Raw genomic sequence first — 51299 nt, forward strand, 5'->3', positions numbered from 1 at the left:
ATTCTTGATGCACTAATATTTAGTGTGCCTCATTAACCTCAAATCTGCTGTATTTAGAATCGCACCTATCCTTGATTTTATGGAACTCGCCATACTTGAATTAATTTCCTAACGTAAGTAACAATAGTCTGTCCATCTGGGCTAATAGCAACACTTGTTCCATAAGAAGAAAGTTTAGCAAGTCTTTCTTGTGTCTGCAAGTTCCAGATATCAACATCACCACCACAATTAACAAATATTTTCCCATCAGAACTGAAAGTGAAAAATTTTAATTGACCACTATTAGGAAATAAAGTATGAACTTCTTTACCAGTTCTCAAATCCCATATTCTAATACGTGTTGGCAAATGATTATCGCCAGTTATTAAGGTTTGTCCATTGGGACTAATTGCTAATGAGACAACGCCATAAGGATGTCCATTTATAGACTCATGCCCTACTAAGGTATAAATCTCACTTCCCGTTATTAAATTCCATAGTTTAATAGTCTCATCTAAACTAGCGCTTGCTAAAATTTTTGCATCTATATTGATCGCAAGGGAAGTTATATTTTTTGAGTGTCCTTTGATAGTGTAAATATTTTGTTGTGTTTCCAAATCCCAGACGAGAATATTACCAGCTTCATTACCGCTAGCTAAGATTTTACCATCAGAACTGAGAGCAATAGCGGTAATAATATTGCGCTTTCTCGACTCCCATAATGGTTGTCCGCTAATAACATGACTTAATTTCTCGGTATTGAAATTCCAGATTTCAGTTCTAATAGTACTGTCATGCTGAGAACCACCTATTGCTAAAGTTTGAGCATCAGCACTGAAAGTTAAATGTTTTGGATGGTCTTTTACTCTCGTGCCAAATATTTTAGTGATGGTGCGAAGACTTTTTCCTGTCTTTAAATCCCACTTTTTAAAGTCTATATAAGTCCCACCAACAATACTGCCATCTCTTTGAGGTTCTTCAAAAGAACTACCGCCAGCATCGCAACACACTAGAGTTTTACCATCGGGATGAATGGCGATCGCAGCATCATTTCTATTAAGCTCAATTGTATAAGCACACTCAAAAAACCGATAGGGATTAAATTCTAAGATTGCCTGTTTTACTTTTAATTCTGAGATATCCCGCAATAATTTATATGCTGCTAACTGTACCCTTTTTGATGGGTCTTTTAAAGCCTGAATTACTAAATCCCAGCCTTCCTGTGTATAGTTAATGAGTTGCGAAAGCGCTAAAACGCGGTAATTTTCATCACTGTTAGCAAAACTTCGTTTTGCGCCTTCCAATCCGCCTAAAACTACACCATCGACTGGCGGAGGATTTTTTCCGCCAAGCACAGCATCATATTCTCTTGGTTGTTTGGGATTATCGGGCATCGCTTTTTACCTGTTGCTAATACCAGTGTTCCCAAATTTAGGCTATTTTGCAGTTTGCTAATTTCTCTGCAAGCGCAGACAGGGTTCTGCAACCTGTCCAAAAGTCACCTAACCCCCAACCTATAAATGCACCGCCACGGGGTAGGTGTCCTACGTTAGCACTCAAATCGAATGTCAAGTCATTCCAATACCGCCAAGCACCTTGAGAAAACCATCCCACACCTTTACCAAAGCGACACCACGCTTCCCAGTCGGGATTGGATGTACAGCCAACCATTTGCCAGATATGCGTCTGTACAACAAAGCCAAAGCGTCCATTGCTATATTTTTGCCAGAGAGTTTCAATCGTGTTTAAATCTTCACAAGGGAATTTTTCAACGTCTGATGGGTCTAAAAATCCTTGTGGTTGGCGATCGCATACGCGCAGCATTATACTAGCAGTCTCTTGGTCTGCATCTTTCCACTTTCTGGAAGCGAGCAAATTTTGCAAACTACTGTAGTTTACATCAACCGCAGAGATTAATGGTATATCACTGTGTAGATGGGACTGTACTTTTGCTAATGCTTGTTGTCTCAGCAGTGACGATACTGTAAATTCCAACTTTTCCGATTCAGTATTTACAATCTGAAACACCAATTTTGTACCAGCTTGTCCATACTTTAGGGCTTCTTCAACGGCGATAATTTGTTGTTCTAGGGATGTCGCGCCGATCAACCGTCGTTTAACACCTTCAATACCTCCTAAAACCGCACCATCTTTTGGAGGTAGTACTTGTCCGCCAAGTACTGCATCATATTCTCTTGGTTGATTGGGATTTTCTGACATTGCTGTTTTATTTAGAAAATGCTTGCACTCTGTCAATACAGCCCTGCTGCACTGCTTCAATTAAAATATCTTTTGCACCTTTTCGTTTAAAGTAAAGTGCTGCATAATTGCGTTGTATCTGTGTGCCATTGAACAGGTAATGTCGAATTCGATCTTGACCTTGAGAAGTATCAACTAAGCCCAGTGTAAAGTCAACTAACTTGTAGGTGGCGCTATTGCGGTCATATTCTAGATTATCCATCAGCGTATCGACATCGGACACTCCGCCAGCACGCGCCATCGCCACGAAAGCATCATATCTGTCGATTTTACTACCGTACTCCTGAAGTATTTCTTGTACTATAGGTTCTTGTCGAGAAGCTAGTAGTGAATAAGCTGCTTGGCGTACTTTCCATAAATTATCGTCCAACGCCCAAATTACTAATTCCAAACCTGCTTCGCCATACTTGAGTGCTTCTTCTAGTGCAGCGATTCTTTGTTCAACGACCGCATTTGCCAAGCGTCTTTTAACACCTTCTAGTCCTCCTAAAACTACAGCACCAGGAGGCGCTTTTTCTTGACCACCAAGGACAGCATCATAAACTCTTGGGCGATTGGTATTTTCTTTCATCAGGTTTTTAATGTTGAGCCTACTACTTAGTATTCCCAATCACTTGAGTTAGGCGATCGCAATTTTCATTCAACTTTTCGTACCCCCCATATATTAATATTACCGCCCTTGCCACTAACAAGAATCTGCCCATTTTGGCTAATAGCTATTGCTTTCCTGTCATAATAAAATGGGTGTGGTTTTAAAGAGCGAACTAGTTCTCCTGTATTCAAATTCCAGATTTGAATGCTTTTGTCTTTACTACCCACAAATATTGCTTCTCCATCTGGGCTAATAGTCAGGCAATCTATTTGTCCTGGAAAAGTACGAATTTGTGTTCCTGTTTGTAAATCACGTACTTCAATAGCATTTCGATTTTGACCTCCAGTAATTAAATATTGCCCATTAGGACTAATTTTTATAGATTCAACAGGTACTTCTGTTAATGAATAAATTTCTTCGCCTGTTTCTAAATTCCACACTTGCAATACTGGATAAAGTCTTTCAGTACAACTAACCAATTTTTTAGCATCTGGACTAATAGCTAGGCTAAAAACTCCATTTCTAGAATAATCTGAGTATGCCTTCTGTTGTAAAGTGTAAATCTCTTTTTTTGTTTCTAAATTCCATACTTGAATATTGCCATCTAAATCTCCACTAGCTAAAATTTTACCGTTATGGCTAATATCCAAAGAAAAAATTCTATTGGAATGACCAACGATCGTACTGATTTCTTGCTTATTTTTTACATCCCAAATCTTGATAGTTTTGTCACTACTAGCACTAAATAAAATACTCCCATCTTGCTTGGTAACTAAACAATGAACTGGTGCTGAATGACCAAAGAGAGTAGAAATATTATCCCCTGTTTGAGAATCCCATAACTTAATAGTTGCATCACCGCCTCCGCAACTGTAAATAGTTGCTCCATCAGGACTGAGGGCGAGAGAACTAATTGAAACTAAATGTCCTATTACCGAGAATGTATCGCTGATTTTGGCTGTATGTAAATCCCATATATTCACTATACGATCGCTGATAGTAATAAAATTTTGTCCTTTATCAGTAACTAGTAAGAAAAAAACATTTTCAAAAGTCTCTTGATAAGTGCCTAATTTTTGTCCTGTATTTAAATTCCATTGGACAATAGATTTATCTATACTATAACTAATAATCCTTTGCCAATCATAACTAATAGCAGCAGAAACTATACGGCGTTTATGATCTATAAAGGTATTGATTAACTTACCTGTTTCTAAATCCCATACTTTTATACTTTTCTCTCCACAGCTAACAATAATTTTATTATTTGGACTAATAGCAAGAAAACAAACACTTTGTACATGACCTTCAAGTGTCTGAATTTCTTTTCCAGTATTCAAATCCCAAACTCGGATGCGGTTGTCAAAACTACCTCCTGCTAAAATTTTTCCATTTGAACTCAGAGCTATACAACTAAGCTTTCCACAATAAACTTTGAGAGTTCGGATTAGTTTTTTTGTCTTTAAATTCCAGATTTCAATACTTTTATTTTTGACACCAACAACAGTCTGCCAATCTGAACTCACCATTATAGAAGTAGAATGACGTGAATCTTCTGGTTTAAGAGTTTGGATAAGTTGACCTGTTTTTAAATTCCAAAGCTGCATTTGTCCATATTCATAGAAAGCACTTAAAAGAGTTTCTCCATCAGGGCTAATACTTACATATTTAGGCCCAGGACTTGACAATGAATAAAGTTGTTTTCCTGTTTTTAGATTCCAAACTTTTATACCATCTGCACCTGTTACTAAAATTTGTCCATCTGGGCTAACTGCACTGCAACATACTGGATGTGAATGTCCACTTGTAGTGCGTAAATATTCAAAAAATTGCCAAGGCTTGTATTGACGTAGTGCCTCTTTGACATTTTGCTCATCTCTTGATAACAAAAGAGAGTATGCTTTGTTCTGAACCTGTTCTGATTCATCTTTTAAAGCCTGAATCAACAAATTTAAACCAGGTTCTCCATAGTTCAAGACTTCAGAAAGTGCCGCAATACGTTCTTCTAAAATATTACTTGATAAACGGTGTTTGGCTCCTTCTAAGCCTCCTAATACCAAACCGCCTAATGGTAAAGGATTATCGCCACCAAACACAACATCATATTCTTTAGGTTGATTTTGTTTTTTGTCCATTGTATTAATATTAAATGATAGTTTTTTTAACGAACCGCCAAAACGCAGAGGGCGCAGAGAGAAGATTATTTGAGTTTGGCGATCGCCCCCCTATCCACTAACATTTTCCCCGTCAATAAATCTTTGACAGTTACTACTAATACCCGTTGTTCGTTAACTTCAAATTGTGCTTGTATTCTGTCTATTCCTGTTTGTCCAGGTGGTTCGAGATGGGCGACACATACTTGTTGATGATGAGTTTCTAAAGAACGATATCTATCTTGTTTTATTAAGTGGCTACTCGTCATTCTGCCTTGAGTATCGTAATAAACTTCCGCTTGGGAAACTTCTGCTACTTCCCCAATATCGAGACGAATTTCTCGCTGTCCCTCTGTTGCAACTTGCAGAGTTAAAGCTTCAGAACGCGCCCCTGGATACTTTGCCCCTTTTTCTATCAAAGTTAAATAAGAATAACTTTTGCTGTGGGGTTCCCAAAGACGAATAGCATAACTGTGGCGCAGGTAATCATCGACTGCTGCCATTTCGCTTAATGCTAATGCGCCATGTGCGACAGCTTCAAAGGGTTTATCTAATTTAACTTTTTGTTTGCCGAAATAGGAAATTACTAGTTGTTGAATGGCGGGAATTTGACAAGTACCGCCTACTAATAAAACCTGTTCGATGGCAGATTTAGCGATACCTTTGGAAAGGGCGATCGCTAATACTTCATCTAGCGTTTGTCTTAGCTGTTCTAATAATTGTTGATTTTCTAAAATTTCGCCTAATTCGTCCCGATGTAATTGCAATTCATGGGACATAAAATTTTCATCATCAAACCAAGCTTCTTTAGCCTCATCTGTTATCGAAAGTTGAATTTTTACCCTTTCTGCAACTTCCAGCAGATTCATAAAACCGATTTCTCCAACTTCAGCACGGGAGGAACCGATTTTTTGCAGGTAATGTTCGACAATCCATGTGTCAATATCTACGCCGCCAATAAAAGCATCAGATTTGGCGATAACTTCCGCACGTACTACTTGCTGTTCAGATTCAGCGCTGACAGTCCGTACTAAACTTAAATCTAGAGTACCGCCGCCAAAATCAACTACCAGAACTACAGCACCAGGATGCTTGACAGCATAACCAAGGGCTGCTGCGGTAGATTCATCGACAATTTGCACTGCGGGAATATTTAACTTGTCGCCCAAATTGCGGAACCAGTCAAGATATCGCTCAAATGCACCGACGGGAACTGTGAAAATAACGCTACTGGGTTGTAATTGCTGTTCAACCTGTTGCCAAATTTCCTTGAGAAACAGTTCCGAAACCACCTCAGCGCTGTAACTATTACCATCCAACTGTCGCGGAGGTGGGACAAAATCTGCTGCCAAATCGCGTTTGAAAGCTCTAAAACAGCGTTCCGGCTGGGCAAACCCTAAGCGTTTGGCACGTACAGATTCACCAAATAAGATGCGATCGCGCCCTTCCACAAATATTAAACTGGGTACAACGCTAACTTGTTCTGTCCCAACCTCAAAGCGGCGCGACATCGAATCAAATCTCAACGTCCGTGGTTTTTGCGTAATCAAATCAGTAGTACAAACAACAGTATTGCTTGTACCAAAATCAATTATTACTGTAGTCATTTGTCATTTGTCATTTGTCATTGGGCATTGGGCATGGGGCATTGGGCATTGGGTATGGAGAATTGGGTAATAATCAATAGTTCTTCTTCCCCTGCTCCCCCTGCTCCCTCATCCCCCTCATCTCCCTCCTCCGGGCAAAGTGCGACTAACTTTCGCAGGGACAAGAATTTTTCCTTGATGTTGATAACCAACGAATCGGATGTAAACTAACTCATCTTCAGCAATATCTGCTGTGTCTGGTTGATGAATTTGAGGATTGTAAGGTACTTGTTCCCAAGGTTTCCCTATCTGTTCGTAACCCCATTTATTGAGGAGGTTATCTAAAGAGGTAAACATGGAAAGCAGATTTTTCGCAGGTAATTCTGGTTTAACCTGCACCATTTGAGGGATGCTGGGATAGTTTGTTAACAATGTCTGCAATTGCTCAAATGTCGAAGAACGTATTTCGTCTGTCAGTTCAAGACGCTGCTGCTGCAATTCTTCATGTAGTCGCAAGCCTTCCTGATATAGCGCTGCTTTTTCAGCAAGTAACTGTTCTATTTTTTGCTGCTCTTCTAAGTAATTTTTGCGTGTTGCCTTTAGTTGATTTTCTAGTAACTCAATTTGCGTAGATGCTAACCTGCTTGTTGCTAGACATCGCGCCAATTCTAACTTGTTAGTTTCCAAGTCTGCTTGGCGAGCGATCGCATCACTAATTGCTGGAATAATCAACAATAGAGTGCAAATCCCTATTGCGATTGTCAAAAGGCTTAAAAGAGAAAACATTCCTATCTGCATCCCTCTTAGATTTGTTTGAGAGACTGGTTTTGTGCCACTGTATCGCCCTCACCGCCTTCGTAATACTCAGGCAATAATTCTTGATTTTCAACTTCTCCTAAAGCCTTTTCAATTCCCGATGTTGTACTTGTACAACTTGAACCAGAAGAATTGATTACTGTTTCAGTAATTTTCCCATCTTTACCAATGCGATACTCAATTTTTTGATACTCAGCCATAAATAGACTCTTTTGATTTTTTAGGGTTTCGATCGTGTTGTACCAAATTCTAGCCAACGACAATTAACACTGGCACTAGTACAAATAAATACGTGAGAGCTTTCGCCAATAAATTAAAACAAATGTACTAGTTTAAGTCAATAAGATTTAACATAATTTACGCACAATCTTCATGGTTAGACGGTTACTTACACGCGCAATAGAGCGATCGCATTTTATCAATCCAGGGGAATGATAGACAGTAGTGCAAGCTGAAACCATCATGTCACAAAATCCCAACCAGCCAAGACCTTTTGATGTTGTTTTAGGTAGCCAAATACCTACCCCAGGCGATGCAGCAGTTTTAGGAGGACTGCCAGGAGTCAAACAACGGTTAGCCAGTACTGCCCCACAAAATCGGATTGCAGCGTTAAAAGAAGCCCTCCAGCACGGGGATGCAGGCTTAGATTTAGTCATCCAAGCTTTGCAAAATGAAGTTACACAAGTTAGGTGGGCTGCTTACTCGCTGTTAAGGCAAAGACAAGAACCTCTTATAAAACAGGCGTTACGCGAGTACAATCCTTGGCAAAAGCTTACATGTCTGCGTACCTTGGAAGGTCATTCAAGGTTTGTTAGCTGTGTCGTCTTCAGCCCTGATGGTCAAACTCTTTTCACTGGCAGTTGGGACACAACAATCAAAGTATGGGAGTTTGCAACAGGACGTTTAATTCGCACGCTCGACGGAGATGGATATTATATTAATTCCCTAGCCATTAGCCCTGATGGTCAAACTCTTTTCGTTGGACAGGAAAAGAATTTTATCAAGGTTTTGGATTGGCAAACTGGAAAAAAAATTAGCACTTTGCGTACTAGGTTACAAGCAAGATTTACGTCGATTTACGCTCTAGCCGTTAGTCCAGATGGGCAAATTCTTTTTAGTAGCGACTATTCACTCAAAGCCTGGGATTGGCAGATGGCAAAAGAACTTTACAACTTCTATGCTCATCAGAGTGAGATTTGTTGTCTCGCAATCAGCTTAGACGGACAAATATTGGTCTGTAGCAGTCAGAACAACAGCATCACCGTATGGGATTTACCCACAGCAAAGCAAATCCATATTTTGAAGGGACATTCAAAAGCAGTTACCTCCGTTGCCCTCACTGGTGATAAAAAAACTCTTGTCAGCGGTAGTTGGGACGGTTCTATTAAAGTGTGGGATTTGGAAACGGGAAAAGAAATTTACACTCTTATTGGAGATCAAACCCAAGTTAATTGTGTAGCGATTAGCCCAGACGGACAAACCTTCTTTAGCGGCGGTGAGGAAAATACAATCAAAGTATGGGATTTGCAAACCGGACAGCAGATGAACGCGCTAAGAGGGCACCAATCTCTTCTTATTAGGAGTCTTGCAATTAGCCCAGATGGGCAGAATCTGGTTAGTAGTAGCAGTTGGGAAAAAACTATTAAAGTGTGGGGACTTGCTTAAAGACAACATAACTATAGCAGGCATAGCAAATAATTCTGCTAAACCTTTTGTTAAGCGGGGATGGACAAGGTTACACTTCTACATTTTAAATCTCTCGTCCACCTGAATTTGATATCCGTTCCGTTGGTGAGGTGATTGGTCATATTGGCAGTGGTTGCGATCGCAGCGCTAATTGCTGGAACAATCAAAAGTAACGCCAAAAATCCTAAAAGGCTTTCCATAGAAAACATTCCCATTCCTCGATCGTCTACGTTGCTCGTATTTTTACTTGAGAGATTAATGTATGCGTATTCCGCATTTTTGGGAATTCTAATAAGGACTCAAAAGGTAAAACGCCATGACAAACAACCAAAATCAACCCAGAGATTATGATGCAGTGTTGGGAGGACAATCTCCGCCTCCTGTGGATGGAGTTGTTTTAGGAGGAATTGAGGGGGTTAAACGTTCTTTATCAAATCCTGTGATTACAGTCCGAATTGCTGCACTCAGCGAAGCCTTGAAATATGGTGATGCAGGGTTGGATGTATTAATTCAAGCATTGCAAGATAAATCGAGATTGGTACAGCGTTTTGCTTATCGACTATTAAAACAAAAAACAGAACGGCAAGTCAAACAAGCTTTGCAAGCATATAAACCTTGGAACTTGGAAGAGAGATTTAACGAGTATCAAGGGTATAAAAATGATCGTGTTACTCAATTTGCTAATCGGCAAGTTATAGAGTTTGATGCAAATGTAGGTATTGTTGAACCTGTTAACAATGCTTATGCTCTCAGGTTTGAATATGAAAATAATGATAATTTACCCAGGAAACTTAGTAGACTTCTGCAAGAAACCAACACCGACAAATTAGAAGTTTTAGTGTTTGGTTTGTGGGCAGAAACATCACAGACTGATTCAAGTAGTATTGTCCAAGCTTTAGTTGATGCTAAACAACGTTTAACTAATCTCAAAGCTGTTTTTATTGGCGATCTTACTTCTGAGGATTCGGAAATATCTTGGATTCAACAAAGTGATATAAGTCCCATTTTGCAAGCTTATCCTAAACTGGAAATTTTGCAAATTCGTGGAAGCGATCGTTTACAATTTAGTCCGCCGATACGACATAATCACCTCAAAGCGTTGATTATTGAAACTGGGGGTTTAAGTCGGGATACTGTTGCCCAAATTTGTCAGATGAATCTGCCAGCCTTAGAACATTTAGAATTATGGTTTGGTAGTGAAGATTACGGCGGAGATTGTTGGGTTGAAGATTTAAATCCGATTATTTTTGCAGAAAAATTTTCCAATCTAGTTTATTTAGGATTACGCAATAGCCAATTTACCGATGAAATAGTCAGCGTTATTGTAGGTTCTCCAATTCTTGATTATATCAGCGTACTTGACCTTTCAATGGGAACGCTGACTGATGCTGGTGCGGAAGAATTACTAAATTGTTCGGCGATAAATAATCTTGATATTCTCAATATTTCAGAAAACTTTTTATCCCAGGAAATGATTGATAAATTCTCTGGTTTGGATGTACGTGTTTTGGCAAATAATCAGAAAAAAGAAGATGATGATCGCTACATCGATGGCCGCTATTGTTCTGTTTCTGAGTGAAATTTACAGTAATGGGCGACTGGAAGTCGCGGCTACACAGACAAAACCCGCCTGCGCGGGTTCAGAAACTTTCTCTTAATTAGTTCAATTTTAGCTATGAATAATAATTCTAATCAACCCGGAGAATTTGACGCAGTACTTGCTGGTGAAGTGCCACCTCCTGTTAGTGGCGTGGTTTTAGGAGGACTTGAAGGGGTAAAAAGTCGGTTAAAAAGTTCGGTTGTTGAAGTAAAGGTTGCAGCACTTTCTGAGGCGTTGAATTATGGGGATATGGGTTTAGATTTAGTGATTAATACTTTAATTGATTCTTCCGAGCAAGTGCAGCGTTTTGCTGCAAAATTATTAAAACAAAGGGGAGGAAAAAAAGGTAAGCAAGCGTTACTAAATTCCGACCCCTACCTTGCTTTTACCATGATGACCGACTGGTTAGTTAAAGAATTTAATTCAGAAGTAGATATTACAAATCCTGAAATTACAGCTTATTCTTTAAATTTACAACTAGATTGGCCGCCTTTGTATGCCAAAGTTAGATCAATAGTAAAATCTGGATCTGCACCGTCTTTCAGGGCAGAAACGCAGCGTCTTGATAGAGAACAAACAGTCAAAAAATTTCAAGCATTTCTTCATAATCCCCAGATCCATGAGATCCAGGCTTTACACTGTCACTATCCTAGTCACTGTTTTATAGACATTTTTATTGAAGCAAAGAACCAATTGAGCAACCTTAAAGCATTATTTTGGGGAGATCCTCAAGATGACCCTTACAAAGACACCTCCAGGGATAAATTGACCAGGAATATGAGTCTTGTTCTAGAAGCTTATCCAAGCTTGGAGGTTCTTCATATACGTGGTAACGCTGAAGGAGATTATTACGATCCTTTAGGTTCATGCTTATCATTTACTCTAGTGGAACATCATCATCTCAAAACGTTAATTATTGAAACTAAATTTTTACCAGAATCAACAGTTAATGAGATTGTTAATCTTAATTTACCAAATCTAGAATATCTGGAATTGTGGACAGGAAACGCAGGATTTGATGCAGTTAGCCTAATACCAAAAATTTCTGAACAGTTTCCAAAACTTAAGTATTTAGGCATACGTAGTTGTGAAGATGCTGATGAAGTAGCCAAAGCATTAGTGAGTTCTCCTTTAATAGAACGCCTGAAAATTCTCGACCTTTCAATGGGAGAAATGACAAATCAAGGAGTGGAATATCTTTTAAATTGTCCCGCAGTGAACCAACTCCACACCCTTAATCTTTCTATGAACTACATTTCAAATACCGAAGTCTTAGACCAACTTGCGTGTCACGTAATTGCACAACCTCAAGATGGTGAATATGGCGATCGCTATTCTGCCCTCCACGAATAAAGAATATATTAGATAATGCTTAATTTCATCCTCATCGCCAACCCCGAAAACCGCCGTGTCGGTTTCCTCCAACAAGCGATCGCTCATTTCAACTTACCACCAGCCACCGTAGTAGATTACGCCGACTTAATAGCAGGAAAACAAACTCTCGAACAATTCAATACACCCAACACCATTATCCGCTTCGACTCTCCAGAAAAAAACTTTGATGTTGATAAAGCCATCATTGCAGAAGGGAGTAGGGAAATTTTTTCTACTTCCAGTCATCAACATATCAGTGCAGAAGCCGCGACAAAATTAGAATTTGACAAAGGACTCATCCTCTATCCGCGACAGTGGTATTTAGGCTGGCGGTATCTGTTGCAAAAATGGGAAACACAACTTACTCCCCTTCTCACAAATGGCGAGTTTATGAACCATCCTCAAGATATCGCTGTGATGTTTGACAAACCAGCTTGTCACGAAAGATTCAGCCATCATAATATCCCCGTTCCGCGATCGCTAGGTAAAATCCATAATTACGAACATTTGCGCGAACAAATGCAAATGCAGGGAATAGAACGAGTATTCGTCAAACTTTCTCACGGTTCCGCCGCTTCTGGAGTCGTTGCTTACCGTGCAAATTCGCGTTTTGAATCAGCCATTACCACCGTCGAACGAGTGCGAGAAAATGAGCAAACTCTGCTTTACAACTCCCGGAAAATTAGGTACTACACTCACTGCGAAGAAATCGCCGATATCATCAACATCTTGACAGCAGAAGGCGTACAAGTTGAAGAATGGCTACCCAAAGCACATTTGCAAGAATGCGGTTTTGATGTGCGTGTGGTGGTTATTAATGGCGAAGCACAGCATATCGTTGTTCGCCTTGGTAAAAGTCCCATGACAAATTTACATTTGGGAAATGAACGGGGACATACAGAAGAATTTTTAGCAAAAGTTGGTGTAGAAAATTGGCAGATAATGAAGCGAACTTGTGAACAAGCAGCAGCGTTATTTCCTAATAGTTTATATTGTGGAGTTGATTTACTAATTTTCCCAGATTGGAAAACTCACGCGATTTTAGAGATTAATGCTTTTGGCGATTTGTTACCGGGTATTTTATGGAATGGGATGGATACTTATACGAATGAAGTTAAGGCGATTTTGGCAAAATAAATGTAGGGTGTGACTATAAATTAGGATTAACCAAAATGAACAACAATTTAAATCAACCTGGGGAATTTGACGCAGTACTTGGTGGAGAAGCGCCACCTCCTGTTAGTGGTGTGGTATTAGGAGGAATTGAAGGGGTAAAAAGTCGCTTAAAAAGTTCGGTTATTGAAGTGAAACTCGCTGCTCTTTCTGAGGCTTTGAATTATGGGGATATGGGTTTAGATGTAGTAATTAATACTTTAATGGATTCTTCCGAGCGAGTGCAGCATTTTGCTGCAAGGCTATTAAAGAGAAGTGGAAGTGAAAAAGGTAAGCAAGCAGTAATAGATTATGACATTTGGTTATTTTTTCATTTGCTAACAGAATGGAAATTTGAAAATTTTGACCCATCTATTGGTATCACCAATGTAATTGATACAGCCTATGTCCTTGGATATATTGAATATACCCCTTTCGATTTTAGCCAATTTGAAGCTTTGCTTCGTGACTCTCAAGCCGATAAAATCCAAGCTCTAGTTTGCCAAATATGGGCACAGGCTTATCGTAGTGTAAGTGCTGATACTATCATAAAAGCTATTTCTTCTGGATCTAAGAAACTGACTAGTCTTAAAACTCTTTTCATTGGAGATGGGTATGATGAGCCATACAAAGTTTCTTATGTTTCTTTAGGTGATGTTAGCCCAGTACTGACAGCTTATCCAAACCTAGAAGTCTTACAAGTTCGTTGTGATGACTCTCTAGAGTTCAGTCCACTACAACACCATAGCTTAAAGACATTGATTGTTGAAACTGGTCAGGGACTCAGCTATAAAACTATTGATCAAATTTGTGTTCTTGAACTGCCTAATCTAGAATATCTAGAATTATGGCTGGGTAGAGATTATGATTATCATTACGAAGGAATAAATTCAGGTATAAGCAGATTGATACCTCTTTTAAAAAATCCGTTATTTCCTAAATTAGAATATTTAGGTTTAAAGAGTTGTGAATATGCAGATGATCTTACTGAAATTTTAGTGGAATCTCTTTTAATGGATAATCTTAAAGTGTTGGACTTATCAATGGGAAAGTTAACAGATAAAGGCGCACAAGTTTTACTTAACTGTTCAAAAATTAATCATCTTCACACACTGAATGTTTCTATGAATTGTTTATCTACAAGTATGATTGAGCAGCTATCTCAACTCAATTGTCACTTAGAAGCAGAACCACAAGATACTGAAAGTAGTAGGGGGTTGCGCTATTGGTCTTTGTATGAATGAAATAAAAAATAGAAACTAAATCTCTTGACTCTCTGTGACTCTGCGTCTCTGCGTGAACCTAAAAATATGTAGACCGCTAAAATTTATGATTTTTCCTCCCCATGTTAAATATAAATCAAATCGTCGGAACTCATGATATCTTATTTATCACCCTAGACACATTGCGTTATGACGTAGCCAAAAACCTACTTGCAGAAAAATGCACTCCAAACTTAGCAAAAATACTCCCTAAAACAGGTTGGGAAGAACGACATTCACCCGGAAACTTTACTTATGCTTCTCATCATGCATTTTTCGCAGGCTTTTTACCCACACCTGTAACACCTGGAATTCACCCCCGTCTTTTTGCTTTGGGATTTGAAGGAAGTACCACTACAACTGATACAACTTGTGTGTTAAATAGCTCAAATATTGTTACTGGATTAGCTGCAAAGGGATATTATACAGTTTGCATTGGTGGAGTTGGTTTTTTCAACAAACGCAACCCTTTAGGTAATGTAATTCCCTCAATGTTTGCCGAAAGTTATTGGAGTCCAGAATTAGGTGTTACTAATCCCGAATCTACAGAAAATCAGGTAAATCTGGCGCGACAAATTTTAGAAAAAACGCCAAATAATCAACGCATATTTTTATTTATAAATATTTCGGCTTTGCATCAACCAAATTATTTCTATCTTCCCGATGCAAAAGATAAAATCGATACCATTGAATCTCACGCCGCAGCTTTAGAATATGTCGATCGCCAATTAGCCAAACTCTGGAATACTATACGACAAAGGCATTCTACTTTTTGCATTCTGTGTTCCGACCACGGGACAACTTACGGTGAAGATGGTTACACTGGACATCGACTTAGCCATCCTGTGGTTTGGACTGTTCCCTATGCAGAGTTTATTTTATGAAAACTCACCCAGAGACGCAGAGGCGCAGAGTTATTCTTTGCGTCTTTGCGCCTTTGTGTGAGACTTCTAGCAGTTTTCATGTATTTAGACCACAATTATGAGACCTAACCCCCAGCCCCTTCCCTACAAGGGAAGGGGAGAAAATCAAAGCCTCTCTCTTACGAGGAGAGAGGTTTGGAGAGAGGTCTATTTGTGGTTCATTTACCTGAAAATTGCTGTAAAGCAAATTCTTAACTTGTCACGAAAATACTTGAAATTCTATGCTTACAATTCAAAATCTTAAATCGAAAATTGCCCAGTCTCCTTATCAAGCATACGTCTATTCTTACCCCCACAAAACAGCTTACCGTCCCCTCACCCCACCTGTGTATCTCCCAGAACTTTGGGCGCAGCAAGATAGACAAGCGCTATTTCTCTATATACATATACCGTTTTGTGAAATGCGTTGTGGGTTTTGCAACCTGTTTACCACAGTCAGCCACAATGAAGATTTTATGAGTCAATATGTCCGCACGTTACAGCGACAGGCGCAACGGATGAAGGCGGTGTTGGGTGATGCGTCATTTGCTAGGTTCGCTATTGGTGGCGGAACTCCCACGCAATTACCGATTCAGCATCTCGAAACTATTCTCAATATTGCTGAAAGTACGATGGGTGCAAAGTTACAGGAAATTCCCATTTCTGTGGAAGTTTCGCCAGAAACCGCCACTGAGGATAAGTTAAAGCTATTGCGATCGCACGCCGTCGATCGTGTTAGCATTGGTGTCCAAAGCTTCATCGATTCGGAAGTCTTAGCAACCCAGCGCCGTCAATCTACTACTCAGGTAGAAGCAACGCTGACAAGGATAAAAGAAATGGGATTTCCCACTCTAAATATTGATTTGATTTACGGTTTACCCGGACAAACAGTAAATAGTTGGTTGCAATCAATACAAGCTACTTTGCGCTTTAAACCAGAGGAAATTTATCTATATCCATTATACGTGCGATCGCTCACAGGTTTGGGACGCACAGATCGAGAATGGGACGATATTCGTTTAGCTTGTTATCGGGAAGGGCGATCGCTATTATTGTCAGAAGGATATACGCAGGTTTCCATGCGGATGTTTCGACGCTTGGAAGAGGGACAATCTAGCAATCTTTCTCCCTCATCCCCCTCTCCCGTTTACTGCTGTCAAGCCGACGGGATGATTGGTTTAGGTTGTGGCGCACGTTCTTACACTAATACTTTGCACTACTCCAACGAATATGCAGTGGGAGCAAAGGGAATCAGCGAGATTTTACAAGCATATATTCAAACAGCAGATGAGTCATTTGACTACGCGCACTATGGTTTTCAACTAAATGCTGAAGAACAACGTCGGCGGTATATTTTGTTATCTTTGCTTTCGGATGAAGGATTGAATTGTGCCATTTATCGTCGGCAATTTGGTAGTGAAGTATACGCTGATTTTCCAGATTTTTCAGAACTGCTTGCTTTGAATTTGGCGAGAAAAGGTGAGGATATTTTGCAGCTAACTGAATTTGGAATTGAGCGTTCTGATACTATTGGCGCGTGGTTATTTTCTGATAAAGTTCAGGAATTAATGCAGGATTATGAGTTGAAATAGTGAGGTTTAAAAAAGATTTTTAGAGAAGCGATTAATCACGTTTATACGGATATTTACATTACATCTACCGTTGGAGAAAATATGACAAACAATCAAAATCAACCCAGAGAATTTGATGCTGTACTTGGCAAAGAAGCACCGCCACCAGTACAAGGTGCTGTTTTAGGTGGAATTGAAGGTGTTAAACAACGCTTGGCAAGTTTTCTAGTCAAAGCCAGAATAGATGCTGTAAATGACGCACTGCAATATGGTGATGCAGGTTTAGATTTAGTAATTGCGGCTTTAAATGATGAATCATCCCTAGTGCAACGTTCCGCCTATTTATTACTAAGAGAAAGAACAGAAACACAAGTAAATCAGGCTGTAAAAGCTTATAAAAGCTGGAGATTGCCTGAGCGTTTAGAGTGGTATTACGACCATCATGTAAGTAAATTTTCTAATAAAAAGGTTGAAGATTTTGACCCAGCAATTGGAATTATAGACCCTATGAGAATTGCTTATGCTATAAGATGTCGAAAATGGGAAGAAAATGTAGAAATTTTTAGAGAAAAACTGAATATATTAAGTCAACATCCCAATGCCAATAAAATTGAAGCTTTAGTAATTGGTATGTGGGATAAATATGGCGATTGCGATTCCAGTGTTGTAGTTAATGCTTTAGTTGAGGTTAAAGACAAACTGAAAAATTTGAAGGCTATATTTATTGGTGATATAGAATTTTCTGAATGGATGATTTCTAGTATAGAGCAAAGTGATATCAGTCCTCTATTAAACGCTTACCCTCAGTTAGAAATCATCCAAATACGTGGAGGGAAAGGTTTACAATTCAGTCAGTTAAAACATGATAATTTAAAAGCAATTATCATTGAAAGTGGAGGATTAATTCCAGAAACTATAGCTCAAATATGTGCTTTAGATTTACCAGCATTACAACATTTAGAATTATGGCTAGGAAGTCCTAGTTATGGTGGTGATTCATTTATTGACGACCTAATGCCAATTATTAGCGGCGAATTATTTCCAAGTTTAAGTTATTTAGGACTACGAAATAGTGAATATTCTGATGATATTGCTCGTGCGCTAGTTAATATGCCTGCAATTAAGTTTCTTAATATCCTCGATCTAGCAATGGGAACTCTTTCAAATGAAGGTGCAGAAGCTTTATTTAACTCATCACACGTAAACAAACTCGATATTTTAAATCTTACTGAGAATTTTTTATCTGATGAAATGATTGAGCGTTTATCCCAGTTAGACTGTCAATTAATTAATGATAATCAAAAACAAGAAAAAGATAAGAAATACTATATATATCGCTACTGTTCTATTGCTGAATAATCAGATTTCACTAATTATTAATATGCACCTCACTATCCTCTATCGTGCTTCTTTAATCAGTTGCAACTACGGTTGTGAATATTGCCCCTTTGCTAAACGCCAACAAACAGCCGCAGAATTGGCAATTGATAAACAATGTTTAGAACGATTTGTAGATTGGATTTCCCAACATACTCAACATCAATTTTCAATTCTGTTTACTCCTTGGGGAGAAGCCCTAATCCATTCTTACTATCAGCAAGCGCTGGTAAAATTAACGCAGTTGCCCAATGTTAATAAAGCAGCAATTCAAACGAATCTATCTTGTAATTTAGATTGGGTAGAGGAATGTAACAAAGATAAATTGGCACTTTGGGCAACTTTTCATTCAGAATGGGTGTCACGCGATCGCTTTTTACAAAAATGCCTCAATCTAGATAACCAAAATATCAAATTCAGCGTTGGAGTTGTCGGTTTTCCCAAGTTTCAAGCGGAAATAGCAGCTTTACGTCAGGAGTTACCAAACCACGTTTATTTGTGGATTAATGCTGTGAAAGCTGAACTTCCTAATTTATCGCCAGAAAATCGAGAATTCTTTCAATCTATTGACCCGTTATATGAATTAAACACTCAACATTATCCTAGCTTTGGGTATTCTTGTCGGGCTGGAGAATCAGTGATTTCTGTTGATGGTGACGGGACAATGTACAGATGTCACTTTATTAAAACAGCAATTGGTAATATTTACGATTCTACCTGGGAAATAGCTTTGTTTGAACAACCTTGTACCAACCAAACTTGTCACTGTCATATTGGTTATGTTCATCTAGAATATTTAGAAATGAATAAGGTATTTGGTTCTGGTATTTTAGAAAGAATTCCTGATAATTGGGTTAATCAAAATTGTACTGTAATATAAATATCAATGTTTATCAATTTAACTAAAAGGGTCAGAGAAAGCCGCATTTTCTTCACCTTTGCACCCTACCACTGTAGAATTGTAAAAGATGTGGTGGATCGAATAATGGAGCGCACCAAAGCGCCAAATCCTTACTGTGTCGGAGAAGTGTGCCAAATCATTGCTAAGGATAATCCTAATTTACGAGGAAAAGGCGGGAATTGGTGCATTGTCAACCATGTAGGCGAGTTCAGCTGTACAGTGACAACGTGGAATGGACAATACACCGTGAGAATCGACCACTTGAAGCCACTGTAACTACCTGGAGTCGGAATGTCAGCAGATGCAACTAATCAGCGATGCCTGCGGCGGGCTACGCTTACGCATCAGTAGATTACGGGAAAACGAGAACTTGGAATTTGCCAAGAATGACCGCTATTAGCATAAAGTATGGCTCCATCAAATCGCTCCAGGATTTGAATGTGTTCTTTGGGAACTGCATCAGAAAAGTTTGTATAAAATTCCGACCAATTAATAGGTGCTTGTGTGATGTGCTGCCTGAAGCTGTTTCCACAAATTCTCGGCAAATTGGCATTAAACGGGCAGTCCACCAGTCTAAATCATACTCAGCCATCATTTGAACGCGATCGCTGATACTTTGCCAATCTTCTACAGTACCCAATAGCGTAATCTCAGGAATGCCACACACGCAGTACATTACATAGTCAAAATATTTTTGGAAGGCATTCATCATTACGACATGACTAGCTGTGTGGGTGATGGGTGTTGTAGTACTGAAGTTACACTCTAGCAATCGATATAGATCCGCTCCTACATAATTGCGGATATGCAATGCCCATTCTTGAACTGCTTGACTCCAGTGCTGGCGATGGCTGGGTATTTGTCGAGTTTCAACTATCAGTTGTTGTTTCCCCTGGTGATTAACCAAGCGCGATCGCAATGTTTCTGCATGATTGTTGATATGTTGAGCAAATCCTTGTGATAATGTGATCCAAATAATGTCAGGTGTTAATAATAACGGGCGGTGTTCGCTAAAGGCAGTGTGAACAGCAAGCGCCAGCGAATGAATACCTTGGTCTGGAATTACCTCAAACGTATCATTATGGCTAAATGCCAGCAGTTGTTTCCCTAATTGCTTTTCTAACTGAAATTTCGCACTTTTTACAGGTAATCGCTCCTCTGGGCTTTTGACATCATCTACACAAAAGCGAATCTTACCCACAGTTTTTTCAAGGATAGGTGCCAGTACTGTCATCAGCTAACTACGAACAAAGATCAACATATTTTTTCATAATTTTGATGAATAAAGGTAGTACCATTCGATGATGAAACCCCCAAAGAGTTACTACGATGCTGAATTTGGACAGATTCTAATCGAAGATAACCACTGGACTTTAGTACAATGTGCTGTTTTGGGCGATCGCCGTGTACCGATTTGTGTGGATTTTGAACAGGGGCAGGTTGGGGAACTTTCATCGCTTCAGCGTGAAGCTATTCGGCAAGCTCTAGCCTTGCCACCCGATGTGTTACGCATCACTGCTCCTCTGGTGTTGCAAAATTATGATGTATATCGTGAGATGATTGGAGATGAATATATGCCTCTGTTGGCTAATCCCATTCAGGTCTGGGAGCAGGTCACTTTCTCATATATCTATGTGCCGCCCCACGTTGAGTATGACCTGCATATTGCTACCTTTGAGTTGATAGCTGAGTGTGACTGGGAAAAAGAACACGGCTTAGAAGTACGCTTTCGCAATGGAGTAGCAGACGATGCAGATCAGATAGGTGAAACAGGACGGTAAAAACTATCTTGTCTACATGTGATACATAAACAGCTACTAGATTGTTGAAGTGTGCCAAACCCTTGCCGCATAAAACCCGGAACTGAGATGTAAAGGTGGGTGTTGGGGAATTGTCAACCATGTGAGCGAATTCAGTTGCACCGTCAGAACTTGGGATGGGGAATATACGGTTGGATTGCAGTACCTGAAGTCGTACAACTACTTGCCTGCCGAGAGCAGATGCGGATGATTTGCGATGCCTGCCGCAGGCTGTTCGGTGTCGCATTGGTCGGGTGTATTCCGATTCGTTGGAAGAGACAGTCAAAAGTCTGTTACAGTCGTTGGGAAAGCTGAATAGACCTTATTTGACTGAGTTGGAAGAAAAACTTTTGAGCCTTCTGGAGTCAGAAGTTAAAGTGTGATAGCTAACTGTGTAGTCAACTCTTCATAAAACTGTTCATGTGAACCTGAATAATTTTCTGCATCTAAACGTGTTAAGTATCCCTTCTTGCCTGTGTAAGGATTAGGGATATAGCTGTAAATGTATAGTTTTCTACATTCGGGATTTTCAGACCAACCAATATTGAACGCAGCATATTTGGGAAAAAAAGTGATTGCATTGTAAGAATCAATGCGATCGTGAATCCACCATGCTAAGGCTGTCCAGTCGGCAGTTCTCTCATAATAATCAATAAAAGAATTCACAATAATACAGGCTGTAGCACCGATATAACCTTGAGTGTCTAAAATATCCCAAATATGAACTGCGTAGTTAAATTCGTTACTAGCACAATTGTACTGATTTTTATTTTCTGCACCTTTAGCATTTACGGCAGATGACCGATATCCAGAGCAAATGCCGATTCTTCCAAAAGCTTGTTGAATTGGTTCTAGAACTTGTTCACAAAGACTTTTACCAGAGGCGATCGCTAAATCAGGATTATCTGGTATATTTGGGATTCCTTCAATTTGAGAAATTTATGAGTGTAGAAAATCACGCATAAAAATTTTTTTGACAAACGTACCCGACCTAATTATTCCAATGATTTGACAGTTTGTGGTCTTTTCATCATTGTTAATTTAATTTGATGTGATGAATATCCGCAAATATAACTTGAGTGATGACATTAAAAGTTTGGAACTTGATATAAGGCGAGAACTAAGTAGCCACAGGAATACTCAAAATTATAGACTGACTACTCCACAAACATCGCATTTCTCCATAAGGAGGCTAAAGCTAAAAAACTTAACTTTTTATGCTTGCTACCACTGCATTATATCTATTTGTTCACACTAGCGCGATCGTGGCGTTGCTGAATTCAGGCATGAAAATGATTTGCGTGATTTCAAAACCTTTGTAAAGACGTTGTATTGCAAAGTCTTTACACTCACATCTTGCACCTGACCGAACAAACCCGTAAAAGGCAAATAAGGAGTGCAAAAATATAATAGAAGATGAAAATGACTTTTTAAATACCTAAGTGTAAAAAAAGCTACTTTAAAACAGTAATATCACATAGCTAATATTAGAGAATACAAGATGTAGCTATGACTATTTGCGTCATCCCATACTGCGATCGCCATTACCGCTAGGCATCTGTGCAGCTACATAAATGTCGAGTGCTTGTGCTAGTTCGCCGTCAGCATCTAGGACAAAATCAACCAAGGCTTGTTTGAGTGTGTGCGATCTTTTTACTATGGCATCCACAAGCGAATCTTTCTACTCAACAATTGTAGCCTATAGCGTTTTTGAGGATTATCGCATCTAGCAATAGCTAGATTTTTTTAGCCATAGCGTTTTCTATTCTTATCAGTCCAGTATGATGATTTAGCGGCTACATTAATTGTGGGAGTCGGTGAAATAGATTTTGCGATGCCTACGGCGGGCTACGCCTACGCTTCACACTCAGTTTTGGGGTTAACCATCCTTCCGGAGGCGATCGCAAACTCAAACCCTCAAACCCCTCCGCTTCCACTCGAACTTCACCTGTAGCATTGTCGAAATGAATCAAAACTGAAGGTTCCATATTTAAGTCATTAACCCCTAATTGCACAATTTTGGTTGAATTTAAACATAGTAAATCAGCTAAACTACAGCCAAATATTTTACACAAGGCACTAGGGACTTCTGGAGAAGCGTTTTTGACATCTGTATTTGTCTCCATTCTATGCAAATACTGGCGGGAAATATCTACTTCAAATTCAGTAAGCCTTTTGGATAAATTCAACAATGGTATATCGCCACGCAACTCACGCATTTTCTGCCCACGCGCAGCTATCCATTTTATAGAACCTACTTCTGTTAGTGGTAACATTACGACCTCTTCCATTTCTTCTCTACTTGTCATATTATGCAACTTTTAGTTTACAAACATAACAGTTTATTGCAACTATTTGTAGCAGAAGTTGAGTCATTGCGATCGCAACTCAGAGAAAATCAATATAAACCCCATGCTTCATCTTGGCTGGGGCTATGAATCACTGGTTGTCTTGAAGAACTACAATCAAGCAATTATTACTCTCCAAACAATTAGAAAGTATTGAAGATTAGCTGTCTTTCTCAAAAGAGGTTTTTCTAGATTTCAAATTTTTTAGCCCACGTTTAAATATTATTATGAATACAATACTAAGGGCAGAAGTAATAACTAATAAAATCGCTATTGGGAGAAAACAATTTCCTTGAGTTGTACTCCACGAACACGAGAAAAGTAGAATCTGTATACCAAAGATGCTGAATCTAACGAGGCTAAATATGCCAATCGCGCCAACAGATATAAGAAGATATCCAGCAGTTTTATTTTTGTTCATAAATCCCTAGCATCTGATAAAAAATTATTTTCTACTCAAAATTACACTTCTGGAGAGCTTGTTCCAAAGTCAACATGATTGAGGGTTAGATAATCCGACTATCCTTAAAAAATCAAGCGCTCATGTCTCATAGAAAAGAAACATTGGAAGTGCGTAGACAAGCATTCACGGTAGGCAACCCTAACTATAGTGAATAAACTAGTACTATGCCGAAACTTCCAGAGTGCGATAACTGTCTTTTCTATTCACATAACCCCCACCTCGTCTGTGTCGTTCACGTTTTGGGATTACGCCCTTCGCGTTCTGAGCGATACCTTCGGCACACTTCGTGAACGCGTTGCTCGAATGAACCAAACCCTATGAGCGTTACCTTTTCACCATTAGCTACAGCCTCGGTAACAGCTGACAAATAAGCACTGATTACTTCATCAGCTTGCTTTTTTGTGATGTTGGTCTTTGCTGCTACAGCATCCACTAGTTCGTCTTTGTTCATAAATTACCCTGAAGTATTGCAGAAAATCTAGCATTACTACCCCTAGTTAGAAAAGGGGAAAATGAATAACAATCAAGCAGCATACGAAAATTAACAATGCACGGCTACTGCTGTAGCGAAGTTAATATCTTTGACTTCAACTTGGTATAAATTTCTGGCATTGCGAATTGGGAAAAGCAGCGAATTGTTATGAGGGACTATTTTGCGTCTTTGCTCTCGGTGTAAACGCCCACTGTCGTCGAGCGCATGAATTACTGATAGGGAGAATCGTACTCCTTTTTCACTTTCCACCTCGCTGAATAATTTGAGTTAATTCATTGCGGCTATGATTTGCTTCTGACCAAAAAGTATTGGTTTTCCCGAAAATAACCATCAATTCCTCTCGATAGCGTTATACAACATCAAGTTGATGGGAATACTAATGTCAGTAAGGAAAACAAAATCCTGTCATAAGGTATGTATAGATAACGACTATGAACTCTATCCCCATCATTCCAGGATATCAAATTAACTCTCAACTGTATGCTGGCTCTAGAACCAACGTGTATCGAGCTATCCGCCAATCAGACCAACTTCCAGTCGTTATTAAACTTTTGACCTTAGAGTATCCCAGTTTTAACGAATTACTACAATTTCGCCATCAGTACACAATCAGTAGAAATCTCAACATTGCTGGAATTATTCATCCCTTATCGCTAGAAACCTATGGCAATAGTTATATTTTGGTGATGGCAGATATTGGAGAAATTTCTTTAAGAGAATACATTAAAAACTCAAGTTTATCCTTAATAGAAGTTTTAAATATTGCTATTCAACTAGTCCGTATTATCCACGACTTACACGAAAGTCGCATTATTCATAAAGATATTAAACCAGCAAATATTCTGATTTATCCTCATACAAGACAAATTCAACTCATTGACTTTAGTATTGCTTCATTATTACCTAAAGAAACCGAAGAAATTAAAAATCCAAATGTTTTAGAAGGAACTCTCGCCTATATTTCCCCAGAACAAACAGGCAGAATGAACCGTGGTATCGACTACCGCAGCGATTATTATTCTCTGGGTGTAACATTCTATGAAATATTAACTGGAAAGTTACCATTTAATTGTGATGACCCGATGGAATTGATGCATTGTCATCTGGCAAAACTGCCATCGCAGTTAGAAGGCAGAAGTAAAGAAATACCAAAAGTCTTATGGAATATTGTCATGAAGTTAATGGCAAAAAACGCCGAAGATCGATATCAAAGTGCCTTGGGATTAAAGCATGATTTAGAACTTTGTTTAGCCCAAATCCAAGATACAGGAAAAATTAGAGATTTTGAAATCGGTCAGTGGGATGTCTGCGATCGCTTCCTGATCCCGGAAAAGTTATATGGCAGAAAAGCAGAAGTAGCTAGCTTATTACAAGCATTTGAGCGTGTGGCTCACGGCACATCAGAAATCGTGCTAGTAGCGGGATTTTCGGGGATTGGGAAAACTGCTGTCGTGAATGAAGTCCACAAACCAATTACCCGCCAGCGGGGTTATTTTATCAAAGGTAAGTTTGACCAATTCAATCGTAATATTCCCTTATCCGCCTTTGTGCAAGCTTTACGCGACTTAATGGCGCAATTGTTGTCAGAATCAGATGCACAATTGGTACACTGGCGCAATCAAATTCTTCAAGTTCTTGCAGAGAACGGGCAAGTTTTGATTGAAGTAATTCCAGAATTAGAACAGGTAATTGGTAAACAACCACTTGCACCAGAACTATCGGGAACGGCGGTACAAAATCGGTTTAATTTGCTCTTTCAAAAGTTTATTGCTGTCTTCACCACAGGGGAACATCCATTAGTGATGTTTCTGGATGATTTACAGTGGGCAGATTTAGCTTCGCTACAGTTAATTAAACTGCTGACGGAGAATCAAAAATATCTACTTTTGTTAGGTGCTTATCGAGATAATGAAGTGTCAGCCGTACATCCATTTATGTTGAAGATGGAGGAACTCAAGAAAACTGGTAAGACTATTAATACTATTACTCTTGCCCCCCTTGACTTGAATGATACTAATCAGTTAGTGGCTGATACTTTACATTGTACGACACAGATATCGCGCCCTCTAACAGAATTAATCAATCGCAAAACTAAAGGCAATCCCTTTTTTACCACGCAGTTTCTCAAGGCTTTATACGAAGATAAACAAATCAAATTCGATCGCGAGCAAGGTTACTGGGAATGCGATTTTGCTCAAGTCAATGCGCTATGTGTAACTGATGATGTGGTGGAATTTATGGCTACTCAGTTACAAAAATTGCCCCAACAAACGCAAAATATCCTGAAGTTAGCTGCTTGTATTGGTAACTCTTTTGATTTAACTACTTTGGCAATTGTTTCACAACAGTCATCACAGGAGGTGGCAGATGCTTTGTGGAAAGCTTTGCAAGAAGGATTGATTTTACCGCAAAATCAAGTTTATAAATTTTATCTCAGCCATGAGCAAGAAGTTAATACTAACAATATCGAAAATGTTGCTTATCGCTTTCTGCACGATCGCGTCCAACAAGCTGCTTATTATTTAATTCCCGAAGACCAAAAACAAGCTACTCATTTGGCGATCGGTCAATTATTGCACGCTAACACGACTGCAACTCAACTAGACAATATCTTTGAAATTGTCAATCACTTGAATATAGGCATTGATTTGATAACTCAGCTTGACAAAAAATTGGAGTTAGCACAACTGAATTTGCTAGCGGGGTGCAAAGCCAAAGCAGCGATCGCCTATAATGCTGCTGTCAAATATTGTACCCAAGGTATTGACTTACTGCCTTTTAATGCCTGGGCAGAACATTACAGATTAACCCTGAATCTGCATAATGAGCGTTTAGAAGCTGCCTGCCTCAATACAGACTTTGACAAGCTGGCAGGATGGGGTGACGTTGTATTGCAATCTGCTAGTTCTTTGCTTGATACTATTAAAGTCTATGAAACCCGAATGACGGCATTTCGGTCTCAAGGTCAATTTGCCAAAGTAATTGAGACTGGATTGCAAGTATTGAAATTACTCGGTGTGGAATTTCCCGAACAGCCAATGATGGCAGATATTAGCGCAGCTGTCCAACAGACAAGGCAACTATGGATGGGGCGCGCACCCCTAAGTTTGCTGGATTTGCCTGCGATGAGCGATCCGCATCAACTTGCAGCCATGCAAATAATGACTACACTGGTTTCCTCTGCATACATTGCTAAACCGACACTATTACCACTACTCACATCCAAGCAAGTGGAGATGGCTATCCAGTTTGGCAATTCATCTATTGCCATTTTTTCCTATGCAGACTATGGAGTGACTCTTTGTGGTTTGATTGGAGATATTGATGCTGGGTATGAGTTTGGACAACTTTCATTAAAGTTACTAGAACAACACCACATTAACGCTTTTAAAAGCAGAGCTTATTTTATTGTCAACAGCTTTATTCGCCACTGGAAAGAACCATTAAATCACAGTATCCCATGTTTACTAGAAGCTTATCAGAGCGGTTTAGAAACTGGAGATTGGGTATGCGTAGCGTTGAACTTAGTGTCATATAGTCAGTGTAGCTATTGGAGTGGTCGAGAATTAAATGATTTGGCACAGGAAATGGAAATTCATCAGCAAGTCATCAGCCAGGTCAAACAAGAAGCAACGATAAAATATTATGAATGCTACCAGCAAGCGATTCTCAATTTATTAGGACAAGCGGAAGTTCCCTATTGTTTACAGGGCAAAGTCTTCAATGCCGCCCAAATCTTACCCAGCTTCCAAGCTGCCAGCAATCGCACGGGGTTATTCTATCTTCATCTCAATCAAGCTGTTCTCTGTTATTTGTTCGGAGAATACGAAGCAGCCTCAGAACAAGCAGCCTTAGCAGAACAGTATAGTAATGCTGTAACTGGCTATTTCGTCGTAGTTGTCCGAGTTTTTTATGATGCTTTAATTCATTTAGCACGCTACACCGATGTTAATGCCGAAGAACAATCAGCCATTTTAAAGCGAATCAATACCCATCAAGAAAAACTACAAATTTGGGCTACTCATGCTCCATTCAATCATCAACATCGTTGGCAACTTGTAGCAGCAGAACGCTATCGAGTGCTTGGTCAATTTACTGAGGCGATGGAACATTACGATTTAGCTATTGCCCAAGCCAAAACACATGGTTATCTGCAAGATGAAGCACTCAGCAATGAACTGGCCGCTAAATTTTATCTAAGTTGGGGCAAACAGAAGGTGGCAGCAGGCTATATGCAGGAGGCGTACTACTGTTACGCTCGTTGGGGCGCAAAAGCCAAAACCGAGGATTTGGAAAACCGCTATCCCGATTTAGTACGCGTTATTCTCCAGCAGAGAGTACAATCACTGCAAATGCTGGAAACGATATCGAGCAGCGTTAGTCGCCCGCTCTCGGTTCATAATTCCACTCATTTGGGTCGTTCTTCTAGCACTGACATTAGTAGCTTTGATTTTGCTGCTATCCTCAAAGCCTCTCAAGCCATTTCCGGCACGATTCAACTGGACGAACTACTGCACAGATTAACACAAATTATTCTGCAACATTCTGGGGGCGAACGTTGTGCTTTAATCCTACCTAATACTCAAGGAAAATGGTTGGTAAGAGCCATTGCTACACCCGAAAACACAGAACTTTGTGCCGAACCTTTAGAGGGCAACCCTAACTTACCAATTAAGTTGATCCAGTACGTCAAAAACACCGAAGAAATTGTGATGATTGACGAACTCAAAACCAATTTACCTGTAATTGATGAGTATTTAAGTCAACGACAACCAAAAAGTTTGTTGTGTTTGCCAATTCTCAATCAAGGACGCTTAATTGGAATTTTGTATTTAAAGAATCGTTCTACTAGTAGTGTGTTTACAAGCGATCGCATCCTCATTCTCAACTTTCTTTGTACCCAAGCGGCCATTTCTCTAGAAAACGCCCGTCTTTATCAAGATGCACAAATTTATACTCAAAAGTTAGAACAATCTCTAGAAAAATTACGGCTTAGTGAAGCCCGCTTTCAGAAACTAGCAGATAATATTCCTGGCATGATTTATCAGATCCGAATTAAAGCCGATGGTTCAGCTTCAGTACCCTACGTTAGTTCTGGGTGTCAACCTCTTTACGAAGTTCCAGCAGAAGATTTCCTGTCAGGGAAATGTAGCATGCGTGATTTTGAACATCCCGACGATGGAGCAGAGGCCTTTCAGGCAGTTGTTGAGTCAGCACAAAATCTTACCCCATTTCAGCATGAGTGGCGCATTGTTACACCCAATGGGAATATCAAGTGGGTAAAAGCTGCTTCTCAACCAGAACGCGGCGAGGATGGTGAAATGGTATGGGATGGAATTCTAATTGATATTAGCGATCGCAAACGTGCTGAAGCTGCCATTAAGCAAAAATCTCAAGAACTGGAAAATGCTCTGCAAAAACTGCAACAAGCCCAACTGCAAATGATCCAACATGAAAAAATGTCTGCACTAGGTAACTTAGTTGCTGGAGTAGCTCACGAAATGAACAATCCCCTCGGCTTCATTTCGACTAGCCTCCAACAAGCTAAACCTATCTTGGCTGATATCACTGAACACCTAAAATTATATCAAAAAGCTTTACCGAATCCAGAAGTAGAAATTCTCGAACATGCTGAAGAAATTGACTTAGACTATAACTTAGAAGACATACCAAACATGGTTGACGCAATGGTTATAGCTTCTGAGCGATTAAAAAATATCAGCACCAGCTTAAGAACTTTCTCCCGGGGCGATAAAGATTATAAAGTGCCATTTAACATCAATGAAGGCATTGATAGTACAATTTTAATTCTCAAACATCGCCTGAAAGCGAATGACCAACGTCCAGAAATTATAGTTGTAACTGAATACGAAAATTTACAGCCAATCGAGTGTTTCCCAGGACAATTAAATCAGGTATTTATGAATATTTTAGCTAATGCTATTGATGCTTTAGATGAGTCGATTAGAGGGCGGAGCTTTGAGCATTTTAAGCTAAATCCACATCAAATTATAGTTAGAGCTATCATTGAAAATCATACCTTAAAAATATCAATTGCTGATAATGGCACAGGAATAAACGAAGATGTAAAAGCACGCATATTCGACCATTTATTTACTACGAAAGAAGTGGGAAAAGGCACAGGACTAGGACTAGCGATCGCACAGCAAATTGTGGAAGAAATACATAGGGGTAGAATTGAAGTTAATTCTGTTTTAGGAAAAGGAACAGAATTTATAATTTATATTCCCATTACTGAGAAGCTATTTATAAAAGAAATTTAAAAGAGATCCTTCAGATAAGAAAAGCAGCGATAAGATACTGTTTGTGCAGTATACTTAGAGGTTGTTTAAAAAGTGGTTGGCTGTGATTTTAGGCACTAACTGATCCCCCCTAGCCCCCCTTAAAAAGGGGGGAACCGGAATCAAAGTCCCCCTTTTTAAGGGGGATTTAGGGGGATCTAGAACGTTTTGTTACCGAGAAGAAAACTTTTCAAACATCCTCTTACACTAAAAGTGTTTAATTGCAGTAACGTTACTTGCCAAGAAGCAGTCAAGAGCGATCGCACTTCGAGAGTTTAGATATCTCTTAAAAAGTAATGAAGAACGAGTGAAGTATTTGCGGCGGGTGATATACTCTTGCTGTGAAGCGGGATTTGATTGGTAAAAAGTGATGCCGATAAAGAGCGATCGCTCTATATTCTCACAACCAAAACTTTCGATAATCCTCAACATATTGCCGCATCGTCAGTGGCGGACGACCGAGTAATTGCTCTACATCTGGTGTAATGCCACCTGCCAATCCTAAACGAGCGGTTGTATAAATTGCTGCCATTACCAAAATGAAGTCCAACGACAGCCCGCGATCGCGCATTTGCCAAATAAACTTCAACAATGAGGGATTAGTATAGCGAATTGGTTTACCCAAAACTTCTGTAAAAATTTCTGCTACTTCATAGTAAGTCAAGGCTTCCCTACCCGTGAGCACATAAGCTTTTCCCAAATGCCCATCTTCAACCAAAGCACGTACCGCAACGGCAGCAAGATCGCGCACATCAATAAAACTGGTTTTACCATTACCAGATGGCAGAAGCAATTCACCACGAACTTTGATGTCTTCTCTGTGTATGGTATTAAGATTTTGCATAAAAAAGCTGGGGCGTAAAAAGGTAGCTTTAATACCTAATTGGTTGATATAGCGTTCAATTTGGGAGTGTGGCAGAAAACGGTTGTGTTCGGCTCCTAGTATTGAAACAAACACGATATGTTCAACGCCTGCAAGTTTTGCAGCATTTAGGACTGGGGCAAATTGCCTCTTCACATTGGCAAATGCAGGCGGACGTACTAAAAAAAGTTTGTTGACTCCTTCAAAAGCGCTTGCCCACGTGTCGGGGTTAATAAAATCGAACCAGACACAATGAATGTTGCTGCCTAATATTTGTTGAGCTTTGTCGGGATTTCTGAGTGCGGCACAGACATGACAATCGTGGGATAGTAGCAAGCGAATAACCTCACAGCCAACATTCCCAGTCGCACCCGTCACTAAAATTTTCAACATTCCTTGTTTGCCGATTTGGTTTAATTAAGAGGCGCATTTTATCAACCTATTTCTAACTTTAGAACATAATTTAATATGCACGCCCTAGTAATCTCTACCTATTTTTAACAATTACGCTGCTCGTTTCACAAATTCGTCTCAATGCCACCTGATTGCATCAAGCCTTGGATAATACTGTTCTTGGACTGGTAACATAATGCGATCGCCTAAAAACCCGTTCAATTTATTTCTTCGCAGTATGAGTACGCTTGGGAATGAGAACAGGTTGAATTATTTAATAATTTATCATCACCCTTGTTGACTTATCCCTGGTCTTGTATTTAAGGAACTTGCATTCCGCGTTGCACAGCCGGACGTTGCTGCACTATCTCCACCCAGCGTTTAAGATTTGGGTAATTGTCGAGTGTTAAACCAAGAAATTCATAAATCGCTACCCACGGATAAGTTGCAACATCCGCAATAGAATAGTTACCACAGATAAATTCATAGCCCTTTTTTAATGGTTGTTGTAGGGCTTGTTTCCAGAGCCTTTCAATATTTTTGAGGTAATTTTGGGTAAATATAGGCGATCGCTTACAAAGCAATTGTGTTGTATCATAAAATACGGGATCTGATGAAAGTAACTTTTGCAGTATTCAACCAGCATCATAGATACTCCTTTGTCCAGAGTAGTTCTCATAAATGTGTTGATAAACTTCCTGACATTTCTGTTCATACAGTTCAGTAGAATAACTCTGAGGTAACTTATCCAAATTATCCTTAATTGCCACTTCCACCGATGCTCTGGTTTGCTGTTTCTTCTTCCAATCCAAAACTAACCTCTCGTGTTTGAGAGTTTTCAGTAATTCTCTTGCAACTTGTTTGACTTCCTGTTCTTCTTGCTTAGTCAGTTGAATTTCTGGTTTAGTCAGTAAATCAAAAATTGCTAGTTCTTCTTCAGTGAGATTTTTGGCGATCGCTCTTTTATCTTCAACACCCAATTCCTGAGCAAAGTTAATCAAATCATTGAAGAATATCTGCACGTTGCATGAGTCAGCATTGTACTCTGCAATCATCTGCTGGAATTTCTCCAGGTAGTCGATGCGAGTTTTATTTAACCTCACCATTTGCTGGAGTTTTTGGGCGATCGCAGTTTTGAGTTTTTCTGTCTCTGTTCTCTGGTAGTCAGTACTTGTAAATTTATTTTTTAATGCTTCAAAGTCGATTTGACTTAAGTCGATGCGTTGAGAGTGGGATTCTGTGATGACAAACTCCCCAGCAGTGATGGACAAATCTAACAGTTCCTCCACTTGTTCTATCACTTCAGAGACATCAACTTCTGGTACTTCCGCGAGAATTTGGTCTTTGATTGTCTGCAAGTGAGCATTAATAGTGGTAAATTCATTAGCAGTAGGATCTGGGAGGATAGCTTTGTAGAGTTTGTTAACGTTACCTGCTAGAGAAAGATAAGTTTTTTTAGCATCATCATTAATAATGATGCATTCCACTGCATCTGCCCAAAATTTGGTGCGTGCAAAACCTTGTGCTGACTCCAGTACAGCAAAATCAATGCCTTTTTGCGTACAGAATGTTGTGGTTTGGGCGATCGCTTCTCTCAATTGTGCCACTAAAGCAGTTTTCGCTTTAACTGGAGTATCTCCTTCTTCAACACCACCACCAGATGCAGAACCATAAATAGTTAGTGCTTTCTGTAAATCGCGGAAGACACCAATGTAATCAACAATTAAACCATTGACTTTACCTGGGAAGACACGATTTGCTCTGGCGATGGTTTGCATCAGAGTATGGTTCTTCATCGGTTTGTCTAAGTAAATGGTGGAACAACTGGGAACATCAAATCCAGTCATCCACATAGCGCAGACAAATACGATCCGTAGGGGATGAGATGCATCTTTGAATTTTTCATCCAGTGCAGGAGATTCACTCACTAACCTCTGACGGTGAGGCGTAATGTCTAACGGTTCGGCTTCGCTCACCGTTAGCCCTGAGCGGAGCCGAAGGGCTAATTCTTTTTTCTGAAATGCTTCTACTTCATTTTGAGATTGAGATATGACTACTGCCATATCTGTTTCTGACATATATTTAATAGTGACTGATAATTTTTTGCGTTCAAATTCGCTCAAATTAGATTCAGCAAGTTGATTTTTTAATTGTTGCAGGTGTTGTTGCCAGTGGTGCTGAACTTTGTTGTACATTTTGACAGTAGTAAATCTGTCAATGCTGACAATCATTGCTTTACCCTGGTATCCTCTACCTAGTAAATGGCTGACAATATCTTGAGCGATTTTTTCTAATCGGTCATCTCTGGTAATTAATTGATATTCTCTGGCACATTGTCTGGCTAATTTATCCTCTTCTTCCTCATCCATTGTTGCAGATTCAATAATTTCTGCCATATCTTCATTGAGTGCATCATTGGTGAGTTGCAATTCGGGAATGCGGTTTTCGTAGTAGAGAGGAACTGTGGCGCTATCTTCTATTGATTGGCGGAAGTTATAAATGCTGATGTAATCACCAAAGGTTTTTTTGGTTTCTTGTTCTCCTAACATTAAAGGTGTACCAGTAAAACCAATGAATGCTGCATGAGGTAAAGCATTCCTCATGTTGAGCGCGAATGTGTCATACTGACTGCGGTGTGCTTCATCGGCAATGACGATAATATCTGACCGATCTGAAAGTTGGGGATAGGTTCCGCCTTTTTCGGTGCGGAATTTTTGAATCATCGTGAAAATGTAGCGATGATCTTCTTGCAAAAGTTGTTTGAGGTGTTCTCCACTTTTGGCGCGGACATTTTTTTCGATTTCTGTCACAGCACCAGCATAGGCAAAGTTTTTATAGATTTGTTCGTCTAAATCTTCTCTGTCGGTAATAATCACAAATGTCCAATTACCATAGAGTTTACGCAGCACTTTTTGGGAGAAGAAAACCATTGAGTAACTTTTACCGCTACCTTGGGTATGCCAAAATACTCCTAATTTTCCTTGATTGGTTTTGATTTTCTCAACTGCGGTAACTGCTTGGTTAACACCTAAATATTGATGATTTTTAGCAACAATTTTTACTAAAGCGCCTTTGGCAGCGTAGAAGAAGATAAAATTTTCAACTATATCGAGTAATTTGGTAGGTTCACAAGTACCTCTAATAATTGTGTCTAGAGAAATTATCCCTTCTTCTCCTTCTGAGTTTATCTTTTTCCATTCAGCGAAATGTTCCCATTTGGCAGTTAAGCTAGCAATGCGACTTTTTATGCCATTGGAGAGGATGATAAATGCGTTGTACCAGAATAGTTGAGGAATAGTTTGCTTGTAATCTGTAAGATTATTTTTATAAGCAAGTTCCAAGCGTTGGTGATGTGCTTTGAGTTCGATGAATACTAGAGGTAAACCATTCACGAACCCGATTAAATCTGTTCTTCTGGTGTAAATCTCTCCTGTAACCCAGAATTGGGAAGCGAGAAAAAAGTTATTATTTTCTGGGTGATTCCAGTCTATGACTTTAACTGTTTCTGCTCGATCGTCACCCTCATCATTTTTGAAACTGACTTTTACCCCATCCTTGAGGAGTTGATAAATTTCTGCGTTCGCATTGGCTAAACTCAAGGTGCTTCTATCACGAGTTAATTCTTCAATCGCCAGTTGGATAGCTTCTGTGGGTAAGTCAGGGTTTAAGTTTTGTAAAGCTGACTGGAGTTTGGGAATTAAAACTACCTCATCCCTTGTTTGTCTACCCAGTGTGCTGTTTGTACCAAAGGTTTCATGGTAACAGTTGGCTGTTTGCCATTGTAGTTGCGAGAATAGCTCTATGGTGGAGTTTTCTAGCGCTGCTTCTGAGTCTGGGTGAGGTGGATGCATAGGTATGGAGTATCGATTTACTCCATTTTTAACTCAAAAGTTCGGCGTTGGGGATGGAGGGGGTGATTTTCTTATACACAGTCGCAAAGCTTCAACCCAATCTACACAGATAGATCGCAGTGCAACAAACTTTGAAGTACTCCAAAACGACTTTTAGGTACCTCAAAACGACTTTTAAGTACCTCAAAACGACTTTTAGGTACCCCAAAACGACTTTTAGGTACCTCAAAACGACTTTTAGGTACCTCAAAACGACTTTTAGGTACTCCAAAACGACTTTTAGGTACCCCAAAACGACTTTTAGGTATCTGTTGCTTATACTAAATTGCCTTTGGTTGCCATTTTTAACGCAATATAGAAAGCGATCGCTCAGACATCGAGATCAAAAGATTTGCGATCGCACTTGAATTACACTAGGTGCATCAGCTTGAGTCATTGCCAGCAGTGTATCAAAATCTAAGTCATGGGTGAAAACAATGTAATCGTTTGTCAGCCGATAATTTCTGGGTTAAATGTGATTCGTTTTAGTGGTTTCATGTGTAGGTTATGAGTTTGATTTTTAATTATTCCACTTGTCTATTTATGCTGCTATGTCTTCTGTAGTGATTTCTAGCTGTTCTACATCGATTTCTCCTGAGATGAGTTTAGGGAGGAGTAAATCGCGGGTTTGGCGGAGGTTTCTATTTTTAAAAATTAAATTATGGATTTTATTAACAATATTTTGAATAAATTCATTAAATTGTTCAAGTAATGGTGATGGTAGAATCATAATTTGATATTTGATCAACACATCCCAATTAGCTCTAGGCATTTTAGTTCCTTGTGAAGTTTGAGTTGCATAATTCACAAAATCTTCACTTGACACACAACAAAGAGTTATCGAAAAATATTTATAATCCTTAGCTTGAATAACTATTGTATCTGAAGAACAAATTCCATTAATAGGTGCTACACCTACTTTGTGAAAGTAAGGTCTAATTTTACCAAAAAGTATCTCTCCTTTTTTAAAAATCAACTTTGTACTTTGCACCTGACCAGCATTTCCCCATTCAAACAGGGCTATAGATTTTCTGGGTAAATGTTCTAATCCCAAGTATGGTGTTTGTGGATCAATCGCATCAGGTTGAATACTGCGTCTAATTTCTTGGGCAATATTTCCTAATTTCTTTACCTCCCACCCTTCAGGAATTAACCCCAATTCAGAATCAACCATTTTGGTGTGTTCATGACCAGGGAAGCGGAATTTGACAAACCACTCATGGTAGAGGGTTTGTGCCATTTCTTCTAATATTTTGATGCGTCTTGTGTTGTTTTCTATTAGGTCATCATACGCTGAAAGTATGCCAGCGATTTTCTTCTGCGTGGGGAGTGGGGGAGTTAGAAGAGTTAGCTTTTCACAGTCAGGAACACGCATATGTTCTACTGTAGCTCCTGAACCAAATGATTTAATTTGTCCTTGTAAATCATTAGACTGGAAAGCATACAAGAGAAATCTATTATCAAGCTTTTTAGGATTTGCCCTATATTGAATTAAACGCTGTCCTAAAAAAATAGTGTCATTAACCCTAAGCATACCCACCTCTCCTAAAGGTGCTTCTCTTGTTAAAATTACATCTCCTTTTTCGGGTTTAGCTCTACGAGTCCACTTCTTGTAAACTTCCTCCGTTACATATTTTACGACTGAGAGATTAATCCACCCATCTTTTACATTAGTAGTTCTAATCATTTTATATGGAGTTGGATAGTCCACTGTAGGAGCTGTTTTATTAACGCAATCAATTATGGATTCACACACATGTTTGATGCATACTCGTTGCCAAGAATTCTTTTTATTCATCACCCTAAAATCTAAACAATAGCACTACATTAGTATTTTTGTAGGGTGTGTTATGCCGAAGGCTAACGCACCATCCCAGATTTTCGGTGCGTTATAAACTTTAGTTTTAACGCACCCTACGAGATTTAAGCCTATAAAAATCTGATTTTTGAGCTTGTATATACACCGTAACTTTTTTGTAAAAAAGAAGTTACTCATTTCTGCACCTCACGCGCCTTTTGAAATCTTTCGAGTATTTGCATCACTACAGTCTCACCATCCAGCACCTCTCCTCGTTCAATTTCCGCAAGTCCTACTTCTACCTTTTTACGAGTTTCTTCTATCCACTCCTGATAACCCTTGTCCCATTCTTCCAGCAATTTTAAAGCTTGACTAATCACTTCCTCAGCATTTGTATATCTACCAGTTGCAACTTTCTCTTGAATTTTTTCTTGAAATCTAGCAAAAACAACTTCGCCATCAGTTATTTTTCCTTTAGCAATTTGTTCAGTTCCTACAGCTATTTTCTGACGTAATTCTTCAATTCTATATGCTTCAATTTCTGCTGCTATCTCTTCCTCTGTCAAGGGACGATCTGCGTGTGTTGCTTGTATTTCTTTGAATAAGTTTTTTAATTCTGTTGTTAAAGTAGCCCTTTGATTATCCTCTGCTAAAATAATCACCTCAACTTTCTGTCCAGCTTGAAATGGTAAATCAGATAATACTACCTGCCTTGGATCTGTAATGGTGATGTAGGTTTTATAAGCGTTCATGATTTATGCTGTTCTCAACTTTTATCTAACTTTGTTCTAACAATTTCGCCACATTCTCTGCAATTCTCTCTTCTAATTCCCTCGCTTCCAGATTCAAAACTTCCAATTCTTCATTTAACTCTTCCAACTTCTCAGCAAAATCAAAATCTTCCACTACCCGTTCCGCAACACCTACATAACGTCCAGGGTTTAAACTCCATCCCTGCGCGGCGATTTCTTCTAAAGTTGCTACCTTACAAAGTCCAGGTACATCAATATATTGCCCTTGAGGGAATTTCTCCGCCAGCAATGCTTGGCTACCATTGCTTGTCTCTACTGCTTCACTTCTGTACAACCTGACAATATTCGCCAAAAATTCAATCTGTTCGGCGCTAAACTCCCGATGGGCGCGGTCAATTTGACGGTAAATGTGCCTAGCATCTAGAAATAATACCTTATCTCTGCGGATAGTATCTGCTTTCCCCTTATCCAAAAACCACAAGGTACAGGGTAAGGTAACAGTGTAGAAAAAATTAGAACCAACAGCAATCATCACATCCACTGCATGGGATTGGATAAGTTTCTGCCGAATTTCTAACTCTGTACCTCGCGCATCACTGGCAGAATTCGCCATCACAAATCCTGCCCTACCTGTTTCATTTAATGCACTCCAGAAAAAATGAATCCACAGGTAATTAGCATTATCTGCTTTGGGCATTCCGAATTTGCTAACACGCGGATCTCCTTTGATTTTTTCTTTGTCCACCTTATCAACATTAAAAGGTGGATTTGCCATCATAAAGTCAAACTTGTTTACTGACTTGTGAATGTCTTCATAATAAGTATTGCTCTGGCGAATATCTCCTGCAAGTCCATGTACTGCCAAGTTCATCCTGCACAAGCGGACAGTTTCACCTACTTTCTCTTGCCCATAAATACTAATTTCTGTACTTGGGTTCTTCTTATGTCTTTCTACAAAAGATGCACTTTGAACAAACATACCACCACTACCACAAGCAGGGTCATAAATTCGTCCATGATAAGGTTCAATCACTTCGACAATTAATTTCACAACAGAAGTAGGAGTAAAGAATTCTCCTCCCTTCTGTCCCTCACTCATGGCAAATTTACCCAGGAAGTATTCATAAATCTTCCCGAAAGCATCACCTGATAAATCTGTGCCTAATTCGACTTTGTTAAAGTTCTTCAGCAAGTCAAATAACAGATCGTTTTCGAGGCGATTGTAAGTTTTGGGGAGAATATCCTTTAATTCTTCATTCTCAGCTTCAATGGCACGCATGGCATCATTGATTACCTTGCCAATATCTGCCCCTCCTGGTAAGTTCAACAGTGTAGAGAATCTGGCAGCATCAGGCAGATACATGACACCCTTTGCTTGGTAGTCTGCTTTGGTAATTCCACGTCTTCTACTACCTATATTTTTCAGTTCCTCCTCAGCATGGGTAAATTTCCAGTCAGCGTAGCGCAAGAAAATTAACCCCAGTACCGGGATGGAATACTCACTGGACTTTAGCCTAGAGTTAGCGCGTAACTCATCTGCTGCTTCCCATAGGCGTTTTTCTAAATCAGTAGTGTTAGCAGGCATAGACAGACATCAGATTACCAAATCTATCGATTATAGGCTAGTTTGTGTTTGTGACAAGGTGAACTACAAATTTGAGCAGAAAAGGATAGAGAAATACTATATGAGTTGCGATCGCTTATTCCCGGTGCGATCGCTCTATAACACAAGTCGGATTACCCCCCTTAATCCCCCCTTGTGAAGGGGGGAAACAAGAGAATCTCGTTCCCTCCCCTTTATAAGGCTACGGTGTACACACAAGTCGAATTACCCCCCTTAATCCCCCCTTGTGAACGGGGGAAACAAGAGAATCTAGTTCCCTCCCCTTTATAAGGCTACAGTGTACACACAAGTCGAATTACCCCCCTTAATCCCCCCTTGTGAAGGGGGGAAACAAGAGAATCTAGTTCCCTCCCCTTTATAAGGCTACGGTGTACACACAAGTCGAATTACCCCCCTTAATCCCCCCTTGTGAAGGGGGGAAACAAGAGAATTTAGTTCCCTCCCCTTTACAAGGGGAGGGTTAGGGTGGGGTAAAAGGCTAGTTACTCAGCTATTTCAGACTTGTGTCTATACAGTAGGCCTCCTGCCTCAAAACCAGTGAATTTGTACCTCATGCACTTGAAATATGCTGTAGTTAATGTACGTGAGAAGAATTTACTGATTTACCAATTAGTATAAAATTGTTTTGGCAGTAGCGATCGCCCGCTCTACACTCTCCACAATATAAACATTTTCTGGCGACAATTTTTTAAAGAAAAGTTTACTTTCTTCATCATTAGTCAACAAAATTACTTGCTTATTTGCTTTCAAAGCTAGAGCAATTTCTGAAGCAGTTCCTGCACCTATACCGCAAGCAATCACCAAATCGCTGCTAAGAACATTAATATTATTTCTAGAATTACCCATGTCTGTGAAAATAGCAATATCTACCCAAGAGGACATACCATCCTGATTCTTACCTGGAAGAATACCAATAGTTAAACCATCAGCAGATTTTGCACCTTTACTTACTGCATCCATTACCCCTACATTTCTACCACCAGTGAGTAAAATCCATCCTTGTTTGGCAATAAGTTGACCTAATATATAAGCATTTTGTAAATCATTTGCTGTCGCATTTTCTCCCCTACCCATAACCCCAATAATAATTCTTCGCATAAAATTTCGGATGATACTGGTTTTCAACGACAGTTGAAAGCGGTTTCCCTGAAAGGGCGATCCCCTCTCTTGAGGGTGTCAGAGTTCATCATCTGTAACATCTGCGATTCAACACTCACCGAAGGAGCTACTTTTTCGTGAAACTGCAAGCGTCTCCAGTTCCTCTGCACTCTTTCGATCCTGTGTTCGCCTCACTTTAATAGTTTTTTGCCTGCTCATCCAAAAAACACCATAACCACTGTTCTCCTAACTCAGCCGAGCTAATTACTGAATGTCCAGTTTCTTCATAATGCCGTCGAGCATGTTGATGAAGAGAAGAATCACAGCACAGCATCTTACCGCAACTTTGACAAATACGGAGATGCACCCAGCGACCATTTATTTTGATACACTCTTCACAACGAAATACTGGGTAGTTTGCTTTAGAAATCAGAGTCTCCGCAGTCAGATTATCTAAATGTTCGCAGCTCATAGGAGTTTGAATGAGAGGTTAATCAGAGTATATATTAGTGCAGCGAAACACAGCTAATTTTGTCAGTTAAGTAATAAACCTGACAACCTTCGATATCACCAGCCAAAATTCGGTCATGCGCTTTGTAGTCGCAGTAGTACTCAGTCGCTTCGAGTATATTAACAAAAATTAGTATTGTACAAATGGTCGAAGAAAGAAAAATTTTGTCAGAGTAGAAGTAAGGCTTTTGATATTTACTTGTGTGTAAATTAAATGACTCAAATATTTAAAGAAACGACCAAGAAAGACAATTATACCCGTGTTGCTCAACTTACAGATGTTCAGGCAGCAGGCAGTTTGGTAATCCGCAAAGAAAAGCATACTATTGTCTTGTTTTACTCAGACAATAAAGTTTATGCAATTGATAACCGTTGTCCCCACATGGGTTTTCCCCTACAAGGTAGCACTTGCAAAGATGGTATTGTTACCTGCCCTTGGCATTATGCCCGCTTTGATATAGCTAGTGGTGGAACCTTTGACTCTTGGGCAGATGATGTGCCGGCATTTCCTGTAGAAATCCGTGATGGTGAAGTTTGGGTGAATTTAGCACCGCCAGCTAATTTTCATGCCCACCACCGCCAACGCCTTGAAGATGGTTTAGAGCAGAGTATTTCCTTGGTGATTGCCAAATCAACGATCGCACTGTTAGATATAGGAGTAAATCCGGCTGAACCATTTCAAATCGGGCTACAATTTGGCACTCGTTATAACAAAACAGGTTGGAGTGCAGGTTTAACTATCCATACCTGCACGATCAATCTCTTACCTTATCTGGATGAAGAAGACAAACCTCGTGCTTTATTTCACGGACTTTCGGCAGTCGCTAATGATAGTGCAGGTGCGCCGCCTTTGTTTGTCGTTCAGCCGTTGCCCAACTCTACAGTTGATTTTCCGACTCTTAAAAGCTGGTTTTGCCAGTTTATTGAGGTACGGGATGCTGAAGCCGCACAAAGATGTCTGGTATCTGCGATTCGCTTAGGGGCTAATTTAGAGCAAGTTGCGGATATGCTGTTTTCATCGGCTACAGATCATCGTTATCTCGACATCGGGCATACCCTTGATTTTATTAACAAAGCACTGGAAGCACTTGATATTGTTGGTTGGCAAGCTGCGGAATCTGTTCTACCTAGCTTAGTTTCGGGTTTAGCTAGTGCATCCCGGATGGAAGAATCTAATTCCTGGCGCTACCCTGTAGATTTGGTAGCAATATTAGAGTCGGCTTTTGAGCAATTACCCAATATTTTAAATGCGGGAAAATCTCAACGAGGAACTTGGGCAAACTCAGAGCAATTAATACCAATTTTATTAGGTGAAGACCCACAAGCGATCGCCGACTCGCTACTGAATGCCCTAGAAGCTGGTTGTACAGAAGAGCAATTAGCAAGTGTAGTTACTTATACGGCAGCACTGCGTGTAGCTCGTTTTAATACTAACAATGACTTTGGAGATTGGAATTCCGCACATCATCCATTCACTTTTGCGAATGCTGTGCATCAAGGTTTACGACGAGTGCCAACAGTAGAACTACTCAGAGGTGTATTTGATGCGGCGATGAGTGTTTATTTGAATCGTTTTTTGAATGTACCACCAGCACGACTTCCAGAACCCAAAGACTCCGTTGCAAATCCCGAAGAATTGCTCCAGCAGCTACCCGATTTATTAAATCGTCAACAGCAAGTTAACCAGACAGGTCAATTAGTGGCTAATTATTTATATAGTGGTGGCAAGCCTGAAAGACTGATGGCAATGCTAGGGAAAATGATGCTCAGAGAAAACCGTGATTTTCATGTTATTCAAGAAATAGAAGCTGCTTTTCGTCAGTATTCCCTATTAGGTGACACTCCTGCTGGGGTTCATGTATTAGTTGCTGCTGCTCGGTATTTAGCAGCCCATTCTCCCACAATGCGATCGCAAGCACAAACCTATCAAATCGCTTATCGTTTACATAAAGGCGATCGTTTATTTGAGGAATGATGAGTAGAAAATATCGAAAACCATTGATTGGGATTACAACTTACGGTCGCCTTGCACCATTACCATTTTCTCTGCCAAGCGAATATATAGATGCAGTCCGTAAAGCAGGTGGCATTCCCATATTATTACCACCAGGAGAAATTGAACTTGGAATACTTTTAGATTCTTTGGATGGTTTAATCATCTCTGGTGGTGGAGATATTCACCCTGCTTGCTACAATGGTTTTGCTCATCCGACTATTTATTCTGTCGATCGCGAACGTGATGCTTTTGAATTGCAGCTTGGCAAGTTAGCTCTTGAACGTCATCTGCCGATATTAGGTATTTGTCGGGGTTTACAAATTCTTATCGTTGCCAGTGGAGGTACTCTAATTCCTCACATTCCAGATGTTTACGGTACATCTGCATTACATCGTCTAGAGCCTGAACCTGGACGACGTTTACATACAGAACATCTCGTCACGATAGATGGAGAGAGTCTTTTAGCTGAGTGTTTACAGAATTCTCGCATATCTGTAGTTTCTTGGCATCATCAAGCAGTAGATAAAGTACCGCCTGGTTGGCGGGTTGTTGCTCATGCCTGGGATGATGGAGTTATTGAAGCTGTGGAGCACGAACATCATCCTTGGGCAATCGGTGTACAATGGCATCCTGAGCTTTCAATTCTCGATCCCAGTAATCAAAAACTTTTTCTAGCTCTCGTTCAGGCTGCACATATAAGACACGAATGCCACTAAGATATTCAAAACCAATGCCTTTTCCCTTTCCCCTTTCCCCTTTAACCGAACCGTATTGAGTGTTGTTTTTCTTCGGTTGATACTTTCAAGTAACACCGCCAAGAATTAAATCTCTACTGGCTCCTGATCGAATTTCCGCATCAATTCTACAAGAGCATTTCGGTCTGGAGTCTGTCCTTCCTTGAGCAGTTCGGCTAACCCTTCAAAATATTTTTCGCGTTCTCCTGCTGGACAAAACATGATTAATAATTTTGCAGGCTGAGTTCCTCGGTTAGCGAATGTATGAGGCGTATTACGTGGAACTAATACAAATGCCCCTGGTTGTCCCTGCACTATCTGATTTCCAACTTGAATTTCTACTTCTCCTTCTAATACATAAAACATTTCTTCCATTTGTCGATGAATATGCAGTACCGGGGCAGTTCCACCTGGTTGTATTAAGTTTTCAAACAATCCCAAGTGACCATGAGTATCAGCACCAACTACTTTAAATGTTATTTCGCTATTACCAGTAGTTAGATGATTACCTTCTCCTGGCATTAACACAATTTCTTTAACTGGTAAACTCATCAATACTCCTACTTATAAAAAGGTTATTTTTAAATCTCTAATTTAGAGGTTTAAGCGTTTCTTCAATCAATCACTACTAGATTATATTTGTATTCTGTTAGAAATTATAAACTTAAACATCCCTCAATAGATAATTTTTTTACAATACAATCGTAGTCTCGCCATACGTGTCAACTTAAGCTAGAAATGGCTTCACTGTTGGCTTCATCACCCGCCTAGAACTAAAGTTCCAGGCTAACAGCTCAAGTCATCTAAAGATGACTAAAGATTTTCCGGGATATTTAGTCATCTTTTAGATGACTTTTGCTATGAGCAAGGAACTTCAGTTCCTTGCGGGACATCGGTTTTACGTTAAGTTGACACCAATGGCGTCTCGCCCGCCCAATATATGCAAGTTAAATATGGAACAGCTTATTTGCCAAAACTAGAACTGCTCCTCCATCATAAGAAAAGTATGACAGTGCTTTTAACCCAATAAGGGCTTTTGATAAACTAAAAGCACCGCCATACATTTTGCTGAGGATCTTGTTATATTTGAAATTATTTAATGCGCTCAAAAAAGCCAAAATTTCCTACTTTAATAAATCGGATTAAAACCGAATAAGTCCGTAATAAGCACTTGCAGCAACTAGAACAATTGTTAATACTCCCAAAGTTATGCTAAGTACAAATTGGATAGAGGTTTTTTGATTTAGAGCTTCTTTGCTTCCACCTTCAAGTGTTGTCCGTTCGGTGTTGTTAGAATTGTTTATGTTGTCAGTTTTCATGGTTTTATCCTGTTTGATTATTTATTACAATTTTGCCTTGAATCCGAAAAATTACATCTAACTTTAGGATTAACAAAAAAGGTAGAAATAACTAGATGGAATTGAACCTAATACCAATTCAAAATTCATGCATTAAGAAAGTCAGACAGAACAAAGGTATGTCCGTATGTATCTGTCGCATTCTTTTTTCAAATTGGTATAACTTTCATGGGCCTGATTTCAAATCGGCATCTCAAGCATCTCGCAAATTCCTTCTCACATCTGTTTTTCTTCGAGCCAATAGATCGTACCTAAGAGGATGTTTGAAATGTTTGAAAAAAGCGCTAATTTACCCCACCATTTGAAGCCTGCGGGGAATTATAAACGCCCCAATATTCAATACCCCGATCGCGTAATATGGGTTCAACGCGATGAATTTCTTCTTCTGAGCCTTCTAGTATGAGCAAATAATAACTCTGCTGGAGGCGATCGCTATAAACTCTGGCTCTTTCTTCAGGAATACCTAAATCGCCTAATGCCTTCAGTAAATTCTGATTTGCTGCGGCTCCGACAGCAACACCTGCCACGCTACTAACCAATGCTACACCTACAGAACCTGCTGCGAGTACTGCTCCTAAACCGGGAAGTGCTAAACTACTCAAACCAACTAACACGCTACCCCAAGTAGCTGCTGTCAGTGTGTCTCCTACGGCTCCAGTTGTATCGACATCTCGATCGCCAATGCGATCGCTTATCTGCGCCTCACCTAAGTTTTCACCTTGCTCTACATCTTTAGCAATAACAGAAACTTTTTCTGTAGGAAAATTTGCAGTTTTTAATTCATTAATTGCCTGCTCTATTCCTTGAGAATTTGCAAATACTCCTAAGGCATGTATTGTGTTTTTAGTTATCATATTTTTCTCCTTTAGATTATTGTATTCGTGCGTCCATATATAACCTCGGCATTAGACTCTAATTCACGAGTAAGTTTATTACAACGCTTCTAACTAAATTGTTATTTCTTGAATTCTTTCCCCAAGGGGGGATAAATCATCAGTGAAGAATTAGCGAACCAAGTGGAGTACGTCACGCAGTAAACTATAGCCAGCTAAATCCCAAAGTACGTAAGAAATAAAGCCAATCATCGCTAAACGCCCATTCCACAACTCTTGTTGCGGATTCCATCCAAAAATCCAAGCATTGCGATCGACACCGTTATAGGCTTTAGCTTCAGTAGATAATTCAACCACTTTGTTAGTTTCAGTTGCCATTGCAAATATTCCTGAATAACTCTACTACATCCACATCTTAGTTACTATTACGGTTGCAGTTCTCTGTCTATTGGGGAATCTGAAAGCGTCACGGGAAGTATCTCAAGGCATTGTCTAGACTTTTGATAGTTTTGACTAAAAAGCATTAATAACTTGCACCAAAAAGCTTGCCAAACCTTATTTGTAGCCGTTTCACTACTTCAGAATCAACTTTCAAATGACGCAATTTCCTAATGCTATTTACTTTTTTTATCAATAGTCTCTTAGTCTGATTCACTCCTTAAGACAGATGTAAGAGCAGATTTGATTGAACCTCCGGCTTCCTTTATTTTCTGGGCGATGGGTTGCTCATTATGCAAAAATACACGCGCACAATTGCGTCCCGGCAAACCGGAAATCGAACCACCCGGATGAGTTCCAGCACCAGTAAGATACAAGTTATCAATTGGTGTTTTATAGTTAGCTAATTCCGGCAACGGACGGAAGCAAAGCATCTGCTCTAAAGTCATATCGATGTGGTAATAATTACCTTTGTAAGTCCCTAACCGTTCTCCCAACTCAGCTGGACTTTCTACATGACGGGCGATGATTGAATGTTGCAGATTGGGCGAATATTGCGCCAGTTTATTAATCACCTTGTCTGCAACTTTGTTTTTCAGTTCATCCGTCCAACCCGTACCTTTTAAACCTGTACCGTCTGCACCAGCAATTTGATAAGGTGCAAAAAACTCTATCCATAATGTATGCTTGCCTTCTGGTGCCATCGATGGGTCGAGTCCAGTAGGCATTACCACATACATCGATGGGTCTTCATCAGGAATTTTACCCAGAGTAATCAGACTATGAGCTTGTTCCACATGATTTACGGAATCAGCAATCAGAATAGAACCCATCAGATAATTATCTTGATGATTGTGGTGGACAAAGCGCAACGGTTCAGATAAAGCACAATCAATTTTGAGGATAGTTTCATTGTTGTTGACGATGCGGCGGTCTAACCTTTCGCGCAAGTTGTTATCGGCATTATCGACATCGCTACTATCCATTAGTTGCAAGAATAAGCGCTTGGCATCAATACTTGAAATTACACCTTTATTCGCACGATATTCTTTGCCACCAGCAACCCGCACACCAACTGCTTTACCATTATCTACTAAGACTTTTTCTACCTTTTGGTCGGTGAGAATTGTACCACCTTCACTTTTTACCATTTTCACCAAAGCTTCCACAAGTCCACCACTACCACCACGCGGTCTTGCCATACCGGGATTATGACGTAACATCATCATCATCGCCCCAAAGGACATAGCTTTTTGTGAGGGAGGGGAACTCAGTTCGGCTGAGAGTCTAGCCAGAGGTGCTTTGACAAACTCAGAATCGAAGTACTCGTTAATATTATCTGTGGCACTGCTGAGTAAGGTACGGAGTAAATCAAGGGTTGTGTTAGAGCCACCTAGAAGGGAAAATAAGTCTTGCAGACTATTGAGATTGTAATTACCAGCAATATCAACAATTGATTTGGGTGGTGCATTGAACAAAGGAGCAATCCCTGTGATAAAGCGCTGCCAAAAATCGGCATATTCAGCGTATTTTTGGGCATCACGCTGACTGTAACGGGCAATTTCTGCACAAGTCTTTTCCACCGATTTGTGAGCTAAGAAATACTTCCCATCTGGATGGGGGCAAAAAGCAACTGGATCGCAGCTAAGATATTCCAAGCCGTACTTATGCAGTTCCAACTCTTGGATGACTGGCCCTAAGAAAATAAACAGATGGTTAATGGCGCAAGGACTAAATTTAAAACCAGGTGCTTCATCAGGCATAAGTTCTTCAGTTGTAGAACCGCCGCCGGGGAGCGATCGCCCTTCTAATAACAGAACGCTGTAACCAGCTTTTAGTAAGTAGCCAGCACAAACTAAGCCATTATGACCAGCGCCAATAATTACAACGTCATACGATTCCATGAGTGCAATGGGGGGATTAAAGTATATTCCCTGATATTAGAAAGTGCTGAAGATATCTAAATCTTTCGTGGGTTATAGAATATTTATATATCTAGTAGTAGTGTTTTGATCGCCAAGAAGTAAACTTATTTTTAACCCACTTTATTGTACGCAACCAAGAAACACTATAAATAAATCCAGAGTTCATATTATTTATAGCTAGTATCACTTTTTACCTATATTCTTGTAGTCATTTCTTCTAGTTCTTTAAGGTGCTGTGCGTTCACAAGCCATTTCTCTTCATAGTTAGATTTATCTGTACCATATTGACTTTGTTGCTCTTTTAGTATTGCAATTTCATGATTAATTATTGATAACGCTTTCCCTTGGGTAATTACTTTTTTTAGCAACTCAAACCGTGATGTTTCATTAATTTGACGCAAGAGTTGAGAGATACAACGACTAATAATAACTTCATTGCTAAAAGCAAGAATGCTATGAGATTCATCATCTTGAGATAATAATTGCTCGCTGACATCAAACAAAGCTTCTACAACTGAAGGGATGTAATTCACAGGAATTTCTTCAGTGGAATTTTCTAGCCGTTCTATAAACACCCTGGCTTGCGTTGTGCCGTTTGGAAGCTTTTGTTTAGTAAGTTCTATCAAAGAATTTCTAAACTTCTCTCTATTTTCAACCAAACCAAGGATAATTTTTATCTGAATATTAGACAATTCACTTGCTGATAACGACAGACGAAAGTAAATAGGAAATATTTCTAAACTACACACACGTAGCTGTTCGCGCCATTCCAATTGCTTTTCATCTAGAGAAGTATTACCCAAAATGAATTTTAATTTAGGGAAAAGGTGCATTAGCAGGTTTTTAATAGGCTGCTTGTCTTCATCTCGCAGTTGAGCAATCCAAGTATTCAGAAGATTCTTGAGTTCGTCTATTGAAAGGTTTATCTCTCCTACAAAAATATGAGGATTTTGATGGATTATACTATAAATTTTTGGACAAAAGACTCGCAAAGACTCAATGGCAAGGAAATCAACAGGATTTACTTCATCTTTTACTGCTGGATACGTCACCATTAAAGTATTAATAAAACGAGTAATATCGCGGATGTTAGTAATAAAGTGTTCTATTCCTTGAAAGTAAATATCACCCCAGCGACTTTGGTTTATTTGTTGTTTTGGAGTTTCTGCAAATATATGATCGAGCTTTTCAAAAAGCAGCCTGCGAAGTGAGGTTTTATCAGCAATAGGTAACTCAAAACTAACTTGAATAATTTTTTCTAAGTATGTTTCTTCAGATATTTCTTTAGTATCTGCAATTTTTCTCATGACAATTTCTTTATCAAAAACCAGAAGATAGACAAGATTAGTAAAATTTCGCATTGCTTTAAAAATACGAAATAACTGCTTGATATCTTCCGCAGCCAACCGATCGATATCATCAATTGTTACAACTATTCGCCTCTGCTGCTGTACTAGCGTGTCTTCTACTTCTTCTTTTAATTCGCCAGCTTCCTTGTCCCTATCGTCCAATAATGCTGCTAATGCCTTGCCAGTTTGAGCATAAGGTAGAGGAATATCTGAAATAATGGCGGCAAAATCAGCTACTCTCTCCCTCAAACCTTTTGGCACAGATGACTCTTTGCTTAAAACGTTTTTTAATTGGTCAAAAAAGCGCCTTGTAATATTTTCGTGTCCAGAGAATAACCAGGGATTAAAAGGAATGATGATTGGTTTCTCCTCCTCTGGCTTTTGCTGAAGATAGTGAACTACAAAGTTTAATAATGTAGATTTGCCAGAGTTCCAAGAACCGTAAACTGCAATAATGAAACCTTCAGGAAAGCTCATTTTACAAATGCTGTCTGCTAGATGCTTGGCAAAGTTCGCATTTCCTAGCAGGTCTTTTTCAGGATCGACTAAGGAGCTATCTACCGATATATCGTTGATTTCTGTCTGTGCCATAAAAGAGTTTTTGATTCATGTTGCGATCGCCTCTATCGGGGCGTAGCTCATCGTGACACATTCAGTAGCATGAGCAATGATACCTTAGGATAGAAATTTTCAGTGAAATAATTTCCTCAAGACTTATGCAATTGGTTTTAGATTACTTATTTGGCATCACTGAAATTAAAAGGTTAAATAGACAAACAGCGTATATGGTAAATTTTATCTCCACATTATCTAAAAAGAGTACTTAAATAATTTGAATTTAACCCCAATCATAACTATTGGCTAGATAAATCAGCATTCTTTATGTCTATGTGTACTCGTAGAAGCTAACTTTTTATATCTTTCTGTAAAGGTATTAATCCTCAAGAATGATTTTGAAAATATCCTATTATTTTCTCCTCACAAAATAATAATTAACTGCTAAATTTATTACACTAAAGCTTATATAGCAATCCGAATTGAAACGTAAGAAAACACTGAGATTAAAAGTGGGTGTTTTAAAGCCTTTCAGCGATTTTCTCTCTCACGAATGATTTAGGATTGCT

The 51299-nt window shown here is 39.4% G+C and carries 42 protein-coding genes and 1 pseudogene; 15 read left to right on the forward strand and 28 right to left on the reverse strand.

The features are described 5' to 3' along the window. Positions 1-77 precede the first annotated feature (77 nt). From RMZ95_RS28205 to RMZ95_RS28235, 7 genes are all read right to left on the reverse strand, one after another. Entirely contained in the window at positions 78-1373 is a 1296-nt protein-coding gene (locus tag RMZ95_RS28205) for a WD40 repeat domain-containing protein (RefSeq protein WP_322686092.1), read from the reverse strand. A 37-nt stretch (positions 1374-1410) separates the two neighbouring features. Continuing rightward, positions 1411-2199, reverse strand: a complete 789-nt coding sequence (locus tag RMZ95_RS28210; protein ID WP_322686091.1) for a GUN4 domain-containing protein — start codon at positions 2197-2199, stop codon at positions 1411-1413. Positions 2200-2206: 7 nt separating this feature from the next. Then, positions 2207-2809 (reverse strand): hypothetical protein, encoded by a 603-nt coding sequence (locus tag RMZ95_RS28215; RefSeq protein ID WP_322686090.1) that lies wholly within the window; start codon positions 2807-2809, stop codon positions 2207-2209. 65 nt (positions 2810-2874) lie between these two features. Continuing rightward, positions 2875-4965: a WD40 repeat domain-containing protein gene (locus RMZ95_RS28220; RefSeq protein ID WP_322686089.1), complete on the reverse strand. Its 2091-nt coding sequence runs from the start codon at positions 4963-4965 to the stop codon at positions 2875-2877. A 65-nt stretch (positions 4966-5030) separates the two neighbouring features. Then, positions 5031-6590, reverse strand: coding sequence for an Hsp70 family protein (locus RMZ95_RS28225; RefSeq protein WP_322686088.1), 1560 nt, complete (start codon positions 6588-6590; stop codon positions 5031-5033). A gap of 117 nt (positions 6591-6707) precedes the next feature. Next, positions 6708-7355 (reverse strand): hypothetical protein, encoded by a 648-nt coding sequence (locus RMZ95_RS28230; RefSeq protein ID WP_322686087.1) that lies wholly within the window; start codon positions 7353-7355, stop codon positions 6708-6710. A 17-nt stretch (positions 7356-7372) separates the two neighbouring features. Continuing rightward, positions 7373-7585: a DUF2997 domain-containing protein gene (locus tag RMZ95_RS28235; RefSeq protein ID WP_322672977.1), complete on the reverse strand. Its 213-nt coding sequence runs from the start codon at positions 7583-7585 to the stop codon at positions 7373-7375. Positions 7586-7847: 262 nt separating this feature from the next. Between RMZ95_RS28235 and RMZ95_RS28240 the strand changes: the two genes are divergently transcribed. Next, positions 7848-9050 carry a hypothetical protein gene (locus RMZ95_RS28240; protein ID WP_322686086.1) on the forward strand — a complete coding sequence of 401 codons (1203 nt, stop codon included), beginning with the start codon at positions 7848-7850 and terminating at the stop codon, positions 9048-9050. 50 nt (positions 9051-9100) lie between these two features. On the opposite strand, the gene RMZ95_RS28245 is transcribed toward RMZ95_RS28240, so the two are convergent. Then, entirely contained in the window at positions 9101-9271 is a 171-nt protein-coding gene (locus tag RMZ95_RS28245; RefSeq protein WP_322686085.1) for a hypothetical protein, read from the reverse strand. A 116-nt stretch (positions 9272-9387) separates the two neighbouring features. Between RMZ95_RS28245 and RMZ95_RS28250 the strand changes: the two genes are divergently transcribed. The 9 genes from RMZ95_RS28250 (at position 9388) to RMZ95_RS28290 (ending at position 19486) form a co-directional block, all read left to right on the forward strand. Next, positions 9388-10650, forward strand: a complete 1263-nt coding sequence (locus RMZ95_RS28250; protein ID WP_322686084.1) for an STM4015 family protein — start codon at positions 9388-9390, stop codon at positions 10648-10650. Between the two features lie 96 nt (positions 10651-10746). Next, positions 10747-12024 (forward strand): hypothetical protein, encoded by a 1278-nt coding sequence (locus RMZ95_RS28255; RefSeq protein ID WP_322686083.1) that lies wholly within the window; start codon positions 10747-10749, stop codon positions 12022-12024. A gap of 15 nt (positions 12025-12039) precedes the next feature. Continuing rightward, a complete protein-coding gene (locus tag RMZ95_RS28260; RefSeq protein WP_322686082.1) occupies positions 12040-13182 on the forward strand; it encodes an STM4014 family protein in 1143 nt (380 codons plus the stop codon). A gap of 35 nt (positions 13183-13217) precedes the next feature. Beyond that, the gene (locus tag RMZ95_RS28265; protein WP_322686081.1) at positions 13218-14441 is read left to right on the forward strand and encodes a HEAT repeat domain-containing protein; all 1224 of its coding nucleotides are present in this window, start codon (positions 13218-13220) and stop codon (positions 14439-14441) included. 101 nt (positions 14442-14542) lie between these two features. Continuing rightward, positions 14543-15343: an STM4013/SEN3800 family hydrolase gene (locus tag RMZ95_RS28270; RefSeq protein WP_322686080.1), complete on the forward strand. Its 801-nt coding sequence runs from the start codon at positions 14543-14545 to the stop codon at positions 15341-15343. Between the two features lie 260 nt (positions 15344-15603). Continuing rightward, positions 15604-16953, forward strand: a complete 1350-nt coding sequence (locus RMZ95_RS28275; protein WP_322686079.1) for an STM4012 family radical SAM protein — start codon at positions 15604-15606, stop codon at positions 16951-16953. Between the two features lie 81 nt (positions 16954-17034). Then, positions 17035-18291, forward strand: a complete 1257-nt coding sequence (locus RMZ95_RS28280; protein WP_322686078.1) for an STM4015 family protein — start codon at positions 17035-17037, stop codon at positions 18289-18291. Between the two features lie 22 nt (positions 18292-18313). Beyond that, complete coding sequence (locus tag RMZ95_RS28285) at positions 18314-19189, forward strand: STM4011 family radical SAM protein (RefSeq protein ID WP_322686077.1); 876 nt, start codon at positions 18314-18316, stop codon at positions 19187-19189. Between the two features lie 105 nt (positions 19190-19294). After that, positions 19295-19486 carry a hypothetical protein gene (locus tag RMZ95_RS28290; RefSeq protein WP_322686076.1) on the forward strand — a complete coding sequence of 64 codons (192 nt, stop codon included), beginning with the start codon at positions 19295-19297 and terminating at the stop codon, positions 19484-19486. Between the two features lie 76 nt (positions 19487-19562). Here RMZ95_RS28290 and RMZ95_RS28295 read toward each other — a convergent pair whose 3' ends face one another. After that, positions 19563-20444, reverse strand: a complete 882-nt coding sequence (locus RMZ95_RS28295; RefSeq protein WP_322686075.1) for a DUF4419 domain-containing protein — start codon at positions 20442-20444, stop codon at positions 19563-19565. A gap of 67 nt (positions 20445-20511) precedes the next feature. On the opposite strand from RMZ95_RS28295, the gene RMZ95_RS28300 reads away from it, so the two are divergent. Beyond that, positions 20512-20991 carry a DUF6985 domain-containing protein gene (locus tag RMZ95_RS28300; RefSeq protein ID WP_322686074.1) on the forward strand — a complete coding sequence of 160 codons (480 nt, stop codon included), beginning with the start codon at positions 20512-20514 and terminating at the stop codon, positions 20989-20991. Positions 20992-21381: 390 nt separating this feature from the next. Here the strand turns inward: RMZ95_RS28300 and RMZ95_RS28305 are convergent, their stop codons facing one another. The 3 genes from RMZ95_RS28305 to RMZ95_RS28315 all read right to left on the reverse strand — a co-directional run bounded on the left by RMZ95_RS28305 (position 21382) and on the right by RMZ95_RS28315 (position 23318). Further along, a complete protein-coding gene (locus RMZ95_RS28305; protein WP_322686072.1) occupies positions 21382-21675 on the reverse strand; it encodes a hypothetical protein in 294 nt (97 codons plus the stop codon). A gap of 856 nt (positions 21676-22531) precedes the next feature. Next, positions 22532-22678, reverse strand: coding sequence for a hypothetical protein (locus RMZ95_RS28310; RefSeq protein WP_322686098.1), 147 nt, complete (start codon positions 22676-22678; stop codon positions 22532-22534). Positions 22679-22847: 169 nt separating this feature from the next. Continuing rightward, positions 22848-23318: a helix-turn-helix domain-containing protein gene (locus tag RMZ95_RS28315; protein WP_322686071.1), complete on the reverse strand. Its 471-nt coding sequence runs from the start codon at positions 23316-23318 to the stop codon at positions 22848-22850. Between the two features lie 3 nt (positions 23319-23321). Here RMZ95_RS28315 and RMZ95_RS28320 point away from each other — a divergent pair, with 3 nt between their 5' ends. Further along, positions 23322-23447, forward strand: coding sequence for a hypothetical protein (locus tag RMZ95_RS28320; RefSeq protein ID WP_322686070.1), 126 nt, complete (start codon positions 23322-23324; stop codon positions 23445-23447). Between the two features lie 608 nt (positions 23448-24055). Here RMZ95_RS28320 and RMZ95_RS28325 read toward each other — a convergent pair. Then, a pseudogene (locus RMZ95_RS28325) lies at positions 24056-24271 on the reverse strand (HU family DNA-binding protein); the annotation flags it as partial. A 473-nt stretch (positions 24272-24744) separates the two neighbouring features. On the opposite strand from RMZ95_RS28325, the gene RMZ95_RS28330 reads away from it, so the two are divergent. After that, positions 24745-30597, forward strand: a complete 5853-nt coding sequence (locus RMZ95_RS28330; protein WP_322686069.1) for an AAA family ATPase — start codon at positions 24745-24747, stop codon at positions 30595-30597. A 225-nt stretch (positions 30598-30822) separates the two neighbouring features. On the opposite strand, the gene RMZ95_RS28335 is transcribed toward RMZ95_RS28330, so the two are convergent. From RMZ95_RS28335 to RMZ95_RS28375, 9 genes are all read right to left on the reverse strand, one after another. Further along, positions 30823-31047, reverse strand: coding sequence for a hypothetical protein (locus tag RMZ95_RS28335; protein WP_322672995.1), 225 nt, complete (start codon positions 31045-31047; stop codon positions 30823-30825). Then, positions 31016-31870 (reverse strand): SDR family oxidoreductase, encoded by an 855-nt coding sequence (locus tag RMZ95_RS28340; RefSeq protein ID WP_322686068.1) that lies wholly within the window; start codon positions 31868-31870, stop codon positions 31016-31018. Before RMZ95_RS28340 ends, RMZ95_RS28335 begins: the two co-directional genes overlap by 32 nt. Positions 31871-32190: 320 nt before the next feature. Further along, positions 32191-32454 (reverse strand): glutathione binding-like protein, encoded by a 264-nt coding sequence (locus RMZ95_RS28345; RefSeq protein ID WP_322686067.1) that lies wholly within the window; start codon positions 32452-32454, stop codon positions 32191-32193. A gap of 51 nt (positions 32455-32505) precedes the next feature. Continuing rightward, positions 32506-35721, reverse strand: a complete 3216-nt coding sequence (locus RMZ95_RS28350; RefSeq protein WP_322686066.1) for a type I restriction endonuclease subunit R — start codon at positions 35719-35721, stop codon at positions 32506-32508. Between the two features lie 580 nt (positions 35722-36301). Beyond that, positions 36302-37558 (reverse strand): restriction endonuclease subunit S, encoded by a 1257-nt coding sequence (locus tag RMZ95_RS28355; RefSeq protein WP_322686065.1) that lies wholly within the window; start codon positions 37556-37558, stop codon positions 36302-36304. A 194-nt stretch (positions 37559-37752) separates the two neighbouring features. Further along, positions 37753-38025 carry a type II toxin-antitoxin system ParD family antitoxin gene (locus RMZ95_RS28360; RefSeq protein ID WP_409884009.1) on the reverse strand — a complete coding sequence of 91 codons (273 nt, stop codon included), beginning with the start codon at positions 38023-38025 and terminating at the stop codon, positions 37753-37755. Positions 38026-38335: 310 nt separating this feature from the next. Next, positions 38336-39895, reverse strand: coding sequence for a class I SAM-dependent DNA methyltransferase (locus tag RMZ95_RS28365; protein ID WP_322686063.1), 1560 nt, complete (start codon positions 39893-39895; stop codon positions 38336-38338). 648 nt (positions 39896-40543) lie between these two features. After that, a complete protein-coding gene (locus tag RMZ95_RS28370; RefSeq protein WP_322686062.1) occupies positions 40544-41032 on the reverse strand; it encodes a TIGR00725 family protein in 489 nt (162 codons plus the stop codon). A gap of 196 nt (positions 41033-41228) precedes the next feature. Beyond that, positions 41229-41504 carry a UBP-type zinc finger domain-containing protein gene (locus RMZ95_RS28375; protein ID WP_322686061.1) on the reverse strand — a complete coding sequence of 92 codons (276 nt, stop codon included), beginning with the start codon at positions 41502-41504 and terminating at the stop codon, positions 41229-41231. A gap of 252 nt (positions 41505-41756) precedes the next feature. Between RMZ95_RS28375 and RMZ95_RS28380 the strand changes: the two genes are divergently transcribed. Continuing rightward, positions 41757-43517 carry a Rieske (2Fe-2S) protein gene (locus RMZ95_RS28380; protein ID WP_322686060.1) on the forward strand — a complete coding sequence of 587 codons (1761 nt, stop codon included), beginning with the start codon at positions 41757-41759 and terminating at the stop codon, positions 43515-43517. Further along, the gene (locus tag RMZ95_RS28385; RefSeq protein ID WP_322686059.1) at positions 43514-44254 is read left to right on the forward strand and encodes a gamma-glutamyl-gamma-aminobutyrate hydrolase family protein; all 741 of its coding nucleotides are present in this window, start codon (positions 43514-43516) and stop codon (positions 44252-44254) included. Before RMZ95_RS28380 ends, RMZ95_RS28385 begins: the two co-directional genes overlap by 4 nt. Before the next feature lie 105 nt (positions 44255-44359). On the opposite strand, the gene RMZ95_RS28390 is transcribed toward RMZ95_RS28385, so the two are convergent. The 6 genes from RMZ95_RS28390 to RMZ95_RS28415 all read right to left on the reverse strand — a co-directional run bounded on the left by RMZ95_RS28390 (position 44360) and on the right by RMZ95_RS28415 (position 50766). Continuing rightward, positions 44360-44824: a cupin domain-containing protein gene (locus tag RMZ95_RS28390; protein ID WP_322686058.1), complete on the reverse strand. Its 465-nt coding sequence runs from the start codon at positions 44822-44824 to the stop codon at positions 44360-44362. 590 nt (positions 44825-45414) lie between these two features. Beyond that, on the reverse strand, positions 45415-45591 hold the full coding sequence (locus RMZ95_RS28395) for a hypothetical protein (RefSeq protein ID WP_322686057.1): 177 nt from the start codon (positions 45589-45591) through the stop codon (positions 45415-45417). A 323-nt stretch (positions 45592-45914) separates the two neighbouring features. Continuing rightward, complete coding sequence (locus tag RMZ95_RS28400; RefSeq protein ID WP_322686056.1) at positions 45915-46484, reverse strand: hypothetical protein; 570 nt, start codon at positions 46482-46484, stop codon at positions 45915-45917. A gap of 150 nt (positions 46485-46634) precedes the next feature. Continuing rightward, positions 46635-46841 carry a high light inducible protein gene (locus RMZ95_RS28405; protein WP_322686055.1) on the reverse strand — a complete coding sequence of 69 codons (207 nt, stop codon included), beginning with the start codon at positions 46839-46841 and terminating at the stop codon, positions 46635-46637. Positions 46842-47104: 263 nt separating this feature from the next. Further along, positions 47105-48805 carry a beta-carotene ketolase CrtO gene (gene crtO / locus RMZ95_RS28410; RefSeq protein WP_322673012.1) on the reverse strand — a complete coding sequence of 567 codons (1701 nt, stop codon included), beginning with the start codon at positions 48803-48805 and terminating at the stop codon, positions 47105-47107. Between the two features lie 215 nt (positions 48806-49020). Further along, complete coding sequence (locus RMZ95_RS28415; protein WP_322686054.1) at positions 49021-50766, reverse strand: KAP family NTPase; 1746 nt, start codon at positions 50764-50766, stop codon at positions 49021-49023. Positions 50767-51299: the final 533 nt, after the last annotated feature.

It is taken from the genome of Nostoc sp. DedQUE07, from assembly GCF_034530975.2.
In the GTDB taxonomy this organism is placed as follows: Bacteria; Cyanobacteriota; Cyanobacteriia; order Cyanobacteriales; family Nostocaceae; genus Nostoc.

Bases quoted from the DNA above. Each gene is read 5' to 3' on its own strand.
- RMZ95_RS28205 (WP_322686092.1), bottom strand. From the start codon at position 1,373: ATGCCCGATAATCCCAAACAACCAAGAGAATATGATGCTGTGCTTGGC.
- RMZ95_RS28210 (WP_322686091.1), bottom strand. From the start codon at position 2,199: ATGTCAGAAAATCCCAATCAACCAAGAGAATATGATGCAGTACTTGGC.
- RMZ95_RS28215 (WP_322686090.1), bottom strand. From the start codon at position 2,809: ATGAAAGAAAATACCAATCGCCCAAGAGTTTATGATGCTGTCCTTGGT.
- RMZ95_RS28220 (WP_322686089.1), bottom strand. From the start codon at position 4,965: ATGGACAAAAAACAAAATCAACCTAAAGAATATGATGTTGTGTTTGGT.
- RMZ95_RS28225 (WP_322686088.1), bottom strand. From the start codon at position 6,590: ATGACTACAGTAATAATTGATTTTGGTACAAGCAATACTGTTGTTTGT.
- RMZ95_RS28230 (WP_322686087.1), bottom strand. From the start codon at position 7,355: ATGTTTTCTCTTTTAAGCCTTTTGACAATCGCAATAGGGATTTGCACT.
- RMZ95_RS28235 (WP_322672977.1), bottom strand. From the start codon at position 7,585: ATGGCTGAGTATCAAAAAATTGAGTATCGCATTGGTAAAGATGGGAAA.
- RMZ95_RS28240 (WP_322686086.1), top strand. From the start codon at position 7,848: ATGTCACAAAATCCCAACCAGCCAAGACCTTTTGATGTTGTTTTAGGT.
- RMZ95_RS28245 (WP_322686085.1), bottom strand. From the start codon at position 9,271: ATGGAAAGCCTTTTAGGATTTTTGGCGTTACTTTTGATTGTTCCAGCA.
- RMZ95_RS28250 (WP_322686084.1), top strand. From the start codon at position 9,388: ATGACAAACAACCAAAATCAACCCAGAGATTATGATGCAGTGTTGGGA.
- RMZ95_RS28255 (WP_322686083.1), top strand. From the start codon at position 10,747: ATGAATAATAATTCTAATCAACCCGGAGAATTTGACGCAGTACTTGCT.
- RMZ95_RS28260 (WP_322686082.1), top strand. From the start codon at position 12,040: ATGCTTAATTTCATCCTCATCGCCAACCCCGAAAACCGCCGTGTCGGT.
- RMZ95_RS28265 (WP_322686081.1), top strand. From the start codon at position 13,218: ATGAACAACAATTTAAATCAACCTGGGGAATTTGACGCAGTACTTGGT.
- RMZ95_RS28270 (WP_322686080.1), top strand. From the start codon at position 14,543: ATGTTAAATATAAATCAAATCGTCGGAACTCATGATATCTTATTTATC.
- RMZ95_RS28275 (WP_322686079.1), top strand. From the start codon at position 15,604: ATGCTTACAATTCAAAATCTTAAATCGAAAATTGCCCAGTCTCCTTAT.
- RMZ95_RS28280 (WP_322686078.1), top strand. From the start codon at position 17,035: ATGACAAACAATCAAAATCAACCCAGAGAATTTGATGCTGTACTTGGC.
- RMZ95_RS28285 (WP_322686077.1), top strand. From the start codon at position 18,314: ATGCACCTCACTATCCTCTATCGTGCTTCTTTAATCAGTTGCAACTAC.
- RMZ95_RS28290 (WP_322686076.1), top strand. From the start codon at position 19,295: ATGGAGCGCACCAAAGCGCCAAATCCTTACTGTGTCGGAGAAGTGTGC.
- RMZ95_RS28295 (WP_322686075.1), bottom strand. From the start codon at position 20,444: ATGACAGTACTGGCACCTATCCTTGAAAAAACTGTGGGTAAGATTCGC.
- RMZ95_RS28300 (WP_322686074.1), top strand. From the start codon at position 20,512: ATGATGAAACCCCCAAAGAGTTACTACGATGCTGAATTTGGACAGATT.
- RMZ95_RS28315 (WP_322686071.1), bottom strand. From the start codon at position 23,318: ATGACAAGTAGAGAAGAAATGGAAGAGGTCGTAATGTTACCACTAACA.
- RMZ95_RS28320 (WP_322686070.1), top strand. From the start codon at position 23,322: ATGCAACTTTTAGTTTACAAACATAACAGTTTATTGCAACTATTTGTA.
- RMZ95_RS28330 (WP_322686069.1), top strand. From the start codon at position 24,745: ATGAACTCTATCCCCATCATTCCAGGATATCAAATTAACTCTCAACTG.
- RMZ95_RS28335 (WP_322672995.1), bottom strand. From the start codon at position 31,047: ATGTTGAGGATTATCGAAAGTTTTGGTTGTGAGAATATAGAGCGATCG.
- RMZ95_RS28340 (WP_322686068.1), bottom strand. From the start codon at position 31,870: ATGTTGAAAATTTTAGTGACGGGTGCGACTGGGAATGTTGGCTGTGAG.
- RMZ95_RS28350 (WP_322686066.1), bottom strand. From the start codon at position 35,721: ATGCATCCACCTCACCCAGACTCAGAAGCAGCGCTAGAAAACTCCACC.
- RMZ95_RS28355 (WP_322686065.1), bottom strand. From the start codon at position 37,558: ATGAATAAAAAGAATTCTTGGCAACGAGTATGCATCAAACATGTGTGT.
- RMZ95_RS28365 (WP_322686063.1), bottom strand. From the start codon at position 39,895: ATGCCTGCTAACACTACTGATTTAGAAAAACGCCTATGGGAAGCAGCA.
- RMZ95_RS28370 (WP_322686062.1), bottom strand. From the start codon at position 41,032: ATGCGAAGAATTATTATTGGGGTTATGGGTAGGGGAGAAAATGCGACA.
- RMZ95_RS28375 (WP_322686061.1), bottom strand. From the start codon at position 41,504: ATGAGCTGCGAACATTTAGATAATCTGACTGCGGAGACTCTGATTTCT.
- RMZ95_RS28380 (WP_322686060.1), top strand. From the start codon at position 41,757: ATGACTCAAATATTTAAAGAAACGACCAAGAAAGACAATTATACCCGT.
- RMZ95_RS28385 (WP_322686059.1), top strand. From the start codon at position 43,514: ATGATGAGTAGAAAATATCGAAAACCATTGATTGGGATTACAACTTAC.
- RMZ95_RS28390 (WP_322686058.1), bottom strand. From the start codon at position 44,824: ATGAGTTTACCAGTTAAAGAAATTGTGTTAATGCCAGGAGAAGGTAAT.
- RMZ95_RS28395 (WP_322686057.1), bottom strand. From the start codon at position 45,591: ATGAAAACTGACAACATAAACAATTCTAACAACACCGAACGGACAACA.
- RMZ95_RS28400 (WP_322686056.1), bottom strand. From the start codon at position 46,484: ATGATAACTAAAAACACAATACATGCCTTAGGAGTATTTGCAAATTCT.
- RMZ95_RS28405 (WP_322686055.1), bottom strand. From the start codon at position 46,841: ATGGCAACTGAAACTAACAAAGTGGTTGAATTATCTACTGAAGCTAAA.
- crtO (WP_322673012.1), bottom strand. From the start codon at position 48,805: ATGGAATCGTATGACGTTGTAATTATTGGCGCTGGTCATAATGGCTTA.
- RMZ95_RS28415 (WP_322686054.1), bottom strand. From the start codon at position 50,766: ATGGCACAGACAGAAATCAACGATATATCGGTAGATAGCTCCTTAGTC.